The organism is Amycolatopsis sp. NPDC052450, from assembly GCF_044547565.1.
Taxonomy (GTDB): Bacteria; Actinomycetota; Actinomycetes; order Mycobacteriales; family Pseudonocardiaceae; genus Amycolatopsis.
Map to the genome: position 1 here is coordinate 336,198 of NZ_JBIUAQ010000003.1, position 40,590 is coordinate 376,787.

Annotated in this window: 40 protein-coding genes (1 of these 40 cut by a window edge); 17 read left to right on the forward strand and 23 right to left on the reverse strand. The window is 68.6% G+C overall.

Features of this window, described 5'->3' with window-relative positions; all coding sequences use genetic code 11:
* On the forward strand, nt 1-582 hold the 3' portion of the coding sequence (locus ACIHAO_RS08820) for a Glu/Leu/Phe/Val dehydrogenase (protein ID WP_396555939.1). The gene continues 489 nt to the left of window position 1, outside the view; only the last 582 of its 1,071 coding nucleotides appear in the window; its start codon lies off the left edge, out of view; the stop codon is at nt 580-582.
* Between the two features lie 420 nt (nt 583-1,002).
* Here ACIHAO_RS08820 and ACIHAO_RS08825 read toward each other — a convergent pair whose 3' ends face one another.
* Both ACIHAO_RS08825 and ACIHAO_RS08830 read right to left on the reverse strand, forming a co-directional pair.
* Nucleotides 1,003-1,191 (reverse strand): DUF5302 domain-containing protein, encoded by a 189-nt coding sequence (locus tag ACIHAO_RS08825; RefSeq protein WP_076164687.1) that lies wholly within the window; start codon nt 1,189-1,191, stop codon nt 1,003-1,005.
* Between the two features lie 74 nt (nt 1,192-1,265).
* A complete protein-coding gene (locus ACIHAO_RS08830; RefSeq protein ID WP_396555942.1) occupies nt 1,266-2,231 on the reverse strand; it encodes a winged helix-turn-helix transcriptional regulator in 966 nt (321 codons plus the stop codon).
* A 129-nt stretch (nt 2,232-2,360) separates the two neighbouring features.
* Between ACIHAO_RS08830 and ACIHAO_RS08835 the strand changes: the two genes are divergently transcribed.
* Nucleotides 2,361-3,851: a carotenoid oxygenase family protein gene (locus ACIHAO_RS08835; protein ID WP_396555944.1), complete on the forward strand. Its 1,491-nt coding sequence runs from the start codon at nt 2,361-2,363 to the stop codon at nt 3,849-3,851.
* Here the strand turns inward: ACIHAO_RS08835 and ACIHAO_RS08840 are convergent.
* Both ACIHAO_RS08840 and ACIHAO_RS08845 read right to left on the reverse strand, forming a co-directional pair.
* Nucleotides 3,800-4,282, reverse strand: a complete 483-nt coding sequence (locus tag ACIHAO_RS08840; protein WP_396555946.1) for a hypothetical protein — start codon at nt 4,280-4,282, stop codon at nt 3,800-3,802. The genes ACIHAO_RS08835 and ACIHAO_RS08840 overlap by 52 nt on opposite strands.
* Nucleotides 4,283-4,473: 191 nt before the next feature.
* Nucleotides 4,474-5,343: an alpha/beta fold hydrolase gene (locus ACIHAO_RS08845; RefSeq protein ID WP_396555948.1), complete on the reverse strand. Its 870-nt coding sequence runs from the start codon at nt 5,341-5,343 to the stop codon at nt 4,474-4,476.
* 60 nt (nt 5,344-5,403) lie between these two features.
* On the opposite strand from ACIHAO_RS08845, the gene ACIHAO_RS08850 reads away from it, so the two are divergent.
* On the forward strand, nt 5,404-6,141 hold the full coding sequence (locus ACIHAO_RS08850; RefSeq protein ID WP_396555950.1) for a TetR/AcrR family transcriptional regulator: 738 nt from the start codon (nt 5,404-5,406) through the stop codon (nt 6,139-6,141).
* Nucleotides 6,142-6,235: 94 nt separating this feature from the next.
* Here ACIHAO_RS08850 and ACIHAO_RS08855 read toward each other — a convergent pair whose 3' ends face one another.
* On the reverse strand, nt 6,236-6,871 hold the full coding sequence (locus ACIHAO_RS08855) for a TetR/AcrR family transcriptional regulator (RefSeq protein WP_396555952.1): 636 nt from the start codon (nt 6,869-6,871) through the stop codon (nt 6,236-6,238).
* 225 nt (nt 6,872-7,096) lie between these two features.
* Complete coding sequence (locus tag ACIHAO_RS08860) at nt 7,097-8,434, reverse strand: sensor histidine kinase (RefSeq protein ID WP_396555954.1); 1,338 nt, start codon at nt 8,432-8,434, stop codon at nt 7,097-7,099.
* Nucleotides 8,435-8,511: 77 nt separating this feature from the next.
* Here ACIHAO_RS08860 and ACIHAO_RS08865 point away from each other — a divergent pair, with 77 nt between their 5' ends.
* Genes ACIHAO_RS08865 through ACIHAO_RS08875 form a run of 3 tightly spaced genes read left to right on the forward strand, consistent with a single transcriptional unit; the run spans nt 8,512 to nt 10,795 of the window.
* The gene (locus ACIHAO_RS08865; protein WP_396555956.1) at nt 8,512-9,027 is read left to right on the forward strand and encodes a lipoprotein ABC transporter ATP-binding protein; all 516 of its coding nucleotides are present in this window, start codon (nt 8,512-8,514) and stop codon (nt 9,025-9,027) included.
* Entirely contained in the window at nt 9,024-9,683 is a 660-nt protein-coding gene (locus ACIHAO_RS08870; RefSeq protein WP_396555958.1) for an ATP-binding cassette domain-containing protein, read from the forward strand. The genes ACIHAO_RS08865 and ACIHAO_RS08870 overlap by 4 nt, the downstream gene beginning before the upstream one ends.
* Nucleotides 9,684-9,691: 8 nt before the next feature.
* Nucleotides 9,692-10,795, forward strand: a complete 1,104-nt coding sequence (locus ACIHAO_RS08875; RefSeq protein ID WP_396555960.1) for an ABC transporter permease — start codon at nt 9,692-9,694, stop codon at nt 10,793-10,795.
* Here ACIHAO_RS08875 and ACIHAO_RS08880 read toward each other — a convergent pair.
* From ACIHAO_RS08880 to ACIHAO_RS08900, 5 genes are all read right to left on the reverse strand, one after another.
* Nucleotides 10,789-11,493, reverse strand: coding sequence for a response regulator transcription factor (locus ACIHAO_RS08880; RefSeq protein ID WP_396555962.1), 705 nt, complete (start codon nt 11,491-11,493; stop codon nt 10,789-10,791). The two genes, ACIHAO_RS08875 and ACIHAO_RS08880, sit on opposite strands and share 7 nt — an antisense overlap.
* A gap of 76 nt (nt 11,494-11,569) precedes the next feature.
* On the reverse strand, nt 11,570-13,042 hold the full coding sequence (locus ACIHAO_RS08885) for an apolipoprotein N-acyltransferase (protein WP_396555963.1): 1,473 nt from the start codon (nt 13,040-13,042) through the stop codon (nt 11,570-11,572).
* A gap of 69 nt (nt 13,043-13,111) precedes the next feature.
* Complete coding sequence (locus ACIHAO_RS08890) at nt 13,112-13,918, reverse strand: sugar phosphate isomerase/epimerase family protein (protein ID WP_396555964.1); 807 nt, start codon at nt 13,916-13,918, stop codon at nt 13,112-13,114.
* Entirely contained in the window at nt 13,918-15,069 is a 1,152-nt protein-coding gene (locus tag ACIHAO_RS08895) for a dihydrodipicolinate synthase family protein (RefSeq protein ID WP_396555966.1), read from the reverse strand. The genes ACIHAO_RS08890 and ACIHAO_RS08895 overlap by 1 nt, the downstream gene beginning before the upstream one ends.
* A 250-nt stretch (nt 15,070-15,319) precedes the next feature.
* A complete protein-coding gene (locus ACIHAO_RS08900; RefSeq protein WP_396555968.1) occupies nt 15,320-16,360 on the reverse strand; it encodes a LacI family DNA-binding transcriptional regulator in 1,041 nt (346 codons plus the stop codon).
* Nucleotides 16,361-16,398: 38 nt separating this feature from the next.
* On the opposite strand from ACIHAO_RS08900, the gene pip reads away from it, so the two are divergent.
* From pip to lpdA, 3 genes are all read left to right on the forward strand, one after another.
* Nucleotides 16,399-17,811 carry a prolyl aminopeptidase gene (gene pip / locus ACIHAO_RS08905; protein WP_396555970.1) on the forward strand — a complete coding sequence of 471 codons (1,413 nt, stop codon included), beginning with the start codon at nt 16,399-16,401 and terminating at the stop codon, nt 17,809-17,811.
* A gap of 63 nt (nt 17,812-17,874) precedes the next feature.
* Nucleotides 17,875-18,645 (forward strand): lysophospholipid acyltransferase family protein, encoded by a 771-nt coding sequence (locus ACIHAO_RS08910; protein WP_396555972.1) that lies wholly within the window; start codon nt 17,875-17,877, stop codon nt 18,643-18,645.
* 47 nt (nt 18,646-18,692) lie between these two features.
* Complete coding sequence (gene lpdA, locus ACIHAO_RS08915) at nt 18,693-20,078, forward strand: dihydrolipoyl dehydrogenase (protein ID WP_125797167.1); 1,386 nt, start codon at nt 18,693-18,695, stop codon at nt 20,076-20,078.
* A 42-nt stretch (nt 20,079-20,120) separates the two neighbouring features.
* Here lpdA and ACIHAO_RS08920 read toward each other — a convergent pair whose 3' ends face one another.
* Complete coding sequence (locus ACIHAO_RS08920) at nt 20,121-20,360, reverse strand: AMED_5909 family protein (RefSeq protein ID WP_396555974.1); 240 nt, start codon at nt 20,358-20,360, stop codon at nt 20,121-20,123.
* Between the two features lie 120 nt (nt 20,361-20,480).
* Between ACIHAO_RS08920 and ACIHAO_RS08925 the strand changes: the two genes are divergently transcribed.
* Both ACIHAO_RS08925 and ACIHAO_RS08930 read left to right on the forward strand, forming a co-directional pair.
* On the forward strand, nt 20,481-21,224 hold the full coding sequence (locus tag ACIHAO_RS08925; protein WP_396555976.1) for a DUF5919 domain-containing protein: 744 nt from the start codon (nt 20,481-20,483) through the stop codon (nt 21,222-21,224).
* A gap of 10 nt (nt 21,225-21,234) precedes the next feature.
* A complete protein-coding gene (locus ACIHAO_RS08930) occupies nt 21,235-21,705 on the forward strand; it encodes an NUDIX hydrolase (RefSeq protein WP_396555978.1) in 471 nt (156 codons plus the stop codon).
* A gap of 3 nt (nt 21,706-21,708) precedes the next feature.
* On the opposite strand, the gene ACIHAO_RS08935 is transcribed toward ACIHAO_RS08930, so the two are convergent.
* The 3 genes from ACIHAO_RS08935 to ACIHAO_RS08945 form a co-directional block, all read right to left on the reverse strand.
* Nucleotides 21,709-22,599, reverse strand: coding sequence for a Kiwa anti-phage protein KwaB-like domain-containing protein (locus ACIHAO_RS08935; protein ID WP_396555980.1), 891 nt, complete (start codon nt 22,597-22,599; stop codon nt 21,709-21,711).
* A gap of 9 nt (nt 22,600-22,608) precedes the next feature.
* Nucleotides 22,609-23,124 (reverse strand): hypothetical protein, encoded by a 516-nt coding sequence (locus ACIHAO_RS08940; RefSeq protein WP_396555982.1) that lies wholly within the window; start codon nt 23,122-23,124, stop codon nt 22,609-22,611.
* An 835-nt stretch (nt 23,125-23,959) separates the two neighbouring features.
* Nucleotides 23,960-24,331, reverse strand: coding sequence for a PH domain-containing protein (locus tag ACIHAO_RS08945; protein ID WP_125787591.1), 372 nt, complete (start codon nt 24,329-24,331; stop codon nt 23,960-23,962).
* 84 nt (nt 24,332-24,415) lie between these two features.
* Between ACIHAO_RS08945 and ACIHAO_RS08950 the strand changes: the two genes are divergently transcribed.
* On the forward strand, nt 24,416-25,186 hold the full coding sequence (locus ACIHAO_RS08950) for an FHA domain-containing protein (RefSeq protein ID WP_396555984.1): 771 nt from the start codon (nt 24,416-24,418) through the stop codon (nt 25,184-25,186).
* Nucleotides 25,187-25,203: 17 nt separating this feature from the next.
* On the opposite strand, the gene ACIHAO_RS08955 is transcribed toward ACIHAO_RS08950, so the two are convergent.
* From ACIHAO_RS08955 to ACIHAO_RS08965, 3 genes are all read right to left on the reverse strand, one after another.
* Nucleotides 25,204-25,500, reverse strand: coding sequence for a hypothetical protein (locus ACIHAO_RS08955; protein ID WP_396555986.1), 297 nt, complete (start codon nt 25,498-25,500; stop codon nt 25,204-25,206).
* 75 nt (nt 25,501-25,575) lie between these two features.
* Nucleotides 25,576-26,655, reverse strand: a complete 1,080-nt coding sequence (locus tag ACIHAO_RS08960) for a winged helix DNA-binding domain-containing protein (RefSeq protein ID WP_396555988.1) — start codon at nt 26,653-26,655, stop codon at nt 25,576-25,578.
* Nucleotides 26,656-26,657: 2 nt separating this feature from the next.
* Entirely contained in the window at nt 26,658-27,785 is a 1,128-nt protein-coding gene (locus ACIHAO_RS08965; RefSeq protein WP_396555990.1) for an epoxide hydrolase family protein, read from the reverse strand.
* Between the two features lie 62 nt (nt 27,786-27,847).
* Here ACIHAO_RS08965 and ACIHAO_RS08970 point away from each other — a divergent pair, with 62 nt between their 5' ends.
* Nucleotides 27,848-28,801, forward strand: coding sequence for a helix-turn-helix transcriptional regulator (locus ACIHAO_RS08970; protein WP_396555992.1), 954 nt, complete (start codon nt 27,848-27,850; stop codon nt 28,799-28,801).
* Here the strand turns inward: ACIHAO_RS08970 and ACIHAO_RS08975 are convergent.
* Nucleotides 28,779-29,240, reverse strand: coding sequence for a GNAT family N-acetyltransferase (locus tag ACIHAO_RS08975; protein ID WP_396555994.1), 462 nt, complete (start codon nt 29,238-29,240; stop codon nt 28,779-28,781). The genes ACIHAO_RS08970 and ACIHAO_RS08975 overlap by 23 nt on opposite strands.
* A 100-nt stretch (nt 29,241-29,340) precedes the next feature.
* Here ACIHAO_RS08975 and ACIHAO_RS08980 point away from each other — a divergent pair, with 100 nt between their 5' ends.
* Nucleotides 29,341-30,252: an NADP-dependent oxidoreductase gene (locus ACIHAO_RS08980; RefSeq protein ID WP_396556064.1), complete on the forward strand. Its 912-nt coding sequence runs from the start codon at nt 29,341-29,343 to the stop codon at nt 30,250-30,252.
* A gap of 126 nt (nt 30,253-30,378) precedes the next feature.
* Here the strand turns inward: ACIHAO_RS08980 and ACIHAO_RS08985 are convergent, their stop codons facing one another.
* The 4 genes from ACIHAO_RS08985 to pstC are packed head-to-tail and all read right to left on the reverse strand — an operon-like array spanning nt 30,379 to nt 34,869.
* Nucleotides 30,379-31,908 (reverse strand): substrate-binding domain-containing protein, encoded by a 1,530-nt coding sequence (locus ACIHAO_RS08985; protein ID WP_396555996.1) that lies wholly within the window; start codon nt 31,906-31,908, stop codon nt 30,379-30,381.
* Nucleotides 31,905-32,702 carry a phosphate ABC transporter ATP-binding protein gene (locus ACIHAO_RS08990; protein WP_255433378.1) on the reverse strand — a complete coding sequence of 266 codons (798 nt, stop codon included), beginning with the start codon at nt 32,700-32,702 and terminating at the stop codon, nt 31,905-31,907. The genes ACIHAO_RS08985 and ACIHAO_RS08990 overlap by 4 nt, the downstream gene beginning before the upstream one ends.
* 44 nt (nt 32,703-32,746) lie before the next feature.
* The gene (pstA, locus tag ACIHAO_RS08995; protein ID WP_396555998.1) at nt 32,747-33,883 is read right to left on the reverse strand and encodes a phosphate ABC transporter permease PstA; all 1,137 of its coding nucleotides are present in this window, start codon (nt 33,881-33,883) and stop codon (nt 32,747-32,749) included.
* Nucleotides 33,880-34,869 carry a phosphate ABC transporter permease subunit PstC gene (gene pstC / locus ACIHAO_RS09000; protein ID WP_125800498.1) on the reverse strand — a complete coding sequence of 330 codons (990 nt, stop codon included), beginning with the start codon at nt 34,867-34,869 and terminating at the stop codon, nt 33,880-33,882. Before pstC ends, pstA begins: the two co-directional genes overlap by 4 nt.
* A gap of 218 nt (nt 34,870-35,087) precedes the next feature.
* Here pstC and ACIHAO_RS09005 point away from each other — a divergent pair, with 218 nt between their 5' ends.
* The 3 genes from ACIHAO_RS09005 (at nt 35,088) to ACIHAO_RS09015 (ending at nt 40,451) form a co-directional block, all read left to right on the forward strand.
* Nucleotides 35,088-37,448, forward strand: a complete 2,361-nt coding sequence (locus ACIHAO_RS09005; protein ID WP_396556000.1) for a hypothetical protein — start codon at nt 35,088-35,090, stop codon at nt 37,446-37,448.
* On the forward strand, nt 37,445-38,329 hold the full coding sequence (locus ACIHAO_RS09010) for a sortase (protein WP_396556002.1): 885 nt from the start codon (nt 37,445-37,447) through the stop codon (nt 38,327-38,329). The genes ACIHAO_RS09005 and ACIHAO_RS09010 overlap by 4 nt, the downstream gene beginning before the upstream one ends.
* Before the next feature lie 229 nt (nt 38,330-38,558).
* Nucleotides 38,559-40,451, forward strand: a complete 1,893-nt coding sequence (locus ACIHAO_RS09015) for a S8 family peptidase (protein WP_396556004.1) — start codon at nt 38,559-38,561, stop codon at nt 40,449-40,451.
* Nucleotides 40,452-40,590: the final 139 nt, after the last annotated feature.

Sequence of the window (40,590 nt, forward strand, 5' to 3'; positions counted from 1 at the left end):
GTCTGGGGCGTCCCGGACCTCGCGGGCCGCAAGGTCGGCGTCGCCGGGGTCGGCAAGGTCGGGCACATCCTGGTCGGGCATCTGATCGAGGCGGGCGCGCAGGTGGTCATCACCGACGTGTCGCCCGCGGCGATCGAACGCACCCGCGCGGCGTACCCCGGGGTCGAGGTCGTCGAAGACCTCGACACGCTGATCCGCACCGAACTCGACGTCTTCGCGCCGTGCGCGCTGGGCGGCGTGCTCAACGACGAGACGGTCGGGCTGCTGCGCAGCAAGATCGTCTGCGGCGCGGCCAACAACCAGCTCGCGCACCCGGGCATCGGCAAGCAGCTCGACGACCGCGACATCCTCTTCGCGCCGGACTACCTGGTCAACGCCGGTGGCGTGATCCAGGTCGACGACGAGCGGCACGGCTTCGACTTCGCGCGGGCCAAGCGCAAGACGACGGCCATCTTCGACACCACGAAGGCGGTGTTCGCGCTGGCCAAGGCCGATGGGGTCCCGCCGTCGACGGCGGCCGACCGGCTGGCGGAGCGCCGGATGGCCGAGGTCGGCGGACTGCGGTCGATCCTGACGGTGTAGCTCTCCCGCAACTGCAATGAAGGGGCCTTTCATAGCAAATTTTGCTATGAAAGGCCCCTTCATTGCACTGGGGACGTGGCCACAGGGGGCCCGGAGGTGGCCGGTGTGGCGCGGTGCGGTGCCGGTCCGAGGCGTGGGGGGGGGGGGGGGGGGGGGCTCCGAAGAGGTGGGGTAGGGTCTTGTGATGACGGGGGGCGGGGGGGGGGGGGGGGGGGGGGGGGGGGGGGCGGGGGGCGCGGGTACAACAACCCACTCCACACACACTGCGCGCCGCGCCCCCCCCCCCCCCCCCCCACGCCGGCTTCGCCCCTTCACAGGCACGGAGCCGATCCAGGGCTCGGAAGCGGCGAAAGCCACTTTCAGGACACCAGGTGTCCCGAAAGTAGCTTTCGCGTCATGCGTATCCAGAGGCGCGGGGACTCAGCCGCTCTTGCGACGGAAGGTGCGCTTGTTCGCGGCCGGGCCGTGGGCGTGCAGGTTCTTGCCGCCGGCGTTCTCGTGTGCCGAGCCCGAGCGAGCCTGGGCCTGCTTGCGCTCCAGGGCCTCGCGGAACTTGCGCTTGGTGTCGTCCTCTTCGCCATCCGCTGGGGACGGTGCCGGTTCAGTCATTACTACCTCCGAGGTGACGACATGTGACGTTCTCACCCTGTCAGGAACCATCCGGATTGGCGAGTCGATTTACGTCACCTGGGCGGCGTGGGCAGCCGGACCGGGCCGCCGAACCGGACCCGGTCACGCAGCAGCGGCCGCCAGCAGTGGTCGCACAGCAGGATCGGCTTCAGCCGGTTGCCGCAGTCCACGTGCTCCAGCGTGATGTCCGGTTCCTGGCCAGGCATCTCGAAACCCCGCGACCACTCGGCGATGAACGCCAGCGCGGGAAAGAACGCGAGCCCTTTCGCCGTCAGCCGGTAGTCGTGCGCGTCGGTGCGGGTCTTCGCGGTCCCGGTCCGCAGCACGCCGACGTCCACGAGTTTCGACAGCCGCCCCGAAAGCACGCTCGGGCCGATGCCGAGTTCGCGTTCGAACTCCGAGAAGTGCCGTGCCCCGAGCAGCGCGCTCACCACGAGCCCGGTCGACCAGCGGTCGCCGAGGAGTTCCATGGTGTCGGGGAAGAACATCAGCGGGTCGCCCGCGAGGGACTCGGCGTCCTTGCGGCGGAAGCGTTTCGTCGCCGTCGCCTCGGCGACGCCGGTGTCGTCGAGCCGCCGCGCGCGGACGTCGCGGGCGTCGACCCGGCGTTCGCAGGAGGCGCAGCCGAGCGGCGCCGACGTGGGCAGCTCGCAGTCGAGGTGGATCAGCTTCGGCAGTGCGGCGCGCCGCCCCTCGACCCATTCCCGTTCCCACGCCCAGATCGAGATCAGCAGCGGCCACAGCGCGAGACCGCGTTCGGTGAGCCGGTACTCGTGCCGGGTGCGGCGCGCGTCCCGGTACGGCGTGCGGACGAGCATGCCGCCGTCGACCATTTCGCGCAGCCGCCCGGACAACGCGGTGGGGGAGATGCCGAGCCGCAGCCGGAGTTCCTCGTACCGGCGGAAACGCAGGAACAGGCTCTGCAGGATCAGCAAGGTCCACTGGTCGCCGAGCAGTTCGAGCGCCCGGCGCAACGGATCGCCCGCCGGCCGGACGCGGTGCGCCGTCGCCTCTGTCACGTACGTGCCTCTCCGGTGATGTCGCTGTCAGCGTACTACTGACTACAGCAGTAGAAGTCTGTTGACAGCTGGCTACAGAAATCATAGTGTCTCGGCAATCGGTCAACGCGAACCAGCCGGGGAGAACCGATGACCAGTACCTCCGAGCAGCCGGTCCTGGTGGCAGCCGCCGCCGGAGAACCCGAGGTCAACCCGTACCTGCTGGGTGTCTACGCCCCGGTCGGCGAAGAGATCGACGCGAGTGAGCTCGAGGTCATCGGCAAGATCCCCGCGGACCTGAACGGTGTGTACCTGCGCAACGGCCCCAACCCGCGGTTCGAGCCGGAGGGCCGCTACCACTGGTTCGACGGCGACCGCATGATCCACGCCGTCCACCTGGAGAACGGCAAGGCCCGCTACCGCAACCGCTGGATCCGCACCAAGGCCTTCGAGGCCGAATCCGAAGCGGGCAAGGCGCTCTGGAAGGGCGTCATGGAGTCGCCCAAGGGCAACCCGTTCGGCAACTCGCACGGCCTGAACGTCAAGGACAGCGCCAACACCGACCTGATCTTCCATCGCGGGAAGGTGCTTTCCACCTGGTACATGTGTGGCGAGCCGTACGGGGTCGACCCGCTGTCGCTGGAGACGCTGGGCGCCGAGAACTTCCTCGGCACGCTGGTCGGCGACATGATGGCGCATCCGAAGGTCGACGAGCGCACCGGCGAGATGTTCTGGTTCGACTACGGCCCGCGGCCGCCGTACCTGCGCTACGGCGTGATCAGCGCCGACGGCAGGGTCGCGAGCACGACCGAGATCGAACTCCCCGGTCCGCGCCTGCCGCACGACATGGCGATCACCGAGAACTACGCGATCCTGATGGACTTGCCGCTGGTCCAGGACCTGGAGGCGGCGCGCAACGGCCGTCACAAGCTGGTGTTCGACCGGTCGCTGCCGAGCCGGTTCGGGGTACTCCCTCGCTACGGTAACGGTAGCCAGATCCGCTGGTTCGAAGCCAGCCCTTGCTACATCTACCACGTCGTCAACGCCTGGGAGCAGGGCGAGGAAATCGTCCTCGACGTCTGCCGCGTCCAGCGGCCGCATGATCAGTTGGCCGCCCCGGCGGCCGACGCACGCACCCCGCTCGCCAAGATGCTGTCGTACCTGCGGCTGGACGCCTCACCGCACCGCTACCGGTTCAACCTGCGGACCGGGCAGTGCCTGGAGGATCAGCTCGACGACGACAACACCGAGTTTCCGTCCGTCGACTCGAGGGTGGTCGGCGGCCGGAATCGCTTTTCCTACGCGGTGCACATCTCGCCGGATTCGACGCTCAAGTTCGACGGCCTGGTGTGCTACGACAATCTTGCCGGCGCAAAGACCGAATATCGCTTCGGTCCGGGCCGGTGGGGCAGTGAGGCGCCGTTCGCACCCCGCGACGGCGCGGCCGCCGATTCCGCTGACGGCTATCTGGTGACCTTCGTCCAGGACGAGCGCGAGGGGCGCTCGGAACTGAACGTCTTCGACGCCGCCGATCTCGCTGCCGGACCCGTGGCCAGGGTCCTTTTGCCCCAGCGTGTCCCGCTCGGTTTTCACGCGACCTGGGTCCGGGCGGACCAGCTGGAACCTTCCGGTAGCCGATGATCCCCTTCACATCCGCCCACCGGAGGGGAGTGGGCAGGTGCGCGCACGCCGGGAAGCCGTGTCCGAGTTGCCCCTGCCAGGGGGTGGGGCGACTCGGACACGGCCTTTCGCGCGGCACGCCATACCGCCCCGGCGAGCATGCCGATCGCGGTCGCGGCGGCGAACACGATCGCGGCGACACCGGTCTCGGTGGTGAACCGAAGCTCGCCCGCCGTGCCGACGGTGAATCCCGAATGGACACTCCAGGCGATCAGCGCCGTCCCGGCCGCCGCGGCGCGACTGGTCACGGCACCGGTGAGGAGCACGACGAAACCCAAGGCCGCCAAGGAAAAGACGTGATGTCGCGGGGAACCGAGGAGTCCGGCCACCGACGCCGCGACGACGACGGAGACACAACCGAACGGGAAGCCGAAACACTCGGTTTTCCTCATCCGCCCAGTCAACTCCGCGTCACCGGACGTGCCGTCCGCGTGAACGGGTTCCCTACGCCTCCGCCGGGATTCTTGACGCCTTATTGAGGGCCAAGGTGTCTTAGGTACCTACGTGGTTCCGGCTGCGGTTGGTGCCAGGCATTCACGGACCTCAGGCGGGTAAGAGACCCCCGGCACCTTTGCCTTATCTCTCAAGCCTTCCGCGCGTGCGCGATGATCGCGCCGGCGATCGCGGGCCACAACTGCCGCGGCAGTTCGTGCCCCATTCCGGGGAACAGCAGCAGTTCGGCATCCGGGATCGCTTCCGCGGTCGCCTTCCCGCCGCTGACGTTGATCAGCGGGTCGCTCTCGCCGTGGATGACGAGCGTGGGGACGCGGACCTCGCGTAGCTTCGCCGTGCGGTCACCCGAAGCGACGACGGCGGCCGCCTGCCGCAACGCGCCGGCGGGGTGATTGGCCCGGTCGTAGTTGCGGGCGGCCTTCATCCGCAGGAATTCGTCGTCGGACGGGTGCCCTGGCGAGCCCACGAGCTTGAACCATTCGACGCCGTCCTCGATCGCCTGCTCCCGGGTGGCGGCGGGCGGGCGGGTCAGCCCGGCGAGCGCGGCGGGCTCCGGATGCCCGACCGAGGGATCCCCGGTGGTCGACATGATCGAGGTGAGGCTCAGCAGCCGCTCCGGCGCGTCGATCGCGAGCTGCTGCACGATCATCCCGCCCATCGACGCGCCGACGACGTGCGCCCGCCCTAAGCCGAGCGCGTCGAACAGCCCGGTGACGTCGGCGGCGAGATCGGACAGCAGGTACGGCGCGGAGGTCAGGTCGCCCGCGGCGAGCGCGGCCAGATCCGGCGTGGGGAGATCGTCCAGATAGGACGAGAGGCCGATGTCGCGGTTGTCGAACCGGACGACGTGGAACCCGCCCTCGGCGAGCAGTTCGCAGAAGCCTGCCTCCCACGTCACCATCTGGGCGCCGAGACCCATCACCAGGACGAGCGGCGGATCCGCGGGGGAGCCGAAGGTGTCGTACTCGAGTTCGAGACCGTTCACACGCGCGCGAGGCATGCCACGATCCTGCCGGAACCCCCACCATCGGACCAGGCGAAGCCGGATACGGTAGCCCGCATGCCGACTTTCTCCGAAGACGCGGGTTCCCGGCCGAGGTCGCGCGCGGCTTCCGGACGGCAGGCGGTCACCAGGGACCGCATCGTCGACGCGGCGCTGGAGCTTTCGGCCGAGTCCGGCCTGGAGAACTGGACGCTGCGGCAGCTCGCGGCCGCCGTCGACGCCTACCCCGCGGTGGTCTACCACCACGTCGGCGACCGCGACACCGTCGTCGTCGCGGTGCTGGACCGGGTGGTCGGCGAACTGACCCTGCCCGACGAGACCCTGCCGTGGCGGGACTGGTTCGACGAGTTCCTGCCGACCGTGCGGACGGTGTTGCGCCGCTATCCCGGTTCGGCGCGGCGGCTGGCCTTGTTCGGGCCGTCGGTGGCCGCCGCCGTGCCGACCATGAACACCGGCATCGGCCGTCTGCTCGCGGCGGGCTTCGGCACCGAGGCGCCGTTCGCGTACAACCTGCTGCTCGCCACCGCCTGCCAGTTCGTCGCGATGGAGGACGACCGCGAGAGCGCGATGGCGCTTCAGCTCGAGCGGTCCGAGGGCTACGCGGCGTACCGCACTCGCGAGGATCTGCCGGGGATGGCGGCGCTGGGCGAAGCGATTTCGGCGCTGGTCGCGGATCCCGATCTGGCGGCGGGTTACTACGAGCGGCTCTACGGTTACGCCGTGCAGCGCTGTCTCGACGGGCTCGAACATCGGCTCACCCAGTTGAACGCTCTCGGACGTTTGACAGAGCCGTGACAGCGAATCGGCGTAGTGTGGAGGAATACCGGTGCTCGTCACCGGTCCCGAAGCCCCTGGCACCAACCTCCCCCTCGAGGTGCCGGGGGCTTCTTCACCCGTGACGCGGGGCGGCGCGCTGTATCTCGGGAAAGACCTCGCCGACCAGCGTGACCAGTGACTTGCTGAGCAGCGTGTGCACCTGCGCGCGGTCGAGCGAACCGCGGACGAGCCATTCGCGGCCCGCCGCCTTGACCATCCCGCCGAACGCGCGGACCAGCGCGTTCAGTTCCTGCCCGTGTTCACTCTCGCGGGAGAGGCCGACGGCTTCGAGCACCCGGTCGGCCGATTCGCGATCGGCCTCTTCGAGGATCCGTTCGACCTCGAGGTCCCTGCCGATGCCCTCCGGCGCGATCGCGGCCAGCCACATCTTCTCCTGGCTGGTGACCATGTCCAGGAACCAGTCGATGGCGACGTCGGCGCGCAGTTCGAGCGGGCCCTCCGGCAGGATGTCGACGGCGAGCCTCGGCACGGTGAGCGCGCGGCGGATGATCTCCAGGTACAGCTCGCGTTTGGTGCCGAAGTAGTGGTTGATCAGCCCCCTGGCGACCCCGGCCGCCGCCGCGATGTCCGAAGTGGACACTTCCGAGTACGGGCGGTCGGAGAAAAGGCGGGCCGCGCAGGCGAAGATCTGCTCCTTGCGCTCGTCCGGTTCCAGTCTCCGCCATCTCGGCGCCGGCTCGGTGGTCATGCGGTCAATCTTCCCACGATCGATTCAGCGCGGCCGGACAACGGCCGAATCACTGTGACATGAAAAAGCAAAGTGTCAGTTAATCCGGCGTGTACCGTCTGTTGGCCCGCTGGTCTTTACCGTCTTCATTCAGGTGGCATGCCGTGCGCGCTGTCGGGGCGCGTTTGCCTCCTACCGGCCCGGCCTGGCGAGTAACCCCCCCTAGCTCGCCAGGCCCGGGCCTTCTTACCGCGACGGGCGTTCGGCGGGCAGGAGCAGTGTGAACGTCGACGGCGACGGGCTCGTCAGCCGCAGCCGTCCGCCTTCCGCCTCGGCGAGGCTCCGCGCCAGCCGCAGCCCGATCCCGTGGCCTTCGTGCTCTTCGGACCGTTCCCCGGTCACGAACGGATCGTGACCGTCCGCGATCGTGCCCTCATCGCTCACGTCGATGGCCAGCGCGTCCCCGGCGTCACGGGCGAGGACGGTGACCGTGCCGCGTCCGTGCGTCGCCGCGTTGTCGAGCAGCACGGCGAGCACCTGCCGCACGGCCGCGTCCGCCGCCCGCGCCGGCAGGGCCTCGCGTCCGCTGATCCGCAGCGCGCGGCCGCGTCCGGCGAGGAGGCCGTGCCAGGTCTGGCGGACCTCCTCGAAAAGTTTGCCGAGGTCGAGCAGCGCCCGCGGCGCCCTGGTCTGTTTGGCCAGCGCCAGCAGGTCGTCGATGGTGCGTTCCAGCCGGTCGGCCGACGCGATGCCGTCGCGGATCGTCGCGTAGGGGTCGCGGTCGGGGCTTTCCAGCGCCGCCTCCAGTTGCAGCCGCAGCCCGGTCAACGGCGTCCGCAGCTGGTGCGAGGCGTCGGAGGAGAAGGTCCGCTCGCGTTCCAGCGTCTCGCCGATCCGCTCGGACGTGACGTCGAGTGCTTCGGCGACCTGATCGATCTCGTGGACGCCTGTCCGGCGCGCCCGGACGGTGAAGTCGCCCTCGCCGAGGCGTTCGGCGGTGGCGGCCAGATCCTCCAGCGGCCGCGCCAGCCGGGTGGCGATCCGGCGCCCGATCAGCCAGCTCGCCCCGATCGCGACACCGGCGAGCGCGACCATCTTCAGCCAGGTCAGCCGGATCAGGGCGTCCAGTTCCGAGCGGGGGTGGGCGGCCCGGACCACCCCGACGAGTGACGGCCCGCTGAGCACGGGAACGGCAAGGACCACCTCGTCTTCCCGGATCCCGGTCGCCATGTCGGTGTAGTGCGCCTCGCGGACGAACCGGTCTTCGGTGGCGGGGCCGTTGCCTGCCAGGAGCCTGCCGGTCGGCGTGTAGACCGCGACCCTGATCCCGCGGATGCGGTCCTTGTCCGGTTTGATCGGCCGGAGCTCCGGGACCCGGCCGTTGGCGAGATCGCCGGTCACGTCGAGCACGACCGTGTCGGCGACCCGTTCGAGGTCGTGGGTCGAGTTGCCCTCGTGGAACCTCGCGACCGCGATGGCCAGCGGCGCCCCGAAGAGGGTGATCGCCAGCACCGCGGCCAGCACGGTGAGGGTGACGATCCGGCGGCGCACGGACAGAGTGTGGCCGACGGGGGAGAGGATCACCCACCCGACGCGATATTTTGCCGTCCGTTGACCTGAGATCAAGGCGATGTTGACCCCGTTCGCTTTACCTTGGGGCCATGCGCCGACGTGCCGCCGTCATGGCAGGCCCGGGGCCCGGATCCGTCCCCCTCGTCCGGTTCGCCGTCCCGGGCGAGTGTGTGGCCGTGCTGCCCGCCGGAGGTGGCGACGCCCCCGCCGGTTCTCCCGGTGTCGGAGTGCTGCTCAGGCGCGGGAACCTCTTCGGCCATCTCACCGTCGGGCAGAACGTGGTGCTGGCGGGAAGGCTCGCCGGCCGCCGCTCCCTGCGCGATGCCGGCGACCTGCTCGAACTGGTCGGACTCGCCGGCCGAGGTGAGACCTATCCGGGCACGTTGTCGCCGCTGGAAGGCGCGCGGGCCGGAGTCGCCGTCGCGCTGGCCGGGGCGCCCGAGGTCGTCGTCGCCGACGAACCGGCCGGCGAACTCGACGGGCTCGCCGCGCTCGAACTCATGGATCTGCTGTGTGCTGTCGCGGCCCGCGGGACGGCCGTCGTCGTGGCGACCCGTGACCAGCAGATCGCGGCGGCCGCGCACCGGATCGTGAGAGTGGCGTGAAGCCACCACTGGTCCGCACCGACGAGCTGGCGCACACCTATGGTTCCGGCCTGACCGCGGTGGTCGCCGTGCACGGCGTCACCTGCGTGATCGGCGAGGAGACCCGCGCGGTCGTGACCGGCAGGGCCGGCGCCGGGAAGACCACGTTGTTGCACCTGCTCGCCGGGATGAAGAAGCCGACGGCGGGCACCATCGAGTGGCCCGCGTTCGAGCCGTCGCCGCCGGGGCCCGACCTGATCGGGCTGGTGCTGCAGGACGGCGGGTTGCTGCGCGACCTCGACGTCCGGCTCAACGTCGCCCTGCCGCTGGTCCTCGCGGGCCGCACCGGCACCGCGGTCCGTGACGCCGTCGACGGCGCGCTTGAGCTCGTGGGCCTCGCCGGCTTCGCCAAGAAGGCGCCTCGCGACCTGACCGGTGAGCAGATCCGGCTCGCCATCCTGGCCAGGGCGCTCGCGCCCGCACCGAAACTCATTCTCGCCGACGACCCGGCGGGCTGGCTGGACCAGCGCGAGGGGGAGCGGCTCCTCGGCAGGCTCGTGCAGGCCGCGGACCGGCTGGCCGCCGGACTGCTGGTGGCCACGGCCGAACCGGCCCCGGCCGGGCTGTTCGGCGAACAGTGGGCGATGGTCGACGGGAAGCTGGTGCGGGACCGATGATGGCGGCGATGGCGGTGTGGGTCGGCGGGATCGCGCGTGTGCGCCCCGCCAGGCTCGGCGTGCCCGCGGCCGGGGTCGCGATCGTGACCACGCTGCTCGCGGTGCACGACTGGACCTGGACCCCGGCACCGCGCTGGATACCGGCGATGGTGCTCGTGGTGCTGCTGGCCACCCCCTCGGCACGGGTGCTGCGGGCGGACCAGGACCTGCTGCGCGCCCGAGGCGCCACCGGCGGTCAGGTGTTCGGACTGGCCGCCGCCGAAGCCGCGGCGGCGGGCCTCGCCGGCGGCGTGACCGGGGTGGCACTGTCCCTGGCCTGTGGCTTCTCGACCGGCACCGGCGAAGCGGTCGTCCGGGAAATCGTTCTCTTGCTGGTCGCCGGGCTGCTCGTCGCGGCACTCGCCATCCTGCCCCCGGTGCTGCGCGAGTGGTACTTCGTCCCCGCCGACGGCGGGCCACCCTGGTGGTCGCCCTACGGCATCGACTTCATCCTGCTCGCGCTCGCCTTCGTCTGGCCGCTGTTCGGCTGGGCGGGCGGCACGATGCTGGTGTGGCGATTGGTGGAGCTGGGGCTGCGGAAGGGGAAGCGGGTGATCGGCGGGATACTCCGGCCGCTCGTTTCGGGGCTCGCGGGTGTGATCGCGCTGTCCATTTCGTGGCGGAGCGCGCTCCTGGCGCGATCGGTGGTGCTGGTCGCGCTGGCGGTGGCCTTCGCCATTTCGACCGCCCTCACCAAGGACGGCTGCGGCGAGGCCGAGGTCGATCTGATCGCGTCCCTCATCCTCGCGGCCGCCGCGGCGGGGCCGTCGTTCGGGGCGGCGCTCAACGAACGCCGCCGCGACCTGCTGATCGTGAGCACGCTCGGCGGGAAACGCCGTCAGGTGGCGGCGTTCATCGCGGGGGACGCCATCGTCGTCGGCGGCGGGGGCCTGATCGCCGGGCATCTGCTCGGCGTGCTGTTCGTCCTCGTCGCGCAGGTGGAGAGAACGCCTTCACCGCACGGGTACTTCGGGTTGCTGGCGGCGGTGGTGATCGTTTCGTGCGTGGCGGCCTCGGCGCGGATCGCGCAGCTCGCCGCCCGCGACGAGGTCTCCGACCTGCGCGACTACTGAGCGTCGAAGGGCTCTTCGAGACGGTACCCGTGGCCGCGCAACGTCGAAATCCGCGGCGCCTGCTCGGGCGTGGGCGCCGACTCGGTCAGTTTCCGGCGCAGCGCGGCGATGTGCACGTCGAGGGTCTTCGTGGAGCCGTACCAATGCGCGTCCCACACCTCCGACATCAGCGTGTCCCGGCTGACCGCGACCCCCGGCTGCTCGGCCAGCCGGGCGAGCAGGTCGAACTCCTTGGCCCGCAACGGGATCTCCCGTCCACCGACACTGACCCGCCGTCCGGCGGTGTCCACCCGCAGATGGCCGACGGCGATCGAGGGCTTGCTTTCGGGCGGAGCCGTCCCGCGCCGCAGATGCGCCCGCACCCTGGCGAGCAGTTCACCGAGACGGATGGGTTTGGTGAGGTAGTCGTCGGCGCCCGCTTCCAGGCCCACGACGACGTCCATCTCCTCCTGCCGGGCGGTCAGGATGACCAGGACGGCACCGGGCAGTTCCGCCCGCAGCCGTCGGCAGACCTCGACCCCGTCCAGATCCGGCAGGCCGAGGTCGAGCAGGACGAAGTCGATGTCGCCCTCCGCCGCGGCCGCGAGCGCGGTGCGGCCGTCGCGCTGCCAGGAAACCTCGTAGCCGTGCAGACGGAGCGTCGATTCGAGGACACCGCCGATCGCGTCGTCGTCTTCGACCACCAGCAATTTCGGCATGCGGGGCAGCTTAACCGTTGAACACTGTTCTTTTCGGCTGAGACGTTACGAACACCACCTCTTCCGTAACAGGGCGCTAACGGTTCCTTCGATATGTCCATAAAGGACAGAGCGCGGCCGCCGCGAGGCACAGCCAGGCGAACACGTCACCGACACGGCCGTACACGGTCTGTGTTCGCGACTGCACCGGAAGATCCGCGACGAGCGTCTGCTGATCCGTGCGGTAGTAGCCGGCATGCCCGAGCACACGCCCTTGGCTGTCCACAGCCGTGGAATTCCCGTGGGTGGAGTGCCGGAAGAGCGCGTAACCGTTTTCCACCGCGCGGAAGGTGGCTTTTTCCGCGTGCAGCGAGCCGAATCCCGGCCAGTCGTTGGCGGGGACGAGCATCAGCGAGGTTCCCTTGTCCGCGGCCTGGCGCATCAGGTCAGGGAAGTCCGCGTCGTAACAGATCACCGTCGCGAGCCGTCCGTACGGCGAATCCGCGGTGGGGACGACGCCCGGACCGGGAGTCATCGGTTCCATCGGCGTGGGATGCGTCTTGTCGTAGGTCCACGACACCTCGCCGGTCGGCCCGACGAGCACGGCCACGTTGCGGATGTAGGGCGCCTGCGCGGTGTAGAGCGCGTACGCGACGCCGACCTGGATGCCCGCCTGTTTCGCTTCGGCGCCGACTCGGCTCAGCAGTGCCGCCTGGTCGCGTTCCAGCACCCTGGCGTGCGTTTCCGGCCAGAGCACGATCTTCGCCCCCGCGGACGCCTGCTGCCGGGTCCTGGTCACGAGATCCTCGGTGACCGGGGCGAAGGCGGCGCCGACCGCGGCCGGATCCGCCGCGCCGACTTCCTGCGCCCGCCAGTACTTCACGCCGATCCGCTCCAGTGCGTCGGAACTCGACCGGTCGGCCTCGGCCGAGGGACTGATCCCCGCGACCCGCACCGTCTTCGTCGTGGGAGCGTCGAACAGCAACCGCGCGCCACCGGCGGCGAACACCAGGCCGAGCAGGCAAACGTGGACGAGGACCGTGCGCTTGGCCCGCGGCCATCCCTCGGCCCAAACCGTGTTCGCGACCGACGCGAACCACGCGAGGGCGAAGGTGAGGCCGTACACGCCGGTCGCCGACGCCGTCTGGAGCAGCGGCAGATTCGCGGACTGGGTGCTGCCGAGCGCGCCGAAATCCCCGAATCCGGTGATCACCGTGAAGAGGTACTCGCCCGCGACGAGCGTCACCGGGAACACCAGCGTCCTCAGCGCTCCCGCGCGGTCGGCGAGCAGGCGATCGGCCAGGAACGCCGTCGTCTGCAACACCGCGAGCAGGGTGAACGCGAGCAGCGCGGAGAGCACGAACAGCAGGCCGGTGACGCCGAGCCAGAAGAGTTGCCCGATCAGCAGCGACAGGCCCACCATCAGGATCGCGCGCCGCACGGGCACCTGGCGGGCGTAGCGGAGCAGGAAGACCGGGAACACCCACGCCGCGAGCGGGACGTTCCAGTCGGTGTGGACGGCGAGCAGGAGCAGCGCTGTGCCCAGCCACCAGAGCAGCCGTGGTTTCATACCGCGAACGGTAGGAAACCACGGCCGCCAGGACAGCGGACCTTGGGCAGCGAGTGCCCCTTACTTTCGTCAGGAAACGTGGTCCCGGTAGGCCGTGATGGTCTCCGCGAGCACTTCGCCACCGGGACGGCGCCAGAGATCGGCGTCGAACACCTCGACCTCGATCGGGCCGGTGTACCCGGCGGCCTCGACACAGGCCTTCAGCCGCCGGTGGTCGATCGGGCCGTCACCGGGCAGCGCCCGGCCGAGCAGGGTGTCGGTCAGCGGCACCTTCTGGTCGCAGACATGGAATCCGGCGATCCGCCCGGCCGCCGCGGCGATCGACTCCTCGATCCGCGGATCCCACCAGACGTGGAACTCGTCGACGATCACGCCGACCTGCCCGGCCGGATGCTCCAGCGCGATCGCCAGCGCCTGCTCCACAGTGGACAGCACCGAACGTTCGGCGCACTGCATGGGGTGCAGTGGTTCCAGGCCGAGGCGGACCCCGCGCTCACCGGCGTACGGCGCCAGTTCGCCGACCGCGTCCGCGACCCGCTGGCGCGACGACGTCAGGTCGCCGTTCACCCCGCCCACGACCAGGACGAGGACGCCGGCGCCCAGCGCGGCGGCTTCGTCGATCGCCTCCCTGGTCTGCGTGACACCGTCCACAGGGGACCCTTCCGGGGTGATCCCGGTGAAGAAACCGCCACGGCACAACGACGACACGCCGACGTCGTACTCCTTGAGCAGTCGCGCGGTCTCCTCGACGCCGGTCTCGGCGACCTTGTCCCGCCACAGGCCGATCCAGCGGACACCCGCCTCGGCGCAGCCCGCGACGGCTTCCGGCAGCGACCACGCCTTGGTGGTGATCTGGTTCAGGCTCAACCGGTCCATCAGGCCACCCCCGCCGCGGCGAGCAGCGGACGCATCCGCGCGACGGCGAGATCCGGGTCGGCGAGCGCCCCGGCCGCGTCGGCCAGGCGCAGCAGTTCGGCCAGATGCGTGATGGACCGGGCCGATTCGCGGCCCGCGACCATGCGGAAATGCTCCTGGTGTCCGTTGAGGTAGGCGAGGAACACGACACCGGTCTTGTAGTTCCTGGTGGGCGCGCGGAAGATGGCGCGGCTCAGCGCCACCGTCGGGTCCAGCAGGCCGTGGAAACCCGCCTTGTCGCCTTCGTCGAGCCGGGCGAGCGCGGCGCCGGCGACCTGCGCGACGGCGTCGAAAATGCCCAGGAGTGCTTCGCTGTGGCCCTGGTCGTCCCCGGCGATCAGTTCCGGGTAGTTGAAGTCGTCGCCGGTGTAGCACTTGACACCTTCAGGCAGCGCCCGCCGGAACTCGGTCTCGATCGACGCGTCGAGCACCGAAACCTTGACCCCGGCGATGACGTCGGCGTGCTCGGCGCAGAGCCTGCCCAGTTCCTTGGCGGCCTCACGGACGTCACCGTGGCCCCAGTAACCCGCCAGTGCCGGGTCGAACTGCTCGCCCAGCCAGTGCAGCAGGACCGGACGGCCGGCGCCGGAGAGCAGTTTCCCGTACGCGGCATGGTAATCCGCGGGACCGGACGCCGACGCGGCCAGCGCGCGGCTGGCCATCACGACCGGGATCGCCCCGGCCTCGCCGACCAGGTCCAGCTGCTCGCGCCAGGCGTCCACAATGGACTCGGCGGTGGCCTCCCCGCCGGGAAGCTGATCGGTGCCGACGCCCGCCACCCACGGCCGTCCGGCGGCGAGCGCCCCGGTGCGCCGGATGAGGTCCTTGGTGGTGTCCCAGTCCAGGCCCATGCCGCGCTGCGCGGTGTCCATCGCTTCGGCCACGCCGAGACCGCAGGACCACAGGTGCTCGCGGAAGGCGAGCGTCGTGTCCCAGTCCAGCGCGGCGCCTTCTTCGGGGTCGGCGGGGGCGAGCGGGTCGGCGACGACGTGTGCTGCCGCGTAAGCGATCCGGGAGGTCGGCGGCGAGGCCGGTTTCGCGGGCGTTTCCGCCCCTCGCGGCGTCCACTCCACCAGGCCGCCGTCGGCGGTGGGCAGGGCGATCAAGGTCATCGGGTCTCCGTGGCACGGGGTGAGAAAGCGCTTTCTCGTGCCACGTTAAGTCACCCCGTGGGCCGCACACAAGGGTTTCAGCGTCTATTGGTGAACCCGCGTCCGCGATCGACGTCGGCAGGGCGCTGTTCGGGCGTCCACGTCACGGATGTGGACGAGGCGCCCTGCCACCGCGATAGCGGGGCCTTCGGCCGGGGCGGGTTCACGCTCGGTCGCCTTTGCAGGTTTGTCTTCAGCTCCGCCAACAGGCTCAGCGAGCGGGAGCGGCGGTGCTGCGGCGCAGGACGACCTCACCGGACATCCGCACCAGCCGCGGCCGGGTGCCGGGGGCGGCCTTGAGTGCCAGGTCCATGGCCCGTTCGCCCAGCTTCTCCAGCGGCAGCGCGACCGTGCTCAGCGCCGGCGTGAGATCGCGCACTACCGGGATGTCGTCGAAACCGGCGATCGACATCTCGCCGGGGATGGAGACGCCGGCGTCGCGCAGCGCCGACATCGCGCCGATGGCCATCACGTCGGCCACCGCGAACACGCAGGTCGGCCACTGCTTCCGCGGCCGGGCGAGGATCTTCTCCATCGCCTCGTAGCCGCCGTCGCGGGTGAACGCCGCCTCGGCGATGTCGTCCTCGGCCAGTTCGACGCCCTGCGACCGCAGTTCCGCGGCGAAACCGTCGAGACGGTCGACGACGGTGGTCAGGCTCCTCGGCCCGGCGAGCGCGGCGAACCGGCGGTGCCCCATGCCAAGCAGTGCCTTCGCCAGTTCGGCGCCGCCACCCCGGTTGTCGGGCTGGACGGTGTCCACTTTGAGCCCGCGGTGCCTGCTGACCGCGGCGACGTGCCCGCCGCCGCGCCGGTACGGTTCGAGTTCGGCGGCCATCGCCTTTTCCCACGCCTTGTCTTCGAACGCGGAACCGATCAGCAGAATGGCCGACGCGCGCTGGGCACGCAGCGTCGAAACGTAGGCGACCTCCTTGGCCGGATCGCGGAACGTGCTCGCGAGCATCACCAGAAGATCGTTTTCACTCGCCACTCGCATGACCCCGCCGGCGATCGCGGCGAAATACGGGTCGCCGACGTCGTGGCAGATCACTCCCACGGTGGGCTGTGAGCCACCGGCCAATGCCTGAGCGTGAGCATTGGGGGTATAGGACAGTTCGGCGGCCGCGGCGATCACTCGTTCGCGGAGATCTCCCCGGACGGTGGCGGTGCCGTTGAGTACGCGGGACGCGGTCGCGAGCGAGACGTCCGCGGTGCGGGCCACATCTTCCAGCGTCACGTGGGGGCGGGCCTTCATCGATCCTCCAAGCTGGCGTTTGGGGCATAGTGGCGGACATGCTCGGCCTTTACCCGGAAATCGAACCTTACGTCCAAGGGATGTTGCCTGTCGGTGACGGCAACGAGATCTATTGGGAGGAATGCGGCGACCCCGACGGCAAGCCGGTGATTTTCCTGCACGGCGGCCCCGGAAGCGGTTCGAGCGCCAGACATCGCAGACTGTTCGATCCCGCGCGGTACCGGATCGTGCTTTTCGACCAGCGCGGCTGCGGACGAAGCACGCCGAACTGCGCCACGCCGGAAGCCGATCTCATCGTCAACACGACGTGGCATCTGGTCGCCGACATCGAGCGGTTGCGCGAGCATCTCGACATCGAACACTGGATGGTCTTCGGCGGCTCGTGGGGGAGTGTGCTCGGGCTGACCTACGCCGAAACCCACCCCGGGCGGGTCACGGAACTCGTCCTCCGCGGCGTGGCCACCTTGCGGGTGAAGGAACTGCAATGGCTCTACGGCGGGGGAGCGGCGTACCTCTTTCCCGAGGCGTGGTCGCGGTTCCTGGCGCCGGTGCCGTTTTCGCGCCGCCAGGAGAACCTCATCGAGGTGTACCACGAACTGCTGAGCCACCCGGATCCCGCCGTGCACGGGCCCGCCGCGATCGCGTGGAGCCGCTGGGAGGGGGAAACGGTCAAACTGCGCCCGCGGGACGAGGTGATCGACGGGTTCACCGATCCCTCGTTCGCCCTCGCGATCGCGAGGATCGAGAACCACTACTTCCGGCACGGCGGCTGGCTGGCCGAGGACCAGCTGCTGCGTGACGCCGGGAAGCTCCGGGACATCCCGTGCGTTCTGGTCCAGGGACGCTACGACGTGGTCACCCCGGCCATCACCGCGTGGGAGCTCAGCCAGGTGCTGCCGACCGCGGAACTGAAGATGGTCGCCGACTCGGGTCACGCGTTCGACGAGCCCGGCACCCTGCACGAGTTGATCAGCGCGACCGACCGATTCGCGTCAAACTGGCAGGGCGCCGGTACACGCCAGGACGAGGAGAGGAACGCAGACATGCTTTTCGGTGACGAGCACGTCCGTCGCTACGAAGAGACCGACGGCGAGGTGGGCCACGACTGGGAGAAGGGCGCGCCCTGCCTCGTCCTCACCACCAAGGGCCGCAAGACCGGCGAGGACCGCAAGTTCGCGCTGATCTACCAGTTCGACGACGACGGCAACCCGGTGATCGTGGCGTCCAAGGGCGGCGCGCCGGAGGACCCGGGCTGGTACAAGAACCTGCAGGCCAACCCCGAGGTCAAGGCCCAGGTCAAGGCGGACAAGTTCACCGCGCGGGCCCGGACCCTGGAGGGTGAGGAGCGCGCGAAGCTGTGGGAGAAGCTCGCCGCCGTCTGGCCGGACTACAACGAGTACGCGAAGAAGACCGACCGTGAGATCCCCGTGGTGGTCCTCGAGCGCGTGTGATCCGCGCCGCGTTCGCGCGTGGTTTCAGCCGAACCGGGCCTGGTTCGGCTACGAATTACGTCCATGGTGCTGAGACCCCGTGAACGCTGGACCGCGCTGAGCCCCGTTTCGGGTGACCTGCTGACGTTCCGCCAGATGATCGCCTTCGGCCGGCGCTTCGCCCGCGCCGGCCGGGGCGCCTGGTACAGCCTCGCGATCAACGTCGTCTGGCCGTTCCTGGTGCTGTTCACCCGGTTCCGGGTGCGCGGCGGCGAGCACCTGCCCGCGTCGGGCGGCTTCCTGGTCGCGTCGAACCATCTGTCCTTCGCCGACCCGACGACCGTGACGGCGTACTGCCTCGCGCACGGCCGCGTGCCGCGCTACCTGGCGAAGGCGAGCCTGTGGGACGCCCCCGTCATCGGCTCGGTCATGCGCTCCGGCAAGCACATCCCCGTCTACCGCGGGGCGGCCACCGCGTCGGACGCGTACCGCGACGCCGTCAAAGCCGTCCTTGAGGGTGAATGCGTCGCCATCTTCCCGGAAGCCACCTTCACGGATCACCCGGACGGGTGGCCCATGCGCGGCAAGACCGGGATCGCGCGGATCGCGCTGGAGACCGGGGTCCCGGTGATCCCGCTGGCTAACTGGGGCACGCACCACCTGCTGCCGTCGGACGCCGCGCTCCCGCGCGCCTTCCCGCGCAAGACCGTGAACCTGGTCGCCGGTCCGCCGGTGGACCTCTCGGATCTCCTGACGCACACGCCGTCGCGTGAGGTGCTGGAGGAGGCGACCGAACGGATCATGACCGCGGTGACCGACCTGCTGATCGGGATCCGCGGTTCCCGCCCTGAGTAGGCAGTCTCACCCTTCGGACCGTCCCGGTCAGGGGTAGGTTTCGAAGTATGAGCGCACATTATGACGTCGTTGTCCTGGGCGCCGGGGTAGGCGGTTACGTGGCCGCCATCCGGGCCTCGCAACTGGGGCTGAGCGCGGCGGTCGTGGAGGAGAAATACTGGGGCGGGGTCTGCCTCAACGTCGGGTGTATCCCGTCGAAGGCACTGCTGCGCAACGCCGAACTCGCGCACATCGTGACCAAAGAGGCGAAATCCTTCGGGATCCAGGTCGAAGGCAAGGTCAGCTTCGACTACCAGGCCGCCTTCGACCGCAGCCGCAAGGTCGCGGACGGTCGCGTCAAGGGCGTGCACTTCCTGATGAAGAAGAACAAGATCACCGAATACGACGGGCACGGCACCTTCGTCGACGCCAACACCATCGAGGTCAACGGCGAGCGGATCACCTTCGACAACTGCGTGATCGCCACCGGCGCCACCGCGCGCCTGCTGCCGGGAACCACGCGCAGCGACCGCGTGGTCACCTACGAACAGCAGATCATGGAAAACGAACTGCCGGAGAGCATCATCATCGCCGGCGCGGGCGCGATCGGCGTCGAATTCGCCTACGTGCTGCACAACTACGGCGTGAAGGTGACCATCGTCGAATACCTCGACCGCATGGTCCCGCTCGAGGACGCCGAAGTCTCCGCGGAGCTCGCGCGCCGCTACCGGAAGCTCGGCATCGAGGTGCTGACCTCCACCAAGGTCGAGACGATCGACGACACCGGCGAGCAGGTGCTCGTGACCGTGTCGAAGAACGGCGAGCAACGCGTCCTGGAAGCGGACAAGGTGTTGCAGGCCATCGGTTTCCAGCCGCGGGTCGAGGGCTACGGCCTGGACAAGACCGGCGTGGAACTGACCGACCGCGGCGCCATCGCCATCGACTCGCGCGGCCGCACCAACGTCCCGCACATCTTCGCGATCGGCGACGTCACCGCGAAACTGATGCTCGCGCACGCGTCGGAGTCCATGGGCGTCGTCGCCGCCGAAACCATCGCCGGCGCCGAAACCATGGAACTCGACTTCGTGATGATCCCGCGCGCGACCTACTGCCAGCCGCAGATCGCCAGCTTCGGCTGGACCGAAGAACAGGCCCGCGAAAAGGGCTTCGACGTCCAGGTGGCGAAGTTCCCCTTCACCGCCAACGGAAAGGCACACGGCCTCGGCGAAGCCGTCGGCTTCGTGAAGATCCTGAGCGACGCCACGCATGGCGAGCTTCTGGGCGCGCACCTGATCGGCCCCGAGGTGACCGAACTGCTGCCGGAGCTCACCTTGGCGCAGCAGTGGGACCTGACGGTGCACGAGATCTCGCGGAACGTGCACGCTCACCCGACGCTTGGGGAAGCGGTGAAGGAAGCCGTGCACGGTCTTGCCGGGCATATGATCAACATGTAGTGACTCGTGAATGGTGAGGACGGTTCTAGCCGTCCTCACCACTCACGACCCGACTCTCGCCGCACCGATTCGTGCGGCCATCTCCTCGGCCTTTCGTTCTTCGAATCCCACCCAATACTTGAGTTCGTGGTGGTGTCCTCGGTCCACCTCGGACACCGCGCGGTACATGCGTGCGTTGGCCCGGTGGAATGTCAGCCACTCCGACATGTCCGCCTCCGGCCGAGGACGCCGAGCGGTCGCGACGGCGTGTGCATCACGAAGGGTCTGCGGTTCGTTCTTCATCGATCACCTCCCGATGGCGGAAGTCTGCGCCGGAACGCGGGACGTGATCACCTCCTGGCAGGACATCTCGGGACGTCCTTGGTACGGTCGAAGACGTCCCTGCAAGTCCCTGGAGGGCGGATGCCGAACGAACGGCTTCGGGACGCCCTGCTGCGCAACGGCCTCTCGTGGGAACAGGTCGCCGACGCCACCGGGGTCGATCAGAAGACCGTGGAACGGTGGATCACCAAGGGGCGGACGCCGTACCCGAAACACCGGCACAAGATCGCCGCGATGGCGCGCGAGTCCGAGACCTACCTCTGGCCGGACTCGGTCGCTCCTGATCGCAAGGCCGAGACGGCCGCCGCCGAGGTCGTCCAAGTGTTCCCGCACCGCAACGTAGTTCCGGTCGAGCTGTGGGACCGGCTGATCAAGGAAGCGTCGGACACCGTCGAGGTGCTGGTCCACGCCGCGCTGTTCCTGGTGGAGCGGCCGCGGTTCATCAGGGATCTAGCCGCCAAAGCCGCTGCGGGAGCACGCGTTCGTCTGCTTTTCGGAGATCCTGCCAGCGAGAGCGTTGCCCTACGCGGCGATGAGGAACAGCTAGGGGACGGGACGCTTGCGGCCCGAATCCGCAACGCGCTGGCGTCCTACCGACCGCTGCTCGGGGTAGATGGTGTGGAGATGCGCTTCCACAACACGACGCTCTACAACTCGATCTTCCGTTTCGACGACGAAATGATCGTCAACACGCACGTGTACGGAGTCCAGGGAGCACACGCTCCCTCTCTGCACCTTCGCCGGCTATCGGCCGGGGACCTCTTCGAGACGTACTCGGAGAGCTTCGAAGCCGTCTGGAACCTCGCCAAGCCCGCCACCTTCTAGGAGGCCACCCATGGCACGCGTCGACTACTACAACGACCCGAACGCCCCCAAGGCGAACAGCATCGCGGTCGCCGTGTCCGCGTTCATCCAGGACGACGAAGGCCGCATCCTCATGATCCGGCGGACGGACAACGACCTTTACTCGATCCCCGGTGGGCAGCTTGAGCTTGGTGAGACCTTGGCGCAGGCTGCTGTTCGGGAGGTGCGGGAGGAGACTGGGATTGAGTGCGAGGTGACTGGGGTGATCGGGCTGTACTCGAACCCCAGTCACGTCATCGCGTACGACGATGGGGAAGTGCGACAGGAATTCTCCATATGCTTTCGTGCGCGTTATGCGGATGGTGTGCCACGCAAGAGCCTGGAAAGTAAAGAGGTAGCCTGGATCTCGCGGGGGAAGCTTGAAACATTGAATATTCACCCGTCTATCAGGCTGCGTCTGGAGTGTGCCCTGTCGAAAAATAAAGAAGTCTATTTCAGCTGAGTGCTATCGCCTTGCCTTGCGGGTGGCAGAGTATTGTTCGCCTGAAAAGTCGCCCGTCCAAAGATCTTCATTTAGCAAGAGAAGAATATCTCTTTCTGTATCTTTGTTGAAAACTAGACATTCGTCTTTTATGAGTACGTCCGGGTCGAGCTTGCGTTCTAGCATCTTCTCGCGGAGTAGATCTGGTGTTAGATTGTCGAGGTAGCCGCTCTTCCTGATGCTCAGCACGCGGCGTCGTATAACGGAGTTCTCTCGTAGCCGCTGGGCAAGGAAGTCGACTCCGTCGATGGCTATCGGCAGTTCTTCGTCTAGCTCTTCTGCCCATTGTTGCGTACTGGCAAGGACAGCTTCGCTTTCTTTGAAAAGTAGTTCGAAGTTCTTCTGGTGCAGGACCTCTACGCGATCGCTCTTTAGGACTACGTCGAAAAACGAGTCAAACGCTAGGATCGGCTTCTCTATGCGAGACAGGGTGTCGTCGAATATTGCAACGAGCCCCTTCTTGGCTAGTTGGACGGGGTTCTTCTTTCGGATGTAGATGGTTAGATTCTCTGGATCTGTTCCGGTGACAAGAGCGTATAGCGCTAAGGTTTTGCCGCGAAGCTCCTCTGGGTCAACCTTTGGGAGTGAGGCTCCCTTCTGAACTTGTTCGAGCAAGGCAGTGTCTAGCAACTCTTCCCGGTCTGCTGTTAGAAAATCTAATTCTTCGTCCTGTTCGTCATTCGGATCGTAGTCTCTTGAGCTGCCAGAGCCAGTCTTTTCGTCGGCGGTGGCCGCGTAGCTGCGCAGTTGGTCCACTACATCTCCGCCAGCTTTGACGACTCTTCCATGTGCTTTTTTGCCCATTCGCCACGCGACAATTAAGGTGCTTGGTTGAGTCGTGGAGTCATCTTCCATGATGTACCTCTATCGTTCTATGGCCGTCTTTGGTGTCCTGTCGACGATAACGTCAGCTCCGAGTCGGGTAGCCCAAACTGTGTCTCCTGGTGTAATTCTTCGTCTGATTATCAGGTAGGCCTGCATGGCGTTGCTATCTTCGACTGCTAATACTCGATAGCCGAGGATATATAGAAGGGGGTTGATCTGCACGACTGATGATCGAATGTAAACAGATGCCGCGACCAGCATGAACCCAAGGTATGCGAGCGCGTCGCGAACAGTGGGTGTTGACACTGTGACAAATGGGAGCAGGTAGGCGCCGAGGTATGCGGCAGCCTCGCTGCCTGCATCTCTCACGGAGACGAGCTTGTGGACGCCTGGTGTGGAGCGGCTGTCGATGTGAAGGATGAGGTAGGCGGCAAGTCCTCCCATGAGTGCGAGAGCTGCGCAAGAGATCACCAGCCAGGCTCGATCGAACCTGAAGGCAAGTAGTGTGAACAGGGGAGAAAACGAGGAGAGGAAGAGCAGCGGCTTCGCTAGCACGGTGCCTCCTGGGGTCTGGACGATAGAACCTATGTTCGATTATCCAGGCTGCACCGACAAGTCTGGGTGCCCTCTCGATCGCCTCGCCCATGTGGGCTCCTGTCAACTGTCTTCCGAACTTAGCTCTATGGGATCAAGGCGCGCCGCCGTCGGCGGCGCGCTGGGTCACCTTGCGTCCGCGTCTCGCCTGCGGGCGCACCTTGTCCGACACGGCGGGCTGCCGCTCCGCTCCGCCCATCGGCTGGGCGGTGCACCCGCTGAAGCCGTGGACAGGTGTCGCCGCTGCCAGCGGCGCGCAGGTACGCCAAAGAGCACGTCGGCCTCCTTGCTGCGACATTCGTGCTCAGAGGTCGCAAACGGCCTAACGTCTGTTACGCGGAGCCACCGCCCCGATGCCAGATCGTCACAACGGCCGTCACGACGCGTCAAGGCGGGAAAGCGTGCCTTGACCCGACGCGACGGCCGAGTGGATGGCTTCGTATCGGGGAGGTGGGGGGCGAGCGCCAGGCCGTCAGACGTCAGGTGGGGGCGAGAACACGCGAGAAGTGTCCAGCCCTATCCGCGCAGGTCACCGGCCAAGAGCAGCGATCATGTCGAGGCCAGCGAAACCCCGGAACCATAAGAAACATGTAAAAGACGCCGAGCGGGGAAGATTTGGGACGTTCAGCGTCCCAAATCTTCCCCGCTCAACGGCACACCGGCCGACGCAACCTTGAGCAACGGAAAATGAGGGGACACTCAACGCCCCAATCCTCCGTCGATCAACCCAAGGCGCGCGACGATGTAGGAAACGGGACACTCAACGTCCCAATTCCCACATCGTCAGAGCCAAAAGCTAAAGCGTGTGCGTAGCGATCAGCTGGCCGATAGCCCGGATGTCCGACCCGCGGAACTCCAGCCGCACGTTTCCCAGCCCGCTGAACCAGAGGTCCAGTTCGGCATCGAGGTCGAAGGTGCCCGCGGTTTCGATCGAGAAGGCCTGGATCCTGTTGTACGGGAGCGAAGTGAAGTCCTTCTTCTTGCCTGTCATGCCCTGGACGTTCACCGCGATCAGTCGCTTGTTCGTGAACACCACGAAGTCGCGCACCGCTTTGAACGAGGAGATGATCTGTTCACCGGGGATGATGATCGGCTGCACCGTCGGTGCGATGTCCTTCGGTTTGCAGGGCGTGAGCTTGAAGACGGTGTCCTTGGAGAAGTCAATCATGTAGTCCAACATACGGACGAACGCGACATGGGGACCCGTCCCCGGCGGGGTCCCGCATACTGCCGGGGTACTGGAGGAGGCACGATGAAGCGGCTCACGACGACGCACGAGAGTTTGGCGCTCGGCGTGCCCCCGTCGGCTCCCGGCGCGGTGTTCGCGCTCACGCTCGCGGGCGGGGTGTCCGTCGATCCCGGCGAGGGCGGCGAGATCTCCTTCGGGCGGAATCGGCCGCAGGTCGACGTGTGTGTGGGCGAGAACGACGTGCAGGTCAGCCGCAGGCACGGGCTGTTGAACTTCACCGGCGGGCAGTGGTGGGTCAGCAACACCGGCCAGTTGCCCATCCGGATGCCGAATTCCCGCTGGCTGTCCCGCGGCGAGGAGCCGATCCCCCTGTCGGACGGGTACACGCCGCTGTTCGTCCGCGGCTCGGGGAGGCGGGAGCATCTGCTCGAGTTGTACGTCGCCGGTCCCGACGGCGGACAGCCCGCCACCCGGCACGACGACGTCACCGTGCCGCCCCGCCGCTGGCGCCTCAGCGCGGAAGAACGCCTGGTCCTGGTCGTTTTCGGGCAGCGTTATCTCCTGCACGACCTCAATCCGCAGCCGTTGTCCCGTCAGCAGACGGCCGAGATCCTCGCGGAACTCCGTCCTGCCGAGACGTGGACCAGCCGCCGGGTCGAGCACGTCGTCATCGACGTCCGGGGGCGGTTGTCCGCCGGCGGCGTTTACGGTTTGCGGCGCGAGGAGGTCGGCGAACCGGTCGGCAACGCGTTGAACGACAACCTGTTGCGTGAGCTCGTGTTGTCCACGACGCTCGTTCCGCCGGACCTCGCCCTGCTCGACGCACTCGACTGAGTGTCCATAGAGGACTGTCAGCTTACGCCTTCCATCGCCGCCTTCGCGACGTCGCTGCCCCTGTCCGCCTCGCCCGCGACCTTCACCAGCGCCGCAGTCGCTTGATCGCGGCTTTCCTCGGCTTTCACGCGTCCCGCCGAGGCCGCGTTCACGCCGAAGAAGGCACCCACCACGGTGCCGATCACCGTTCCCGCCGCGGTGATCACCGCCGTGACGTCCGACGTGTTCGGGTACCGCATGACCGCCGCCACCGTGATGACCGCGAGTGCGCTCAGCCCCGCAAGCACCGTCATGAATCCGTAGTTCTTGCCCATGGCCCGCTCCCTTCAGGCTCCACGCGCCATGCTTCGCCCGAACGCCGCCCTTCGTTACGGCAAAAGGCCGGACCGTTATCCGCCGATGTCGAAACGGACGTCGTGGTCCTGATCCGGCACTACGAATTGCAGCAGCAGCGCGCCCTCTTCGGCGATCGAATCCTGATCCGGCAAGGGTTTCGGTGATTCGATCGTCAGTGTCGCCCCTTTGATCGCCCAAATGGCCAGGAATTCACCATCGACGAGCAGGGTGCCCCGGCGGCCGCCGTTGCCCGGTGGCAGGGGCACGCGGCGGCCGTCCGGGATCACCCGTACGCGGTCGGCGTGGGAGAGCAGGACGTTGTCGTATTCGGGCAGGAACCGGGGCGGCGCCGGGGTTTCCGGGTCGGGGCGCGGCGAGTCGGGGAGGTCGAACAGTTCCTTCCCGTCGGCGCCGGTGAAGGTGCGCAGCCGCGGCCGGAGCCGCTCGAAGACCTCCTTGAGCTTGGTGAGCCCCGACCAGACCTGCGCGTCGCGGACGGTCGCCGGACCGAACGCCTTGAGGTAGCGCAGCACCAGATCGTCGAGCGGGATGCCGTCGGTGATCGGTGCGCCGGCCCACTCTTCGAGCAGGGCGAACGCGGCCGGGCCGGTCTGGCCCCACAGTCCACGCGGGGTCACGTGCGCGAGGGGGAGAAGGCTCTGGATCGCGTAGGCGAGGGTGGTCGGGTCGGCGTCCGGCCACCGGTCCGCCAGCGCCGCGCGGATCTCGGCGCGCGTGCGGGGCCGCTCGGACAGCAGGGCCCGTCCCGCTTCGGCGATCGCGGCGAGATCGAGTCCGGCGACCTCCCGCGAATAGTGGCCGAGGAAACCCCGCTCGACCACCGGTTTGATGGTGGGCCACAGGGCGAGGCCGTCCGAGGCCGTCACCAGGTGCACCGTGCCGCGCATCAACGTCGACCGGACGACCTCGCGGGCGGCCAGCGGTTTCGCCAGCTCGTCCACTTCGAAATCCCGGAGCCGCGACCACAGCCCGACGTAGGACGCGTCGGGTGCCTGCGCCTGGAGGCCGGCCAGCTGCTCGATCGCGATGACGGCGGGCAGATCAGCGCGGTCGAGCAGGAGCTGCCTGGCCAGCGTCGCGCGGTTGAGGGCCCGGGGGCTCAGAAGTTCCATCGTCAGACGCACTTTCGCAGGAAGGAACGGAGGTCTTCGGCGAACAGGCCGGGGACCTCCATCGCGGGGAAGTGGCCGCCGGTGTCGTACTCGGCCCAGTGTGCCACCGGCCCGTCCTGCAAACTCCGGATCGTGGTGTCCCCGGCGAAGACGGCGATCCCGCGAGGCGGACCGGCGGGCGCCTCGTCCCACTCGCCTTGGGACAGCTGCCGGTAGACCTCCATGCCTTCGTACACGGCGTGCGCGGAGGAGGCGCCCGCGCCGGTGAACCAGAACAGGCTCACCGAAGTCAGCAGGTGATCGCGATCGACGGCGTCGTCCGGCAGTTCCTTGGCCGGATCGGTCCACTCGGCGAACTTCTCCACGATCCACGCGAGCTGGCCGGTGGGGGAGTCGTTCAACGAGTAGGCCAGCGTCTGCGGCCGGGTCGCCTGAAGGTGCAGGTAGCCGAGGCCGTCGGATTGGAACCGGTTGAAGCGCTCTCCGCGTTCGCGGTCCTTTTCGCTGAGGCCGTCCAGTTCGACAGCGGGCCCGAACGGCATACCCGCGCTGGTCCCGGTGAGGTGCACGCCGACGACCCGGTGCGGGGCGATCATCGCCAGGATGCCCGCGACCCCGGCGCCGGCGTCGGTGCCGTGGACGCCGAAGCGTTCGTAGCCGAGGCGGTCCATGAGCGTGGTCCACGCCTGCGCGACGCGGAAGAGGTTGCCCCAGCCGGGGCCGCTCACCGGGTTCGAGAATCCGTAACCGGGCAGGGACGGGATGATCAGGTGGAACTCGTCGCTGAGCTCGCCGATGACCTGCCGGAACTCGAACGGCGAGCTCGGCCAGCCATGAGTCAGGAGCACGGGTAGCGCGTCCGGGGCGGCCGAGCGGATGTGCAGGAAGTGGATGGTCTGGCCGTCGATTTCGGTGGTGAACTGCGGGAACTCGTTCAGCTCCGCCTCATGGGCACGCCAGTCGAAGCCGTCGGCCCAGTACTCGGCGAGGTTCTTGAGGTACGCGACCGGGACACCTCTGCTCCAGCCGCCGGTGACCTCGCGCGGCCAGCGGGTGCGGTTCAGTCGGTCCTTGAGGTCGTCCAGTTCGGCCTGGTCGACGGCGATACGGAAGGGCTTGATGTCGGTCATGGGGCTAGATTAGGAACAATTGCGGAAAGGTTCGTTCCGCGATTGCGGACAAGGTGGGATTCATGGCGGAAACTTCGGCGAGACTGCTGCGGCTCCTGTCGTTGCTGCAGGCCAGACGACACTGGACGGGTCCGGAACTGGCGGAGCGGCTCGACGTCACGACCAGGACCATCCGGAACGATGTCGAGCGGCTACGCGGCTTGGGCTATCCGGTCGACGCGACTCCCGGCGTCTCCGGCGGGTACAGCCTGGGCGCCGGCGCGGCCATGCCGCCGCTGCTGCTCGACGACGAGGAGGCCGTCGCGGTGGCGATGGGCCTGCGCACGGCCGCGGGCGGCACGATCGCGGGGATCGAGGAGACGTCGGTCCGCGCGCTGGCGAAACTGGAGCAGGTGCTGCCGTCGCGGCTGCGGCGCCGTGTCGAGGCGCTGAATTCCGCGACTCTCGCGGTGCAGGGCGGTGGCCCCACCGTCGACGCCGAGGTGCTCTCGGTCATCGCCAACGCCTGCCGTGACCGCGAGACCCTGCGGTTCGATTACGTGGGACACAACGGATCCGAGACGCGGCGGCAGGTCGAGCCGCACCGCCTCGTGCACATGAGCCGCCGGTGGTACCTCGTCGGCTGGGACGCCGACAGGCAGGACTGGCGCACGTTCCGCGCGGATCGCATGCGGCCGCGTACGCCCAACGGACGACGTTTCGAGGAACGCGAACCACCCGAAGGCGGCGTGGTCGCGTACCTCCAACGTGGTGTGGGCGCGGCGCTGTGGCGGCACCACGCGACGATCCGGCTGCACGCCCCGGCCGCCGAAGCCGCTGCGAAAGTGCCGCCCGCCGTCGTCGTCGAAGCCGTCGACGAGCGGACCTGCCTGCTCAAGGCGGGCGCGGACACGCTGGAGTATCTGGCGCTCTACCTGGGTCTGCTCGATACCGACTTCGACGTCGTCGACTCGCCGAAATTCACCGGGCACCTGCGCAAACTGATCGGGCGGTTCAGCCGCGCGGTGGACTCTTGACGTCGAAGACCAGCTCCGGGCGCTCCCAGGTGATCTTCGGCGGGCTGGGCGGCACGACCCCGACGCGACGGGCGCCCATCCGCTCGTAGAACCCGGCGGCGGGCGGATGGGAAACGACGCGGATCTCGGTCATGCCCAGGCCTGCGGCCTGCTTGAGCATATGCTCCACCAGCCACGCGCCGATGCCCGTGCCCTGTGCGGAATCGGCGACGAACAGCAGGTCCAGCTCGGCCGGGTACTCGATGAGGCTGTAGAAGCCGACCACGTCCCGCTGCGCGTGGGCGACGAACGCGGGATGGGTGGCGAGGTAGTCCTCGGTGACCCGGTAACCCTCGAGGATCGACGCGTACTCCCCTTGATAGGCGGCCGATTCGTGCATCAGCGCTGTCACCTTGCCTGCGTCGGAAGCGCTTGCCCTGGAGATGCGGTAGCTCGTCACGAGCGCAGCTTAGAACGTCACACCGACAGTTCTTGACCTCCAGTTATCTGGAGGTATGAAGCTGGGCGCAGTCAACTGGGGAACGAACTGGAGGAACGAGATGAAAGCGGCCGCGTTCACGGAAGCCGGTGGCCCGGAAGTACTCCGGGTGCTGGAGCTGGAGGAGCCGCACGCCGGGGCGGGGGAGGTCCGGGTGCGGGTGAAGGCGGCGGGGGTGCAGCCGTACGACGCGGCCGTGCGGGCGGGCTGGGAACCCGCGGGGCTCGACCTGAGCTGGCCGCGTGTCCCGGGGAACGAGTTCGCCGGAGTCGTCGACGAGGTCGGTCCGGGGGTGACCGGCCTCGTCGCCGGGGCCGAGGTGCTCGGCTTCACCGCCGTGCAGGCGTACGCCGAGTACATCGTGGTGCACGCGGAGAACGTCACGCCGAAGCCGGCGGAGATGCCGTGGGAGGTCGCGGGCGGCTTCACGGCGGGGACGCAGACCGCCTATCTGGCGCTGGACGGCCTCCGGGTCGCCCGTGGCGAGACGTTGCTGGTCCACGGGGCGGCGGGCGCGGTGGGCACGGCCGCCGTCCAGCTCGCCGTGTTGCGGGGGGCGAGGGTGATCGGGACGGCGAGCGAGGCGAACCAGGAGTACGTCCGCTCGCTCGGCGCCGAACCGGTGGTCTACGGCGACGGCCTCGCCGACCGGGTGCGTGCTCTGGCGCCGTCCGGCATCGACGCGGCGCTGGACGGCGCGGGCGGGGTCGCCTTCGACCTGTCGCTGGAGCTGGTCGGGAATCCGGACCGCGTGCTCACCCTGGTCGAGCACGCCCGCGCGCCCGAAGCGGGGGCGCGAGTGGTCACCGGGACGCGGTCGGCGGAGCGGCTCGGGATGCTGGCGTCGTTGTACACCAAGGGGGAACTGCGGTTCCTGGTGCGGCGGACGTATCCGTTCGGCGAGGCCGCGGCGGCGCATCGGGAGATCGAGACCGGGCACGGGCGGGGCAAGGTCGTGCTGACCTTTCCGTGAGCCTCGTTCCGGCTGCGGTTTGATGCCGGGTCCGGTCCGTGAAGGCCTCCTTGAGGGACTCTGGGTCCCTCAAGGAGGCCTTCACGGACTTCAGGCGGATAAGGGCGCTGGTGCCGAGTCCCGCGCTTACCGCAGCTTCCGGACCACCCCGCGCACCACGAGCGGCGCGACGATCGCCACGAAGAGCACCAGCGCCGCCCAGCCCCCGAAGCCGCCGAAACCGCCTTCGTCGTAGGCGGCCGGTGCGGCCTCCCGCCAGTTCTTCGAGCCGCCGCCCGCCGACTCCTCGTCTGGGTTCGCCGTGGCGGTCGCGATCTTGTCGCCGGCGGCCGGACCGGTGCTCGGCCCGGCGGAGGTCTTGGGACCCGAGGTGCCCGCCTTGGGTTTGCCGTCCGGGTTGATGATCCCGCCGGTCACCAGCGGGTCGGGCGGGCTGGCGGCGCCGGCGCCGAGGCTGCCGTGGAAGGTCGGGTTTCCGCAGTTGCCCGCGTTGAGCTGCTTCGCCGGCCGTCCGGTGAGCCGTGCGTTGGAGTTCATGATCTCCTGCGACAGGTTCGGCGGCAGCGGCGAATAGCCGATCCGGGCCATGTTGATCTGGCCGTCGCAGGCGACGTGTTCGAGGAACGCGGTCATCGTGTCGGTCTTGCCCGGGTCGCCGTAGCCGCCGCGGCAGGTGTCCCGGCCGCTGGTGCAGGGCATCATGACGTACGAGTACGCCGAGATCGGATACGACTTCGGATCGGTGTTCGAGTAGACCTTGTCCAGTTTCTGGCTCAGGTCCGGCCGCAGTTCCGCGTGCTTCAACGCGGCCGCGATGTTCTCCGCGTAGGGCTGCGTGTACTGGCCCGCGCCGTTCTGCACCCACGCCGCCGGCACCTTGTAGAGCTGGGCGTAGGCGAATTCGTCATAGGCGATGGAAAACGGGATGCTGCCCGAACCCACGGACTTCGCGATCTGGTCCGAGTCCGCGAGCAGCCGGTACCACTCGGCGTCCGGTCCCTGCCCGGGAAGCTGGATGGGACGCACACCCGACGGCAGGTTCCCCATGCCGTTCCCGACGTTGCGGGAGACGAACCGGTTGTAGGCGGCCGGTGCGGCGTGGGCGATGAAGTCGTAGAACAACGCCGTCGTCCCGGATTGCCCGGTCCTGCCGACCAGCGTGATGGGCTGATCGGGCAGCGGCTTGCCGCCGTTGGTCGCGGTGATGGCCGGATCGCTCCAGCGGGTGATGTCCCGGCTGAAGATGCGGCCGATCACCTCCCGGGTGAGGTGCAGGTAGTCGACGCGCTTCCCGCCCTGGTCGGTCACGTTGTACATCACGGCGACCGCGCCCGCGACGTCCGGGACGTACTGGTAGCCGCGGGTCTGCGCGGAAAGGCCGCCGCCACCGGCCGCGATGAGCGAGGACACCTCGGCCTCGGTCCCGCCGAAGTCCACCGTCCGGTCGCCGTACTGGTTGACCCCGGCCGGGGAGTTGGTGGCCGAGTAGTTGACCGGGATCCCGCGTGACGTCGCGCCGTTCTGCCAGTCGTTCATCGCCGGGCCCACGTAGCTGGAGCCGGAGCCGGTGACCCTGGACAGCGCCGCGGCGCCGGGAGTGATCACCAGCGACAGCAGCACCGTGACCCCGCCCAGCGCGGCCAGCCGCCGGATCATCCGAATCGCCCGTTCACGTAGTCGAAGGTGCGCTCGTCCGACGGGGCGTTGAAGATGGTGTCCGTCGGACCGTGTTCGATCACCCGGCCGGGTTCGTTCTCGGCCGCGAGGAAGAACGCGCAGTGATCCGAAACCCGTTGGGCCTGCTGCATGTTGTGCGTGACGATCACGACCGTCACCTCGTGCCCGATTTCGGCGATGGTCTGCTCGATCCGCCGGGTCGACGTCGGGTCGAGCGCGGAACAGGGCTCGTCCATCAGCAGCACGTTCGGCTGCACGGCCAGCGATCGCGCGATGCAGAGCCGCTGCTGCTGACCGCCGGACAGCGCACCGCCGGGGGAGCTCAGCCGGTCGCGGACCTCGCGCCACAGCCCGGCTCGTTCGAGGCTCTGTTCGACGAGCGCGTCCTTGTCACCGCATTTGACGCCGGCGAGCTTCAGTCCGGCGAGCACGTTGTCGCGAATGGACATCGCCGGGAACGGGTTGGGCTTCTGGAACACCATGCCGATCCGCAGGCGCACCTGCTGCGGACGCGTCCCGTCGGCGTAGATGTCCTTGCCGTCCAACAGGACCTCGCCGGTCAGCGACGCCGACGGCACCAGCTCGTGCATCCGGTTGAGGATGCGCAGGAAGGTCGACTTGCCGCAGCCGGACGGGCCGATGAGCGCGGTCACCTCTTTCGCGGGCATCCGCAGCGAAACCCCTTCGAGCACCAGGCGGTCGCCGAACCAGGCACCGATCTCGCGGGATTCGAGTTCCGCCGCGCCGGGCGGCGGACCGCCGGTCAGTGCCACCAGCGGGCGCGCCGGACTGTCCACATAGGACACTTCAGTGTCGGTCACCGGTTCTCCTGTGTCTTGACGGTGGTTCTCTTCGCCTTGCGTTTCGACCGGTCGCGGCCCACCACGCGGGCGATCGCGAACAGGCCGAAGATGAGCAGGATCAGCACGAGCGCGCCGACGTAGCCGCGCTGCTGGACGTTCTCCAGCGGCTGTTTGATGAACCGGTAGATGAACAGCGGGATGCTCTCCTGCGGATCGGAGAACGGGTTCGCGTTCATCCCGAGCGCGCCGAATGAGGTGAACAGCAGCGGCGCGGTTTCACCGGCCACCCGCGCGATCCCGAGGATCACGGCGGTGGTGACGCCGGTCCGCGCGGTCGGGAGTACCACCGACCACACCGTCCGGGCCCGGCTCGCGCCGAGCGCCAACGACGCCTCGCGCAGGCCGTCCGGGACGAGGCGGAGCACGACGTCCACGGTCCGCGTGACGGTCGGCAGCATGACCATCGTCAAGGCGAGCGTGGCCATCATCCCGTTGTAGCTGAACAAGCCCACCCCCGCCTGGATGCCCGGGATGATCAAGGCCGCGTAGACGAACAGACCGGCCACAATGGACGGAAGACCGCTCATCGCGTCGACCATGATCCGCACCGGACGGCGGAACCGGGACCGGGTCTCGTTCAGGAAGACCGCGGTGAGCACGCCCAGCGGGACGACGAGGACCAAGGTCAGCGCGGTCTGCTGCAAGGTGCCGATGACGGCGTGCAGGCCGCCGGTGTCGGTCACCGGATCGGTCGGCGCGACCGTGGACATGTCGTGGGTGAAGAACGCCGGCCGCAGATAGGGCGCGCCTTCCGCGACGATGTAGATCAGCAGGGACAGCAGCGGCGCGAGGAGGATCAGCGCCCCGCTGACGACGACGGTGGAAACCAGCCGGTCCGACGCGGCGAGTCTGCCCAGCCGGTCGCGGGTGACCAGGTAGAGCATCGACAGGTACAGCAGGTACGCGACGACCAGGTCGGCCAGCCAGCCGGGGGAATCCAGCAGCAGATGCATGACGAACCAGGTGAGCAGCGTGGCCGACACCGCGCAGCCGAGCGCCGCGAGCCGGTCCTGCCTGGTCGTCTCCGACGGACGGCGTTTGACGAGTTTGCGCGGGGAAGGGGTGGCCGGGGGAGTCAAGGTCGTGGTCACGCGTCCACCCCCGCGCCCGAACGGCTCTTGGAAATGATCACCGACGCGGTGAAGTTCGTCGCCAGGGTGAAGACGAACAGCACCAGTCCCGCGGCCATCAGCCCGGACAGCGCGAGCCCCGACGCGCCGGAGTTGTTGGCGATGAACCCGGAGATCGTCGCGCCGCCGAACTGGAGGACGTGCTTCGTGATCTCCGGAACCTGGGGCAGCAGCAGGGAAACGGCGATCGTTTCGCCGAGCGCGCGGCCGAGCCCGAGCATCGAGCCACCGATGACGCCGCCTCGGCCGAAGGGCAGGACCACCGTTCTGACCATTCCCCACCGCGTGCTGCCCAGCGCGAGCGCCGCCTCCTTCTCCCCGGGCGGCGTCTGCGCGAACACCTCCCGGATCACCGAGGTCGTGATCGGGAGGACCATCAGCGAGACCACCAGACCCGCGATGAACATGGACTGGATGTACAGCGCGTTCTCCTTCGACGAGAACAACGGGAACCAGTCGAGGTTTTCGGTGAGCCACAGCGAGACGGGCACGATCTGCGGGCCGAGGAAGGCGAACCCCCACAGGCCGTACAGCAGGCTCGGGATCGCGGCGAGCAGGTCGACGAGCCCGGTCAGAAACCCGCGGATCCGCCCGCTCGAGTACTCGGTGATGAACAACGCCGCCAGGATGCTCAGCGGGACCGCGATCAGGATGGCGATCAGCGCGACCACGATGGTCCCGTAGAGCAGGCCCAGCACCCCGAGTACGCCCGATGCCGGGTCGAACCGGATCGTGGTGAAGAACCCGAAACCGCTGGCGTCGAAGGCCGGCCCGGATCGGTAGACGAGGAAGAAGCCGATGACCACGAGGATCGCCAGCATGGTCAGCCCGGCGCCGGTGGTGACGCGGCGGAAGGCGCGGTCGGCCCGTGACAGGACTTCGGTGATCACCCGCCGCACCGGGGTTCCGGGTGGGGACGGGTCGGGCCGGGGTGGCGCGATGGTCACGGGCGGCCTTCCTTCGTGTTGGCAAGTAAAGGAGTTCAGGGCACACCACGTCGCCCCTCGATGCGGCCAGTATGTGGTGCCCGCAGCCGGGAAAGGTGTCCACTCGGGGAACGCCCGACGGGGCGTTTGTGAATCAGTGCGGCCATCCGGTCCGAGCCGGTTGACCCCGAACGGGTGACTCGTGGACGTTGGATCCCGTGAAATCTGGGGAGTCGTCCGTGTTCCTGGTCCGTGCGAGACGAGCCGGGATCGTGCTGATCTGCGGGATGCTGGCGGTCGCGGGGGTGTCCGTCCCCGCCGCGCAGGCGCAGGCGCCCGCCAATCCGCCGTACAAGCTCAAGACCGAGCCCGCCGATCTGTCGGCGGTGCAGAACGGCGATCCACTGCGGATCACGCTCTCGGGCCTGCCCAAGGGGGCGAAGGCGAAACTCGTCGTCTGCCCGAAGGACGTGCCGGACAATCTCATGAAGAAGGTGTACGTCCCGCCGTGGAGCAAGGACAGCACGCTGCTCACCCGGGTGCAGGCCTACTGCCAGGACGAATTCGGCGACGAATTCACCGGCAAGGCCGCGGGAATGCAATCGATGGAAAGGGTGCGGAGCAGCACGACCGGCGACATCGTCTTCGACACGACGATCCCGCGCGGTGCCTTGCGCCCGCACGCGGTGGCCTGGGATCCGCTTTACACCACTTATGAGAAAGCGGTGAATCCCGGCGACAAATTCCCGAAGGTGCCGTGGGCGGACAATCCCGTCGTCGTCGACCCGGTGACCGGCGCGAAGACCAGAAGGCAGTTCTCCTTCACCTGTGACGAGAACAATCCGTGCACCGTCACGATCCAGATCACCGCGCAGGACGCTGCGGGCAAGACGGTGACGTGGGTCGACGAGTCCCTCAAGTTCACGCCGTACCTGCCGGGGATCGGGGTCAAGGGCTGCAAGGGGATCGGCCGGAACACGCTCAGCGCCAGCATGCCGGAGCGGCTCGGCCGGACCGCGGTCGCCTGGAACCAGGCGCTGTGCGCGCCCACACAGTCCGACCAGCCCACCAACATCGTGAGCGAGACCGAAGACGTCGGGCTGACCGCGTTCGACAAGGGCGCCTCCGATCTCATGATCACCGGCAGCGGGAACGCGCTGGCCGCGCAGTCCGTGCGGTCCAGGGAATACGTCCCCGTCGGGATCAACGCGGCGGTGATCGCCGCGGTCGGCTGGTCCCCGACCGACGTCAACGACGGGGGCAGCCCGCTCAATGCGAAGTTCACCGGAGCCCTGTCCTTCGCCTACGACGAAGTGGCGAACATGTTCACGAAGGGCGGGCAGGTCCCCGACGCCGACGGGCGCGGCGGCATCTTCAAGAACGGTTCCCCGCTGGTCACCAGGAATCCGGCGCTCGCGGCCATCAAGGACGGTCAGCCCGCCGGGGTGATCGCGGTGAACGCCCGTTCCGGTTACGGCGGCAACACCGACTTCTTCGGTGCGACGGGAGAGTCCGGACCGGGCACCGTCCCGTTCACCCTGAGCCGGGCTCTCGTCCGATCGGCACCCGAAGCCTGGGTGTTCCCGAAGAAGGGGGAGGGCTACTTCGGTGCCCTCGACGGGAAGTCGCCGGGGGTGATCGCCGATCTGAGCGCGCTGGACCCCGGCAGGTTCCGGATCAACAACGTCGACGCGAAGACCGGTCAGCTGTCGGTGCGCAAGACCGTCGACAACGCCCTCGTCGGCAGGGGCGCGGACTGCGCCGGCGGCTGCATGAACTGGGTGATCACCGACCTCGCGACGGCCACGATCAACCGCTGGACGCCGGTGGCGCTCCCGGACGGCAAGGGGAACTTCGTCGCGCCGACCGAGCAGAGCCTGCGGCTGGCGGCCGACGCGATGAAGATCGGTGCCGACGGAACGGCCGAGACCGGCACCGTTTCCCAGGACGGCGCGTATCCGCTCACCTTCGTCGAGTACCTGGCCGTTCCGGTCAACCCGTTGATCGACGCGAACTGTCAGCCGATGAAGGAGAAGCAGGAGCAGCTGAAGTCGTTCGCCAACCTCGCGGCCGGATTCGGGCAGTCACTGCTTCCTCCCGGGATGGTCCGGTTGAGTCCCGCGCTGGCCGCCACCGCGGGCCAGCGCGTCGCGAAGATCGGTACCGGCACCGCCGAAAAGGCCTGCCAGGAGAAGGAAGAGGCGAAGAACCCGCCGCCGGCGGGCGCGACCGGCGCCACACCGGTCGCCAATTCTTCCTTGGGCGGCCCCTCCGGGGGACCCGGTTCGTCGGCCGGCACGCCGGTGGCGGCCGCCACCGGACCGGCGCCCGCGGTCGCCCCGTCCCCGGAAAGCGTGGCCGCGGCGAAGAACCTCGCCGAGTCGATCGACATCCCGAAGTTCGCGGGTACCGGCGCGCTCGGAGCCCTGATTCCCTTGGTGGCGCTGGTGATCCTGGCGACCTTGCCGTCCGCGACGGCGTACCTCGCGGCCGGTCGGCCGGTGCCGTCCTGGCTGACCAGGGCGCTGGCCGGGATCGGTGCCGCGTTCGCCCTGCTGTTCGCTCTCCTGCGCCGCAAGCTCTCGGGTGGCGTGGCGTGAGCACGGAGGTCGAAGAAAGGGAGTTCCTGCGGTTCGGCCCCGGCTGGATCGGTGCCGTCGTGTTCGCGTGGCTGGTCACCACCCTGGTGGCGCTGGCGCTGGTGGTCTACGCGCTGGGCCCGATGCTGCAGTCGAGTGATCAGCGGAAGGCGCTGACGGAGATCCGCGCCGAGATCGGCGCGGCGCTGGGTGCCAGCCAGAGCCTGTTCGGCGCGGCACCGCCCGCCGAACCCGTCGAGTTCGGCAAGCCGGTCGCCGTCCTGGAGATCCCGGCCTTGAAGGTGCAGCAGGTCGTCATCGAGGGCGCGTCGAGCGGCGAGACCGCGTCCGGACCCGGTCACGTCCCCGGGACGGCCGGGCTGGGGCAGCCGGGCAACGCCGTGATCGCCGCCCGCAACGCCGGGTTCGGCGGCCCGTTCGGCTCACTCGACGCCTTGGCGAAGGGTGACGAGATCGTCGTCGCGACGACACAGGGCAAGTCCGTCTACCGGGTGACCGACACGGCCACCCGGTCCCTCGACGAGGGCGCCGACTACGGCAAGACCGAGAACGATCGGCTGACGCTGGTGACCTCGGCGTCGTGGTGGCCGCTGGCCTCGGCCGAAGCGACGGTGGTGACCGCCGCGCTGGAGGGCAGGCCGTTCCGCCCGACCCCGCAGAACGGCAAGGCGGACGCACAGGACGGCCGGACCGGCGACGGTGACGCGTGGGCCGGGCTGGTGCTGGCCTCCGGCGGATTCGTGGCGGCGGCGGCCGGGGCGACTTTCCTTTATCGCCGGTGGCGTCCGGTTTCGACCTATGTCATCACCGGGCCGGTCCTGCTCACTTTCGCCGCGCTGGCGGCATTGGCGCTGTGGCGGCTCTTTCCGGCTTGGGCTTAATCCAGGATTTCGGTCTTTTCGGGCCGGACTCGCTCTCAGCATGTGGATCTTCGCCCGTTCCCGACTTTGGTCGGTGGACTGATCACCGACAGCTCTTTAGATTCTCCCCATTACACCCGGTCAGGGGTAACTCATTCGGGCAACCGAAGGAATTCTTCTGACGGAGTGTCATGCCACCAGCGTGCTTTAGCCGGAGCGCGACTGGATTGCTGAAAACAGGGAGAGTTCGATGAGCAGATTCAGCCGGGTGGTCACATGCTCGGTTCCGGTCGCGGTCGGCGCTTTGCTGCTGTCGACCGCGGTGTCCGGTGCCCAGCCGTCGGAGGAGGCGCGCACGCAGACCGGGATCACCGCACTGCAGAGCATCAAGAAGAGCCTCACCCCGGCCGAGCGCAAGCAGTCGAGCCAGCTCGTCATCGAGAAGCGCCTCCGCGCCGACAAGGGCCTGGCGGGCAAGCTGCCCGAGTACCGGACCGGGCTGGGCGTCAGTGACGCCGGCACGGTCGCGGTGGACATCAAGGGCGCCGGCCAGTCACTCGTGGACGCCGTCAAGGCGGCCGGTGGCACCGTCCGCCACGCCTCTCCCGCCGGTGCGATCCGCGCCGACCTGCCACTGAACGCCGTCGACACGATCGCCGGACGCGGGGACGTCGCCGAGGTCAAGGCCGCTTCCCAGGCCATGACCTGGAACGAGTCCGCCCCGCAGGACCGCCGCCAGGCCGCCGCCAAGCAGACCGCCGCCGCGCTGCAGGTCGCCGAGGGCGACAAGGCGCACGGCAACGACACCGCCCGCACCAAGTACGGCGTCACCGGCGCGGGCCAGAAGGTCTGTGTGCTCTCGGACGGCATCAAGTCGCTCAAGGCGTCCCAGACCGCCGGTGAACTGCCCGCCGTCGACGTCCTCCCCGGCCAGGCCGGCAGCGGTGACGAGGGCACCGCGATGCTGGAGATCATCCACGACATGGCGCCCGGCGCCGCCCTCGGTTTCGCGACCGCGTTCACCAGCGAGCAGAGCTTCGCCGACAACATCCGCGCGCTGCGCACGACCGGCAAGTGCACGATCATCGTCGACGACGTCTCCTACTTCGACGAGTCGCCGTTCCAGGACGGCCCGGTCGCGCAGGCCGTCAACGACGTGACCGCGGCGGGCGCGCTCTACTTCTCCTCCGCCGGGAACTCGGGCAACCTGACCGACGGCACCAGCGGCTACTACGAGGGCGACTTCCGCGGCTCGGCCAGCAAGATCTCCGGGATCACCGGGACGCCGCACGACTTCGACCCGAGCGGCACGACCCAGCTGTACAACGCGCTCTCGCCGAACTCGGTCGGCCGCTACGTCACCCTGTTCTGGTCCGACCCGTGGGGCAAGGCCACCAGCGACTACGACCTGTTCGTCCTGAACTCGTCCGGCTCGGTCGTCGCCTCCAGCGAAGGCTCGCAGAACGGCACCCAGAACCCGTACGAGATCGCCCAGGTCCCGGCGAGCGGCTCGGGCTTCAAGGTCGCCGTGGTCAAGTACAGCGGCTCCGACCGGTTCATCGCGCTCAACGTCATCCGCGGCCGCTTCGTCACCTCGGGCGCGCTGAAAGCCTTCAGCACCAACGGTGTCACCTCCGGCCACTCGGCAGCGGTCAACGCCTTCAGCGTCGCGGCCGCCCCGGCCGCCGGTGCCTTCGGCCGCGCGCTCGAGACCGGTGACCCGGCGAACCCGGCAGGCCCGTACCCGGGTCTGTTCACCGCCGCCAGCAAATGGGAGCGGTTCACTTCGGACGGTCGCCGTCACCAGTTCTACAACCCGGACGGTTCGGTGATCACCCCCGGCAACGTGTCCTCGACCGGTGGTGCGACGCGGAACAAGCCGGACATCACCGCGGCCGACGGCGTCGCGACCTCGGTGACCGGTTTCCAGCCGTTCTTCGGGACCTCCGCCGCCGCGCCGAGCGCCGCCGCCATCGCCGCGCTGCTGATGCAGGGCAAGCCGACCGCCACCCCGGCGGAGATCCGCACGGCGTTGACGTCGACCGCGATCGACCTCGGCGCCCCCGGCTTCGACCCGGTGACCGGGGCGGGCGTGATCATGACCGATCCGGCGCTCGCCGCCCTCGGCGTCGCCCCGAAGTAGTTGTCGAGGGGTAAGGCAAAGGTGTCGGGTCGCGGGGATTCGCTCGCGGACCGTGGGGCGGCCGGGGGGGGGGGGGGGGGGGGGGGGGGGGGCGCGGGCGGCGGGGGGGGGGGGGGGGGGGCGGGGCGGGGGGGGGGGG

Excerpts from the sequence above, each read along its gene's own strand:
- ACIHAO_RS08825 (WP_076164687.1), bottom strand. The coding sequence starts at position 1,191 with ATGACTGAACCGGCACCGTCCCCAGCGGATGGCGAAGAGGACGACACC.
- ACIHAO_RS08835 (WP_396555944.1), top strand. The coding sequence starts at position 2,361 with ATGACCAGTACCTCCGAGCAGCCGGTCCTGGTGGCAGCCGCCGCCGGA.
- ACIHAO_RS08840 (WP_396555946.1), bottom strand. The coding sequence starts at position 4,282 with ATGAGGAAAACCGAGTGTTTCGGCTTCCCGTTCGGTTGTGTCTCCGTC.
- ACIHAO_RS08845 (WP_396555948.1), bottom strand. The coding sequence starts at position 5,343 with ATGCCTCGCGCGCGTGTGAACGGTCTCGAACTCGAGTACGACACCTTC.
- ACIHAO_RS08850 (WP_396555950.1), top strand. The coding sequence starts at position 5,404 with ATGCCGACTTTCTCCGAAGACGCGGGTTCCCGGCCGAGGTCGCGCGCG.
- ACIHAO_RS08855 (WP_396555952.1), bottom strand. The coding sequence starts at position 6,871 with ATGACCACCGAGCCGGCGCCGAGATGGCGGAGACTGGAACCGGACGAG.
- ACIHAO_RS08865 (WP_396555956.1), top strand. The coding sequence starts at position 8,512 with ATGCGCCGACGTGCCGCCGTCATGGCAGGCCCGGGGCCCGGATCCGTC.
- ACIHAO_RS08875 (WP_396555960.1), top strand. The coding sequence starts at position 9,692 with ATGGCGGTGTGGGTCGGCGGGATCGCGCGTGTGCGCCCCGCCAGGCTC.
- ACIHAO_RS08880 (WP_396555962.1), bottom strand. The coding sequence starts at position 11,493 with ATGCCGAAATTGCTGGTGGTCGAAGACGACGACGCGATCGGCGGTGTC.
- ACIHAO_RS08885 (WP_396555963.1), bottom strand. The coding sequence starts at position 13,042 with ATGAAACCACGGCTGCTCTGGTGGCTGGGCACAGCGCTGCTCCTGCTC.
- ACIHAO_RS08890 (WP_396555964.1), bottom strand. The coding sequence starts at position 13,918 with ATGGACCGGTTGAGCCTGAACCAGATCACCACCAAGGCGTGGTCGCTG.
- ACIHAO_RS08895 (WP_396555966.1), bottom strand. The coding sequence starts at position 15,069 with ATGACCTTGATCGCCCTGCCCACCGCCGACGGCGGCCTGGTGGAGTGG.
- ACIHAO_RS08900 (WP_396555968.1), bottom strand. The coding sequence starts at position 16,360 with ATGAAGGCCCGCCCCCACGTGACGCTGGAAGATGTGGCCCGCACCGCG.
- pip (WP_396555970.1), top strand. The coding sequence starts at position 16,399 with ATGCTCGGCCTTTACCCGGAAATCGAACCTTACGTCCAAGGGATGTTG.
- ACIHAO_RS08910 (WP_396555972.1), top strand. The coding sequence starts at position 17,875 with ATGGTGCTGAGACCCCGTGAACGCTGGACCGCGCTGAGCCCCGTTTCG.
- lpdA (WP_125797167.1), top strand. The coding sequence starts at position 18,693 with ATGAGCGCACATTATGACGTCGTTGTCCTGGGCGCCGGGGTAGGCGGT.
- ACIHAO_RS08920 (WP_396555974.1), bottom strand. The coding sequence starts at position 20,360 with ATGAAGAACGAACCGCAGACCCTTCGTGATGCACACGCCGTCGCGACC.
- ACIHAO_RS08925 (WP_396555976.1), top strand. The coding sequence starts at position 20,481 with ATGCCGAACGAACGGCTTCGGGACGCCCTGCTGCGCAACGGCCTCTCG.
- ACIHAO_RS08930 (WP_396555978.1), top strand. The coding sequence starts at position 21,235 with ATGGCACGCGTCGACTACTACAACGACCCGAACGCCCCCAAGGCGAAC.
- ACIHAO_RS08935 (WP_396555980.1), bottom strand. The coding sequence starts at position 22,599 with ATGGAAGATGACTCCACGACTCAACCAAGCACCTTAATTGTCGCGTGG.
- ACIHAO_RS08945 (WP_125787591.1), bottom strand. The coding sequence starts at position 24,331 with ATGATTGACTTCTCCAAGGACACCGTCTTCAAGCTCACGCCCTGCAAA.
- ACIHAO_RS08950 (WP_396555984.1), top strand. The coding sequence starts at position 24,416 with ATGAAGCGGCTCACGACGACGCACGAGAGTTTGGCGCTCGGCGTGCCC.
- ACIHAO_RS08955 (WP_396555986.1), bottom strand. The coding sequence starts at position 25,500 with ATGGGCAAGAACTACGGATTCATGACGGTGCTTGCGGGGCTGAGCGCA.
- ACIHAO_RS08960 (WP_396555988.1), bottom strand. The coding sequence starts at position 26,655 with ATGGAACTTCTGAGCCCCCGGGCCCTCAACCGCGCGACGCTGGCCAGG.
- ACIHAO_RS08965 (WP_396555990.1), bottom strand. The coding sequence starts at position 27,785 with ATGACCGACATCAAGCCCTTCCGTATCGCCGTCGACCAGGCCGAACTG.
- ACIHAO_RS08970 (WP_396555992.1), top strand. The coding sequence starts at position 27,848 with ATGGCGGAAACTTCGGCGAGACTGCTGCGGCTCCTGTCGTTGCTGCAG.
- ACIHAO_RS08980 (WP_396556064.1), top strand. The coding sequence starts at position 29,341 with ATGAAAGCGGCCGCGTTCACGGAAGCCGGTGGCCCGGAAGTACTCCGG.
- ACIHAO_RS08985 (WP_396555996.1), bottom strand. The coding sequence starts at position 31,908 with ATGATCCGGCGGCTGGCCGCGCTGGGCGGGGTCACGGTGCTGCTGTCG.
- ACIHAO_RS09015 (WP_396556004.1), top strand. The coding sequence starts at position 38,559 with ATGAGCAGATTCAGCCGGGTGGTCACATGCTCGGTTCCGGTCGCGGTC.